Annotated in this window: 57 protein-coding genes, 1 tRNA gene and 1 pseudogene (1 of these 59 cut by a window edge); 27 read left to right on the forward strand and 32 right to left on the reverse strand. The window is 60.2% G+C overall.

The features are described from left to right. Together RLEG4DRAFT_RS24820 and RLEG4DRAFT_RS24825 are read left to right on the forward strand one after the other, a co-directional pair. Nucleotides 1-290, forward strand: the final stretch of a protein-coding gene (locus tag RLEG4DRAFT_RS24820) for a CaiB/BaiF CoA transferase family protein (RefSeq protein WP_003580914.1). It extends 910 nt beyond the left edge of the window; 290 of the gene's 1,200 nt are visible here — the last part of the coding sequence; its start codon lies beyond the left edge, outside the window; its stop codon occupies nt 288-290. Then, nucleotides 287-1,945 carry a thiamine pyrophosphate-binding protein gene (locus RLEG4DRAFT_RS24825; protein ID WP_003580916.1) on the forward strand — a complete coding sequence of 553 codons (1,659 nt, stop codon included), beginning with the start codon at nt 287-289 and terminating at the stop codon, nt 1,943-1,945. Before RLEG4DRAFT_RS24820 ends, RLEG4DRAFT_RS24825 begins: the two co-directional genes overlap by 4 nt. Before the next feature lie 41 nt (nt 1,946-1,986). Here the strand turns inward: RLEG4DRAFT_RS24825 and RLEG4DRAFT_RS24830 are convergent, their stop codons facing one another. From RLEG4DRAFT_RS24830 to RLEG4DRAFT_RS24840, 3 genes are all read right to left on the reverse strand, one after another. Further along, on the reverse strand, nt 1,987-2,331 hold the full coding sequence (locus RLEG4DRAFT_RS24830) for a RidA family protein (protein ID WP_003580917.1): 345 nt from the start codon (nt 2,329-2,331) through the stop codon (nt 1,987-1,989). Between the two features lie 75 nt (nt 2,332-2,406). Next, the gene (locus RLEG4DRAFT_RS24835; protein ID WP_003580918.1) at nt 2,407-2,745 is read right to left on the reverse strand and encodes a TIGR01244 family sulfur transferase; all 339 of its coding nucleotides are present in this window, start codon (nt 2,743-2,745) and stop codon (nt 2,407-2,409) included. A 71-nt stretch (nt 2,746-2,816) separates the two neighbouring features. Beyond that, nucleotides 2,817-3,656: a DUF4432 family protein gene (locus tag RLEG4DRAFT_RS24840; protein WP_003580919.1), complete on the reverse strand. Its 840-nt coding sequence runs from the start codon at nt 3,654-3,656 to the stop codon at nt 2,817-2,819. Nucleotides 3,657-3,910: 254 nt separating this feature from the next. Between RLEG4DRAFT_RS24840 and RLEG4DRAFT_RS24845 the strand changes: the two genes are divergently transcribed. After that, nucleotides 3,911-5,314 carry a L,D-transpeptidase gene (locus tag RLEG4DRAFT_RS24845; protein WP_003580920.1) on the forward strand — a complete coding sequence of 468 codons (1,404 nt, stop codon included), beginning with the start codon at nt 3,911-3,913 and terminating at the stop codon, nt 5,312-5,314. Between the two features lie 69 nt (nt 5,315-5,383). On the opposite strand, the gene RLEG4DRAFT_RS24850 is transcribed toward RLEG4DRAFT_RS24845, so the two are convergent. The 6 genes from RLEG4DRAFT_RS24850 to RLEG4DRAFT_RS24875 form a co-directional block, all read right to left on the reverse strand. Continuing rightward, the gene (locus RLEG4DRAFT_RS24850) at nt 5,384-6,082 is read right to left on the reverse strand and encodes a ParA family protein (protein ID WP_003580921.1); all 699 of its coding nucleotides are present in this window, start codon (nt 6,080-6,082) and stop codon (nt 5,384-5,386) included. Nucleotides 6,083-6,310: 228 nt separating this feature from the next. Continuing rightward, nucleotides 6,311-7,462: an iron-containing alcohol dehydrogenase gene (locus RLEG4DRAFT_RS24855; protein WP_003580922.1), complete on the reverse strand. Its 1,152-nt coding sequence runs from the start codon at nt 7,460-7,462 to the stop codon at nt 6,311-6,313. Beyond that, nucleotides 7,459-8,844: an aldehyde dehydrogenase family protein gene (locus tag RLEG4DRAFT_RS24860; RefSeq protein WP_003580923.1), complete on the reverse strand. Its 1,386-nt coding sequence runs from the start codon at nt 8,842-8,844 to the stop codon at nt 7,459-7,461. Before RLEG4DRAFT_RS24860 ends, RLEG4DRAFT_RS24855 begins: the two co-directional genes overlap by 4 nt. A gap of 202 nt (nt 8,845-9,046) precedes the next feature. After that, complete coding sequence (locus RLEG4DRAFT_RS24865; protein WP_003580924.1) at nt 9,047-10,411, reverse strand: glutamine synthetase family protein; 1,365 nt, start codon at nt 10,409-10,411, stop codon at nt 9,047-9,049. Between the two features lie 145 nt (nt 10,412-10,556). Further along, nucleotides 10,557-12,113: an amino acid permease gene (locus RLEG4DRAFT_RS24870; protein WP_003580925.1), complete on the reverse strand. Its 1,557-nt coding sequence runs from the start codon at nt 12,111-12,113 to the stop codon at nt 10,557-10,559. A gap of 119 nt (nt 12,114-12,232) precedes the next feature. Next, complete coding sequence (locus RLEG4DRAFT_RS24875) at nt 12,233-13,003, reverse strand: N-formylglutamate amidohydrolase (RefSeq protein ID WP_003580926.1); 771 nt, start codon at nt 13,001-13,003, stop codon at nt 12,233-12,235. Nucleotides 13,004-13,180: 177 nt separating this feature from the next. Between RLEG4DRAFT_RS24875 and RLEG4DRAFT_RS24880 the strand changes: the two genes are divergently transcribed. The 5 genes from RLEG4DRAFT_RS24880 (at nt 13,181) to RLEG4DRAFT_RS24900 (ending at nt 18,173) form a co-directional block, all read left to right on the forward strand. Further along, nucleotides 13,181-14,053: a MurR/RpiR family transcriptional regulator gene (locus tag RLEG4DRAFT_RS24880; protein WP_003580927.1), complete on the forward strand. Its 873-nt coding sequence runs from the start codon at nt 13,181-13,183 to the stop codon at nt 14,051-14,053. A gap of 191 nt (nt 14,054-14,244) precedes the next feature. Continuing rightward, nucleotides 14,245-15,348, forward strand: coding sequence for an ABC transporter substrate-binding protein (locus RLEG4DRAFT_RS24885; RefSeq protein WP_003580929.1), 1,104 nt, complete (start codon nt 14,245-14,247; stop codon nt 15,346-15,348). A gap of 72 nt (nt 15,349-15,420) precedes the next feature. Next, entirely contained in the window at nt 15,421-16,314 is an 894-nt protein-coding gene (locus tag RLEG4DRAFT_RS24890; RefSeq protein ID WP_003580931.1) for an ABC transporter permease, read from the forward strand. Beyond that, the gene (locus tag RLEG4DRAFT_RS24895) at nt 16,311-17,099 is read left to right on the forward strand and encodes an ABC transporter permease (RefSeq protein WP_003580933.1); all 789 of its coding nucleotides are present in this window, start codon (nt 16,311-16,313) and stop codon (nt 17,097-17,099) included. The genes RLEG4DRAFT_RS24890 and RLEG4DRAFT_RS24895 overlap by 4 nt, the downstream gene beginning before the upstream one ends. Nucleotides 17,100-17,111: 12 nt before the next feature. After that, nucleotides 17,112-18,173: an ABC transporter ATP-binding protein gene (locus RLEG4DRAFT_RS24900; RefSeq protein WP_003580935.1), complete on the forward strand. Its 1,062-nt coding sequence runs from the start codon at nt 17,112-17,114 to the stop codon at nt 18,171-18,173. Nucleotides 18,174-18,296: 123 nt separating this feature from the next. Here the strand turns inward: RLEG4DRAFT_RS24900 and RLEG4DRAFT_RS24905 are convergent, their stop codons facing one another. The 6 genes from RLEG4DRAFT_RS24905 to RLEG4DRAFT_RS24930 all read right to left on the reverse strand — a co-directional run bounded on the left by RLEG4DRAFT_RS24905 (nt 18,297) and on the right by RLEG4DRAFT_RS24930 (nt 25,135). Beyond that, nucleotides 18,297-19,325: a trans-3-hydroxy-L-proline dehydratase gene (locus RLEG4DRAFT_RS24905; protein ID WP_003580937.1), complete on the reverse strand. Its 1,029-nt coding sequence runs from the start codon at nt 19,323-19,325 to the stop codon at nt 18,297-18,299. Between the two features lie 474 nt (nt 19,326-19,799). Then, a complete protein-coding gene (locus RLEG4DRAFT_RS24910; protein WP_003565144.1) occupies nt 19,800-20,804 on the reverse strand; it encodes an ABC transporter ATP-binding protein in 1,005 nt (334 codons plus the stop codon). Nucleotides 20,805-20,814: 10 nt separating this feature from the next. Further along, nucleotides 20,815-21,876: a Gfo/Idh/MocA family protein gene (locus RLEG4DRAFT_RS24915; protein ID WP_003580940.1), complete on the reverse strand. Its 1,062-nt coding sequence runs from the start codon at nt 21,874-21,876 to the stop codon at nt 20,815-20,817. Further along, nucleotides 21,873-22,712 (reverse strand): carbohydrate ABC transporter permease, encoded by an 840-nt coding sequence (locus RLEG4DRAFT_RS24920; RefSeq protein ID WP_003580942.1) that lies wholly within the window; start codon nt 22,710-22,712, stop codon nt 21,873-21,875. The genes RLEG4DRAFT_RS24915 and RLEG4DRAFT_RS24920 overlap by 4 nt, the downstream gene beginning before the upstream one ends. A 9-nt stretch (nt 22,713-22,721) precedes the next feature. Continuing rightward, nucleotides 22,722-23,669 carry a carbohydrate ABC transporter permease gene (locus RLEG4DRAFT_RS24925; RefSeq protein ID WP_003580944.1) on the reverse strand — a complete coding sequence of 316 codons (948 nt, stop codon included), beginning with the start codon at nt 23,667-23,669 and terminating at the stop codon, nt 22,722-22,724. Nucleotides 23,670-23,875: 206 nt separating this feature from the next. Next, entirely contained in the window at nt 23,876-25,135 is a 1,260-nt protein-coding gene (locus RLEG4DRAFT_RS24930) for an ABC transporter substrate-binding protein (protein WP_003580945.1), read from the reverse strand. Between the two features lie 213 nt (nt 25,136-25,348). Between RLEG4DRAFT_RS24930 and RLEG4DRAFT_RS24935 the strand changes: the two genes are divergently transcribed. The 3 genes from RLEG4DRAFT_RS24935 to RLEG4DRAFT_RS24945 all read left to right on the forward strand — a co-directional run bounded on the left by RLEG4DRAFT_RS24935 (nt 25,349) and on the right by RLEG4DRAFT_RS24945 (nt 27,313). Beyond that, on the forward strand, nt 25,349-25,543 hold the full coding sequence (locus tag RLEG4DRAFT_RS24935) for a hypothetical protein (protein ID WP_037094116.1): 195 nt from the start codon (nt 25,349-25,351) through the stop codon (nt 25,541-25,543). 124 nt (nt 25,544-25,667) lie between these two features. Further along, complete coding sequence (locus RLEG4DRAFT_RS24940) at nt 25,668-26,552, forward strand: N-acetylglucosamine kinase (protein WP_003580947.1); 885 nt, start codon at nt 25,668-25,670, stop codon at nt 26,550-26,552. Then, nucleotides 26,549-27,313 (forward strand): GntR family transcriptional regulator, encoded by a 765-nt coding sequence (locus tag RLEG4DRAFT_RS24945; RefSeq protein ID WP_003580948.1) that lies wholly within the window; start codon nt 26,549-26,551, stop codon nt 27,311-27,313. Before RLEG4DRAFT_RS24940 ends, RLEG4DRAFT_RS24945 begins: the two co-directional genes overlap by 4 nt. Before the next feature lie 3 nt (nt 27,314-27,316). On the opposite strand, the gene RLEG4DRAFT_RS24950 is transcribed toward RLEG4DRAFT_RS24945, so the two are convergent. From RLEG4DRAFT_RS24950 to metH, 3 genes are all read right to left on the reverse strand, one after another. Continuing rightward, on the reverse strand, nt 27,317-27,718 hold the full coding sequence (locus RLEG4DRAFT_RS24950) for a type II toxin-antitoxin system VapC family toxin (protein ID WP_003580950.1): 402 nt from the start codon (nt 27,716-27,718) through the stop codon (nt 27,317-27,319). Continuing rightward, nucleotides 27,715-27,948 (reverse strand): type II toxin-antitoxin system Phd/YefM family antitoxin, encoded by a 234-nt coding sequence (locus tag RLEG4DRAFT_RS24955; protein WP_003580952.1) that lies wholly within the window; start codon nt 27,946-27,948, stop codon nt 27,715-27,717. Before RLEG4DRAFT_RS24955 ends, RLEG4DRAFT_RS24950 begins: the two co-directional genes overlap by 4 nt. Nucleotides 27,949-28,141: 193 nt before the next feature. Beyond that, nucleotides 28,142-31,918: a methionine synthase gene (gene metH / locus RLEG4DRAFT_RS24960; protein ID WP_003580953.1), complete on the reverse strand. Its 3,777-nt coding sequence runs from the start codon at nt 31,916-31,918 to the stop codon at nt 28,142-28,144. A gap of 274 nt (nt 31,919-32,192) precedes the next feature. On the opposite strand from metH, the gene RLEG4DRAFT_RS24965 reads away from it, so the two are divergent. Beyond that, a complete protein-coding gene (locus tag RLEG4DRAFT_RS24965; RefSeq protein ID WP_003580955.1) occupies nt 32,193-33,452 on the forward strand; it encodes an AGE family epimerase/isomerase in 1,260 nt (419 codons plus the stop codon). 35 nt (nt 33,453-33,487) lie between these two features. Here the strand turns inward: RLEG4DRAFT_RS24965 and RLEG4DRAFT_RS24970 are convergent, their stop codons facing one another. The 7 genes from RLEG4DRAFT_RS24970 to RLEG4DRAFT_RS25000 form a co-directional block, all read right to left on the reverse strand. Next, nucleotides 33,488-33,985, reverse strand: coding sequence for a heme-degrading domain-containing protein (locus RLEG4DRAFT_RS24970; RefSeq protein WP_003580958.1), 498 nt, complete (start codon nt 33,983-33,985; stop codon nt 33,488-33,490). 89 nt (nt 33,986-34,074) lie between these two features. Beyond that, nucleotides 34,075-34,686 carry a flavin reductase family protein gene (locus RLEG4DRAFT_RS24975; protein ID WP_003580960.1) on the reverse strand — a complete coding sequence of 204 codons (612 nt, stop codon included), beginning with the start codon at nt 34,684-34,686 and terminating at the stop codon, nt 34,075-34,077. 3 nt (nt 34,687-34,689) lie between these two features. Further along, on the reverse strand, nt 34,690-35,433 hold the full coding sequence (locus RLEG4DRAFT_RS24980; RefSeq protein WP_003580962.1) for an aspartate/glutamate racemase family protein: 744 nt from the start codon (nt 35,431-35,433) through the stop codon (nt 34,690-34,692). 5 nt (nt 35,434-35,438) lie between these two features. Then, complete coding sequence (locus RLEG4DRAFT_RS24985; protein WP_003580963.1) at nt 35,439-36,257, reverse strand: ABC transporter permease; 819 nt, start codon at nt 36,255-36,257, stop codon at nt 35,439-35,441. 1 nt (nt 36,258) lies between these two features. Next, nucleotides 36,259-37,173: an ABC transporter permease gene (locus tag RLEG4DRAFT_RS24990; protein ID WP_003580964.1), complete on the reverse strand. Its 915-nt coding sequence runs from the start codon at nt 37,171-37,173 to the stop codon at nt 36,259-36,261. 162 nt (nt 37,174-37,335) lie between these two features. Continuing rightward, entirely contained in the window at nt 37,336-38,634 is a 1,299-nt protein-coding gene (locus RLEG4DRAFT_RS24995; RefSeq protein WP_003580965.1) for an ABC transporter substrate-binding protein, read from the reverse strand. 53 nt (nt 38,635-38,687) lie between these two features. Next, nucleotides 38,688-39,776 (reverse strand): ABC transporter ATP-binding protein, encoded by a 1,089-nt coding sequence (locus RLEG4DRAFT_RS25000; RefSeq protein ID WP_003580966.1) that lies wholly within the window; start codon nt 39,774-39,776, stop codon nt 38,688-38,690. Between the two features lie 267 nt (nt 39,777-40,043). Here RLEG4DRAFT_RS25000 and RLEG4DRAFT_RS25005 point away from each other — a divergent pair, with 267 nt between their 5' ends. Continuing rightward, nucleotides 40,044-40,754 carry a GntR family transcriptional regulator gene (locus tag RLEG4DRAFT_RS25005; RefSeq protein WP_003580967.1) on the forward strand — a complete coding sequence of 237 codons (711 nt, stop codon included), beginning with the start codon at nt 40,044-40,046 and terminating at the stop codon, nt 40,752-40,754. Nucleotides 40,755-40,839: 85 nt separating this feature from the next. Here RLEG4DRAFT_RS25005 and RLEG4DRAFT_RS25010 read toward each other — a convergent pair whose 3' ends face one another. Both RLEG4DRAFT_RS25010 and RLEG4DRAFT_RS25015 read right to left on the reverse strand, forming a co-directional pair. Next, on the reverse strand, nt 40,840-41,253 hold the full coding sequence (locus tag RLEG4DRAFT_RS25010) for a DUF4174 domain-containing protein (protein WP_003580968.1): 414 nt from the start codon (nt 41,251-41,253) through the stop codon (nt 40,840-40,842). Between the two features lie 115 nt (nt 41,254-41,368). Next, nucleotides 41,369-41,752 carry a hypothetical protein gene (locus RLEG4DRAFT_RS25015; protein ID WP_003580969.1) on the reverse strand — a complete coding sequence of 128 codons (384 nt, stop codon included), beginning with the start codon at nt 41,750-41,752 and terminating at the stop codon, nt 41,369-41,371. Between the two features lie 362 nt (nt 41,753-42,114). Between RLEG4DRAFT_RS25015 and RLEG4DRAFT_RS25020 the strand changes: the two genes are divergently transcribed. Then, on the forward strand, nt 42,115-42,339 hold the full coding sequence (locus tag RLEG4DRAFT_RS25020) for a hypothetical protein (RefSeq protein ID WP_003580970.1): 225 nt from the start codon (nt 42,115-42,117) through the stop codon (nt 42,337-42,339). Between the two features lie 24 nt (nt 42,340-42,363). After that, nucleotides 42,364-42,603, forward strand: coding sequence for a DUF2934 domain-containing protein (locus RLEG4DRAFT_RS25025; protein WP_003580971.1), 240 nt, complete (start codon nt 42,364-42,366; stop codon nt 42,601-42,603). Nucleotides 42,604-43,320: 717 nt separating this feature from the next. Here the strand turns inward: RLEG4DRAFT_RS25025 and RLEG4DRAFT_RS25030 are convergent. Beyond that, nucleotides 43,321-43,515 (reverse strand): hypothetical protein, encoded by a 195-nt coding sequence (locus RLEG4DRAFT_RS25030; protein WP_003580973.1) that lies wholly within the window; start codon nt 43,513-43,515, stop codon nt 43,321-43,323. Between the two features lie 123 nt (nt 43,516-43,638). Here RLEG4DRAFT_RS25030 and RLEG4DRAFT_RS25035 point away from each other — a divergent pair, with 123 nt between their 5' ends. The 3 genes from RLEG4DRAFT_RS25035 (at nt 43,639) to RLEG4DRAFT_RS25045 (ending at nt 45,439) form a co-directional block, all read left to right on the forward strand. Beyond that, nucleotides 43,639-44,364, forward strand: coding sequence for a LuxR family transcriptional regulator (locus RLEG4DRAFT_RS25035; RefSeq protein WP_003580975.1), 726 nt, complete (start codon nt 43,639-43,641; stop codon nt 44,362-44,364). A gap of 221 nt (nt 44,365-44,585) precedes the next feature. Further along, complete coding sequence (locus RLEG4DRAFT_RS25040; RefSeq protein ID WP_003580977.1) at nt 44,586-45,251, forward strand: acyl-homoserine-lactone synthase; 666 nt, start codon at nt 44,586-44,588, stop codon at nt 45,249-45,251. Further along, nucleotides 45,248-45,439 (forward strand): hypothetical protein, encoded by a 192-nt coding sequence (locus RLEG4DRAFT_RS25045; protein WP_003580978.1) that lies wholly within the window; start codon nt 45,248-45,250, stop codon nt 45,437-45,439. The genes RLEG4DRAFT_RS25040 and RLEG4DRAFT_RS25045 overlap by 4 nt, the downstream gene beginning before the upstream one ends. 100 nt (nt 45,440-45,539) lie before the next feature. Here the strand turns inward: RLEG4DRAFT_RS25045 and RLEG4DRAFT_RS25050 are convergent, their stop codons facing one another. Continuing rightward, nucleotides 45,540-45,908 (reverse strand): response regulator, encoded by a 369-nt coding sequence (locus RLEG4DRAFT_RS25050; protein ID WP_003580983.1) that lies wholly within the window; start codon nt 45,906-45,908, stop codon nt 45,540-45,542. Between the two features lie 221 nt (nt 45,909-46,129). Between RLEG4DRAFT_RS25050 and RLEG4DRAFT_RS25055 the strand changes: the two genes are divergently transcribed. The 4 genes and pseudogenes from RLEG4DRAFT_RS25055 (at nt 46,130) to RLEG4DRAFT_RS25065 (ending at nt 47,889) form a co-directional block, all read left to right on the forward strand. Further along, a tRNA-Ile gene (locus RLEG4DRAFT_RS25055) sits at nt 46,130-46,205 on the forward strand. Nucleotides 46,206-46,271: 66 nt separating this feature from the next. Further along, nucleotides 46,272-46,424 (forward strand): annotated as a pseudogene (locus tag RLEG4DRAFT_RS64470) (DUF6538 domain-containing protein); the annotation flags it as partial. A 123-nt stretch (nt 46,425-46,547) separates the two neighbouring features. Next, nucleotides 46,548-47,615, forward strand: coding sequence for a hypothetical protein (locus RLEG4DRAFT_RS25060; protein WP_125869656.1), 1,068 nt, complete (start codon nt 46,548-46,550; stop codon nt 47,613-47,615). Next, nucleotides 47,575-47,889, forward strand: a complete 315-nt coding sequence (locus RLEG4DRAFT_RS25065) for a tyrosine-type recombinase/integrase (RefSeq protein ID WP_037094123.1) — start codon at nt 47,575-47,577, stop codon at nt 47,887-47,889. The genes RLEG4DRAFT_RS25060 and RLEG4DRAFT_RS25065 overlap by 41 nt, the downstream gene beginning before the upstream one ends. Here the strand turns inward: RLEG4DRAFT_RS25065 and RLEG4DRAFT_RS25070 are convergent. Both RLEG4DRAFT_RS25070 and RLEG4DRAFT_RS25075 read right to left on the reverse strand, forming a co-directional pair. Beyond that, nucleotides 47,877-48,104 (reverse strand): hypothetical protein, encoded by a 228-nt coding sequence (locus RLEG4DRAFT_RS25070; RefSeq protein WP_003580987.1) that lies wholly within the window; start codon nt 48,102-48,104, stop codon nt 47,877-47,879. The genes RLEG4DRAFT_RS25065 and RLEG4DRAFT_RS25070 overlap by 13 nt on opposite strands. Before the next feature lie 63 nt (nt 48,105-48,167). Next, nucleotides 48,168-48,410 carry a helix-turn-helix domain-containing protein gene (locus RLEG4DRAFT_RS25075; RefSeq protein WP_003580990.1) on the reverse strand — a complete coding sequence of 81 codons (243 nt, stop codon included), beginning with the start codon at nt 48,408-48,410 and terminating at the stop codon, nt 48,168-48,170. A gap of 95 nt (nt 48,411-48,505) precedes the next feature. Here RLEG4DRAFT_RS25075 and RLEG4DRAFT_RS25080 point away from each other — a divergent pair, with 95 nt between their 5' ends. Together RLEG4DRAFT_RS25080 and RLEG4DRAFT_RS39215 are read left to right on the forward strand one after the other, a co-directional pair. Then, nucleotides 48,506-49,294, forward strand: coding sequence for a hypothetical protein (locus tag RLEG4DRAFT_RS25080; RefSeq protein WP_037094125.1), 789 nt, complete (start codon nt 48,506-48,508; stop codon nt 49,292-49,294). 4 nt (nt 49,295-49,298) lie between these two features. Beyond that, on the forward strand, nt 49,299-49,742 hold the full coding sequence (locus RLEG4DRAFT_RS39215) for a thermonuclease family protein (RefSeq protein WP_085061934.1): 444 nt from the start codon (nt 49,299-49,301) through the stop codon (nt 49,740-49,742). An 878-nt stretch (nt 49,743-50,620) separates the two neighbouring features. Here RLEG4DRAFT_RS39215 and RLEG4DRAFT_RS25085 read toward each other — a convergent pair. Further along, a complete protein-coding gene (locus tag RLEG4DRAFT_RS25085; protein WP_003580995.1) occupies nt 50,621-51,178 on the reverse strand; it encodes a recombinase family protein in 558 nt (185 codons plus the stop codon). Nucleotides 51,179-51,690: 512 nt separating this feature from the next. Between RLEG4DRAFT_RS25085 and RLEG4DRAFT_RS25090 the strand changes: the two genes are divergently transcribed. From RLEG4DRAFT_RS25090 to tnpB, 3 genes are all read left to right on the forward strand, one after another. Next, nucleotides 51,691-52,119, forward strand: coding sequence for a hypothetical protein (locus RLEG4DRAFT_RS25090; RefSeq protein ID WP_003580997.1), 429 nt, complete (start codon nt 51,691-51,693; stop codon nt 52,117-52,119). A gap of 85 nt (nt 52,120-52,204) precedes the next feature. After that, a complete protein-coding gene (gene tnpA / locus RLEG4DRAFT_RS25095) occupies nt 52,205-52,579 on the forward strand; it encodes an IS66-like element accessory protein TnpA (RefSeq protein WP_003574552.1) in 375 nt (124 codons plus the stop codon). Then, nucleotides 52,576-52,840 (forward strand): IS66 family insertion sequence element accessory protein TnpB (gene tnpB, locus RLEG4DRAFT_RS25100; protein ID WP_003581000.1); only part of this gene is annotated, 265 nt, incomplete at its 3' end. The genes tnpA and tnpB, both read left to right, overlap by 4 nt.

Below are 52,840 nucleotides of genomic sequence, written 5' to 3' on the forward strand. Positions count from 1 at the left end.
AGACGCTGAAATGGCAGAAGGCAGATCTGTTGAAGGCCTGCGAGGAGAATGGGGTTCCCGCCGGTCCGATCAACACGATCGAGGAGATGTTCGCCGATCCGCAGGTGGAAGCTCGCGGCCTGCGCATTGATCTTGCCGATGCTGCCGGCACTGTGATCCCCGGGGTGAGGACACCGGTGGTGCTGTCGGAGACGCCGCTGCGTTATAGCAGGCCAAGCCCGCGTCTCGGCGAACACACGGAAGAAATTCTGGCGGAACTCACTGAGCGCGAGAGGAAAGCATCGTCATGAAAAAGACCGGCGGGGAACTGATCGTCGAGGCGCTGAAGGCGAACGGCGTCAAACGTCTGTCCTGCGTGCCCGGCGAGAGCTTCCTCGCGGTCCTCGACGCGCTACGCGACAGCGAGATCGACGTCCTCGTCTGCCGCCAGGAGGGCGGGGCGGCGATGATGGCGGATTGCTGGGGCAGGCTGACCGGCGAACCCGGCATTTGCATGGTCACCCGCGGTCCCGGCGCCACCAACGCCTCTGCCGGTCTGCATATATCAAAGCAGGATTCGATCCCGATGATCCTCTTCATCGGCCAGGTGCAGCGCGAAGCGCGCGAGCGCGAGGCCTTTCAGGAGGTCGAATTCCGCCGCGCCTTCACCGAATTCGCCAAATGGGTGGGCGAGATCGACGATGCCGCCCGCATTCCCGAGTTCGTCACTCGCGCCTTTGCGGTGGCGACCTCCGGCCGCCCCGGCCCCGTGGTGCTGACACTGCCGGAAGACATGCTGCGCGACGAGGTCGAGGCGCCCCGCGCCAGGCGCTATGCCGGCGTCGAGGCCCATCCCGGCCGCAGCCAGATCGACGACTTTTATCTCAGACTCTTGAAGGCCGAGCGGCCGATGGTGATCCTCGGCGGCACGCGCTGGGATGCCGATGCCGTCGCCGATTTCGCAATCTTCGCCGAGCGTTTCCAACTGCCGGTCGGCTGCTCCTTCCGCCGGCAAATGCTGTTCGATCATCTCCACCCCTGCTATGCCGGCGATGTCGGCATCGGCATCAATCCGGCACTCGCCAAGGAGATCAAGGAGAGCGACCTGCTGATCCTGCTCGGCGCCCGCATGTCGGAAATGCCGTCCTCGTCCTATACGCTGATCGACATTCCCTACCCCCAGCAATCGCTAGTCCATATCTATCCCGATCCTTCCGAACTCGGGCGCATTTACCGCCCGGATGTCGCCATCTGCGCCGCGCCGGCTGATTTCGTCGAAGCACTCGCTGATCTGGAAGCGCCGGCCGAGCCGCACTGGGCGGAGCATACACAGCGCATGCACCAGGCCTATCTCGCCTGGTCGAAGCCGCCAGCGACAGGCCCGGGCGCCGTCCACATGGGGCCGATCATGGAATGGCTGGAGGCCAATACCGGGCCGGACACGATCTTCACCAACGGCGCCGGCAACTACGCCATCTGGGTGCACCGCTTTCACCGTTTCCGCCGCTTCAACACCCAGGCCGCCCCCACCTCCGGCTCGATGGGTTACGGCCTGCCCGCCGCCGTCGCCGCCAAGCGGCTGTTTCCCGAGCGCGAGGTCATCTGTTTTGCCGGCGACGGCTGTTTCCTGATGCACGGCCAGGAATTCGCCACTGCCATGCGCTACGGTCTGCCGATCATATCAGTCGTCGTCAATAACGGCATTTACGGCACGATCCGCATGCATCAGGAGCGCGAATATCCTGGCCGCGTCAGCAGCACCGATCTGACCAACCCCGACTTCGCAGCCCTTGCCCGCGCCTATGGCGGCCATGGCGAGACGGTGGAAAGCACCGAGCAATTCGCCCCTGCCTTCGAGAGGGCGCGCCAAAGCGGCAAGCCGGCGATTATCGAGGTCAAACTCGATCCGGAAGCGATCACGCCGACCAGAACGCTGTCCGAAATCGCCCAAACAAAAAGCCGGTGAGAGCGTCACCGGCTTCAAGAAATCTCAAACCCTATGCGACCTCAGTCGATCGCAGCCGTGACGATGAATTCGACCTTGTATTTCGGCGCAGCGAGCTTGGCTTCGCTGGTGGCGCGGGCCGGCGGGTTGGCCGGATCGATCCAGGCTTCCCAGGCAGCGTTCATTTCGGCGAAATAAGCGATGTCGGAGAGGTAGACGATCGTCTGCAGGATCTTCGACTTGTTGCTGCCTGAGGCAGCCAGCAGGCGGTCGACTTCGGCAAGCGAGGACTTGCACTGATCGGTGACGCTTTCGCCCTCGCCGACCTGGCCTGCGAGATAGACCGTGTTGCCGTGAATGACGGCGCCGCTCATGCGCGCGCCGACGTCGATACGCTTAATGCTCATCATAGTCTCCTGAGTGAATGGAAGATGGCGGCGCTGCGGCGCAGCGCCGGAAATGGGGACCCGAAACGCTGGGGCTCAGCTACGGATATGGTGGGTCTTCTGATAAATCGCCGTCGAGCGGGCGCCGGAGCGGCAATAGCCGAGCATCGGCCGCGGGAATTCGTCGAGCGCATCGACCATGCCCTGCACCGCTTCCTCGGTCACGCCCATCGGCCCGACAGGCACATGGGCGATATCGAGACCGAGTTCCTTGGCGCGCGCCTCGATGACCGAGAACGACGTCTGATCGGGGCTTTCGTGGTCGGGGCGGTGGCAGACGATGGATTTGAACCCCAGCGCCTTGATCTCGTCGAGCTCCTCAAGCGTGATCTGGCCCGAAACAGAATATTCATCGTCGATCTGGCGAATATCCATCGTCTTGTCTCCTCAAAATCGTGGGCTGAAGGTCTACGACGGGAGGCCGGCAAGCGTCAACAACACTTCACTTACACGAAGGCGAAGGTCAGCACATAGCTGCGGCTCTCGCCAGGCGCCAGCATATTGAACTCACCGGCGGCCTGAAGCTCGTCGCGCGTGACCCAGCGATGCGAGACCGGCTCGATGCCGATGATATGAGCGGGCGCCTTCTGGTTCCGCCAGACCTGCAGGTAAGGCAGCGTGTCGGCGTGGAAGCGGACGCGGAGCGTCCTGCCGCCGATCGCGGCGATCGGTCCGAGGCGAACCTCTGCGAAACCTTGCTCGGTCGCCGGCGCCGCCACACAGAAGATGCCGCCCGGTTCTTCGCCGAATGTCCATAGGAAACCGCCATTCTCCAGCATCCGGCCTTCCAGCCGTGTGCCCTCGTCCAGCCATTTGCCGCCGGTGTTCATGTGATACATCAGGAAGGTCGGCACCGTCTGGTCGCTGGTATTGACGACCCGGTCCTCGAGCCGCACCTCACCGCTCGCCCCGTCGATCCGCCACAGCCGCTCGATGCGCTGCGGCAGTCCCTCGACGGTCACGATGTCGATATCGGCGCGGCATTCGGCATTGCCGTTCTCGTACTTCGTCCACAGCACCTTGGCCGCATGGCCGGGGGCCGATCCGTGCAGTGGATAGACCTTGCCGTCGGCGCGGCCGGCGATCGGCTGGCGGTGACGGATATGATCCGGGCCGCAGGTGAACAGGAAGCCTTCGAGAGAGTGATCGATTCGCGGATCGCCATCGTCGGGAATGGCGCGTTTCGGCGCCATATCGACGCCTTCGACGATGCATCCGCCGATATCCAGCACCGATGTTTCATCCAGCATCAGGCGCGGCCCGCTTGCGGCGGCAAATTCGATCATCTCGGGTCTCCTTGAGGGTTTATGCCCGCCTCAGCGTTAGGTTTTGCGCCGTCATTCGTCAATCGGCGCCATTCCCATCTTGTGTTTTTGCCGCAACCATGGATTTTGCGGAACTGACACGAAGACGCAAACGTTTATGAGTAAAAGGAAATCTTAGTGAATTTCATATTTTGTTCAGCACGGTTTCATAAATTCCACACTAGCGTCAAAATTCGCGGGTGTGTGTCTGCCAGTCACTGTTCGAGGTGTGAGACGTGAATCGCTTTTTGAAGTCGGCATTTTCTCTTGCGGCCGTGCTGGCAGCCGTTGCGGCTGCAGCGCCGGAGGCAGGCGCGCAGCAGTTTCGTGACCGCCGCCAGAGCGACATCGTGCTGGTGACGCCGAGCGGCGAAATTCTCGACTATGTCCCGCGGGGCTATAACTACGCCCGCGACCGCAGCGGCAATCGCGTGCTGATCGACGACTACGGCAACGTCGTTGCCACCGAGATGCGCGCCCGCGGCTACTATCCGCCGCGCCCCGGCCCGCGGGGCGATGTCTATGCCGACCAGGGCGGCAACGATCCCTATTATGCCGACAACAACACCTATGGCGACAGCCGTTATTCCGAGCGTGGTGCGGTCACCGGCGGCATCCCGCGCGATGCGGCGATCGAACGCCTACCACTCGGCGAGCAGCCCTATCCCGAGGACAACAGCATCGGCAATCCGCAGCCGGGCGACGACTATGCCTCGATCGATCCCGACCAGCAGATTCCGCCCGCCGACGCGCCCGCGGCCGCGCCTGATGAACCCGTCATCACGCTGAAGAACAAGTCGAAGCCGGAGATCGTCGCGCTGCAGGTCTTCCTCGACCGCGCCGGCATCTCGCCCGGCGTCATCGACGGCCATATGGGTTCGAACGTCACCAAGTCGATCTATGCCTATGACCAGATGACCGGCTCCAAGCTCGACCCGAACGATACCGATGCCATTCTGGAAGAACTGCGCATGAACGGCGGCCTGCCCGTCGTCAGCTACACGATCACGCCGGCCGACGCCGCCGGCCCCTTCGTCGCACAGATCCCGGAAGACTATTCGCATAAGGCGCTGCTGCCGTCGCTTGCCTATACATCGACCACCGAAATGCTGGCCGAGCGCTTCCACATGGATGAGGCCTTCCTCAAGGAGATGAACCCCGGCGCCGATTTCAGCGTTGCCGGCACCGTCATCAAGGTCGTCAATCCGGGTGAGCCGAAGAGCGGCGAGGTTGCCCGCATCATCGCCGACAAAGGCCGCAAGCAGGTCTTTGCCTATGACGGCGCCGGCAATCTCATTGCCGCCTATCCGGCATCCATCGGTTCCACCGACACGCCCTCCCCGTCGGGCACCGTGACGGTCGAACGCGTCGCGTTCAATCCCGGCTACACCTACAATCCGAAGATCAATTTCCAGCAGGGCGCCAACGACAAGATCCTCAACATCCCGCCCGGCCCGAACGGCCCGGTCGGCACCGTCTGGATGGCGTTGTCCAGGCCGACTTACGGCATCCACGGCACGCCCGAGCCTTCCAAGATCGGCCGCACCCAGAGCCACGGCTGTATCCGCCTGACCAATTGGGATGCGACCGAGCTTGCCAAGATGGTCAAGCCGGGAGTGACGGTCGAATTCGTCGACTGAACCTACAGCAGCAACGTGAAGAGGCCGCCGGATCGCTCCGGCGGCCTTTTTCGTTTTATGCAGGATCTGTCAGGCCGCCGTCGCCATCCGGGCCGACGCCGTTAGCCTGGCCGGCAGCTTGCTCATTATTTCCTCGGCGAAACAGGTGGCGTTCTCACGCGCCTTGTCGAGATTGCTGACGCGCGCAGGGTCGATCGTGTGCAGCGTGCCGCCACAGTCGAAGATGTCGCGGAAGGCCGAGCGTTCGATGATGGCGGTGTCCAGCACCGGCACATGTCGCTCGCTGAGCAGCGACTTGACGAGCTGCAGCGCCCGGGTCGTCACCATCGAGTTGACGCGGGTCAGCACCACCGAATGACCGATTTTGATACCCGCCTTTTCGTCCAGATACTGCAGCAGTTCGAGCACCTGTGCGCCGCCGCGCGCATCCATTGCACAGCCCTGGATCGGGATCAGCACATGATCAGAAAGGCCGACGGCAGTGGCGAGCAGCGGATTGCGCGCACCCGGCAGGTCGACGATGAAATAGTCGGTATTGTGCTTGTTCTCGCTGATATGCAGCGGCAGCGAGGCGGTGGTCACGAAATCGATCACCGAAACATTGGGCACATGCCCCGATATGTCGTGCCAGCGCGAAATCCAGTGCTGGGGATCGGCGTCGAGAATGGTGACGCGGAAACCCTTGCGGGCAAGCTCGGTGGCGAGCAGGAGAACAGCGGTCGTCTTGCCGGCGCCACCCTTGGTGTTTGCGAATGTAATGACAGGCATGTTCGGTCCTCGGAAGGAAATAGCACGAGCCGGTATCGCTCTCTTACGCACTGTCGGAGCATCGTGCGGTTAAGCTATCCTTTACAATCATGGTTAACAAATCCCAAACGCGCCCGCCGAAATTGCAGCCTGTATTTTTCACATCCCTAAAATTGGGGATGCCGCCAATATAAAAAAAGCCCGGAAGGCCAAAGCCTTCCGGGCCTATCCGCAGGGTCGGCATCTAACTCAGAAGCATTCCTTGAAAAGCGCCTTGGTATTTTCGAGCGTCATCGCAACCGGGTTGCCGCCCGCGCTCGGATCCTCGATTGCCATGGCCGACAGTTCATCGATGCGGTCGGGGGCGATTCCCATCGCCGTCAGCGTCTCCGGCACGCCGAGTTCGGCGCGCAGCTTCAATACATAGTCGTAAAAGCCGTCGAAACCGCCCGAAATACCGAGATAGGCGGCGGCGCGGCCGATCTTCTCCTCGATCGCCTTGCGATTGAAGCGCAGCACCGCCGGCATGACAACCGCATTGGTCATGCCGTGATGGGTGTTGTAGACGGCGCCGATCGGGTGCGACAGCGCATGAATGGCGCCAAGCCCCTTCTGGAAGGCGACCGCGCCCATGGCAGCGGCGGCCATCATGTTGGCGCGGGCTTCGAGATCGGTGCCTTCCCTGTAGGCCCGCGGCAGGAATTCCTTGACGAGCCGCATGCCTTCGAGCGCGATGCCGGCCGACATCGGGTGATAGAAGGGCGAGGAATAGGCCTCCAGGCAATGGGCGAAGGCATCCATGCCAGTGCCGGCCGTGATGATCTTCGGCATGCCGACGGTCAGTTCGGGATCGGAGATGACGACGCCCGGCAGGAACTTCGGATGGAAGATGATCTTCTTCACATGCGTGACGGAATTGGTGATGACGCTGGCGCGCCCGACTTCCGAGCCGGTGCCGGCGGTCGTCGGCACCGCGACGATCGGCGCGATGCCCTCGAGGCTGGCGCGCGTCCACCAGTCGCCGATATCCTCGAAGTCCCAAACCGGCCGGGTCTGGCCGGCCATGAAGGCGACGCACTTGCCGAGGTCGAGACCAGAGCCGCCGCCGAAGGCGACGACGCCGTCATGGTCGCCATCCTTGAAGGCCCTGACGCCGGCCTCGAGGTTCTTCTCGTTCGGGTTCGGATCGACATCGGCAAAGATCGCCCGGCCGAGGCCGGCATCTTCGAGGATATCGAGCGCATTCTTGGTGATCGCCATCGAGGCGAGGCCGCGGTCGGTGACGAGTAGCGGCTTCTTGATGCCGAGGCTCTTGCAGGCGTCGGCCAGTTCCTTGATCCGGCCCCGGCCGAGCTTGACCGATGTCGGGTAGCTCCAGTTTGCGGTGATGTTGCTGCTCATGCTGTGACTTTCTTCAGGTGGAAAGATTTCGGGCGCGTCAGATTCTGAAAGCCGATGATCGACAGCGAGCCGCCGCGTCCCGTCTCCTTGACGCCGGTCCAGCAGAGCGCCGGGTCGAGATAGTCTGCGCGGTTCATGAAAACGGTGCCGGTTTCGATTTCGCGGCCGAGCCGCCCTGCCCGTTCGGCATCTTTGGTCCAGAGCGAGGCCGTCAGCCCATACTGGCTGTCGTTCATCAAGGCGAGTGCTTCCTCGTCGCTCTTCACCTTCATGATGCCGACCGCCGGGCCGAAAGTCTCTTCGCGCATGAAAGCCATGGAATGGTCGACGTTCACGAGAACCTGCGGTGCGAGATAGGCGCCGCCGTCATCCCCAGGGAAAAGCTTGGGGTCGACAAGCGCCTTGGCGCCCTTGGAAACCGCATCGGCGATCTGCTCGCGCACCACCTTGGCGAAGCGCTTGTTCGCCATCGGCCCGAGCGAAGTATCCGGATCGAGCGGATTGCCGAGTTTGTAGTTCGACACCCAGGCGACCGATTTTTCGACAAAGGCGTCGTAGAGGGACTCGTGCACGTAGATGCGTTCGATGCCGCAGCAGCACTGGCCGGAATTGTAGGTCGCGCCGTCCATCAGCGTGTCGACGGCCGCCTCAAGATCGGCATCTTCCATGACGTAACCCGGATCCTTGCCGCCGAGTTCGAGGCCAAGACCGGTGAAGGTGCCTGCAGCGGCCCGCTCCATCGAGCGCCCGCCTTCGACCGATCCGGTGAAGTTGACGAAATTGAAGCTGCCGGCGGCAATCAGCGCCGACGTCGTCTGATGATCGAGGAAGACATTCTGGAACACGTCCTCGGGAACGCCCGCCTCGATGAAGGCCTGCACCAGCCGCTCGCCGACAAGGAGCGTCTGCGAAGCATGTTTCAGAACCACCGTATTGCCGGCCATCAGCGCCGGCGCGATGGTGTTGATCGCCGTCATGTAGGGATAGTTCCAAGGCGCCACGACGAAGACAACACCATGCGCCTCACGCTCGATGCGGCGCTCGAAACGGTCGCTCTCCTCGACGATGACAGGCGCCAGCGCATCGGCCGCAATCGAGGCGACATAGTTGGAGCGCTCGTTGAAGCCCTTGTACTCGCCGCCGTACTTGATCGGCCGGCCCATCTGCCAGGCAAGCTCAGGCACGACGACGTCGGACATTTCGTTCAGCCGCGCAGCACCCTTCAGCACCAGCTGTACGCGCTCTTCGAGCGGCCGCTTGGCCCAGGCCTTCTGTGCCTTGCGGGCACGCGCCACCACGTCCTTGGCGGCGTCGAGCGAAAGCGCCGGACGCTCCGCGTAAACCGATCCGTCGACCGGTGAAATGCATTGGATCATTGCCATGATCGATTTCCGTCCTCGTTTGATCAAAAATTTCGTCGAGGGCCATAGCCCCTCATCCGCCTGCCGGCACCTTCTCCCCGCTCGCGGGGCGAAGGGGTTATGCCGCACCGTTTTCTGAACTATCAAGCGATCCGTGTGGCACGTCCCCTCTCCCCGCGTGCGGGGAGAGGGTTAGGGTGAGGGGCAAGCCCACAAATGCCTATTAGGCTCTTTCGAAACCCCGCGCCACTTCCCAATCGGTGATGCGGCGGTCGTATTCTTCCTGCTCCCATTCGGCAGCACGGGTGTAATGGTCAATCACATCGTCGCCGAAAGCTTTGCGCAGCATCGCCGATTCCGTCATTTCGGTCGTGGCTGCGCGTAGCGTACGCGGGATTTCGCGAACGCCCTTGCCGCCATAGGCGTCGCCGACGAAGGGAGCTTCGAGCTCCAGCTTGTTCTCGATCCCGTCGATGCCGGCGGCAAGCAGCGCGGCGAAAGCGAGATAGGGATTGAGGTCGGAGCCGCCGACGCGGCACTCGATGCGGATGCCCTTGGTTTCCTCGCCGCAAAGGCGGTAGCCGGCAGTGCGGTTGTCCTTGCTCCAGATCGCTTTGGTCGGCGCGAAAGTGCCGGCCATGAAGCGCTTGTAGGAATTGATGTAGGGCGCCAGGAAATAGGTGATCTCGCTCGCATGGGCGAGAAGCCCAGCAATATAATTATGCATCAGCGGCGACATGCCGTATTTGCCGGTATGGTCGAAGAACAGCGGCTTTTCCTCCAGGCTCCAGAGCGACTGGTGGATATGCGAGGAACTGCCGGCAGCATTGTAATTCCACTTGGCAAGGAAGGTGATGGCCTTGCCCTTCGACCAGGCGATCTCCTTGCAGCCATTCTTGATGATCGCGTGCCGATCGGCCATGGCGAGCGCATCGGCGTAACGCACGTTGATCTCCTCCTGGCCGGCGGAAGCCTCGCCCTTGGAGTTTTCGACCGGAATGCCGGCGCCTTGCAGCCCGGTGCGGATTGCCCGCATCACCTCTTCTTCCTTGGTGGTCTGGAAGATGTGGTAGTCCTCGTTATAAGCGCTGGCGAGCTTGAGGTTGCGGTAGCCCGAGGCATGCGCCGCCTCGTAAGTCTGGTCGAACAGGAAGAATTCGAGCTCGGAGGCCATGTAGGCCTTCATGCCCATGTCTTCGAGGCGCTTCACCTGCTTCTTCAGGATCGCGCGCGGCGAATGGGCGACCTCCTCATGGGTGTGATGGTCGAGCAGGTCGCAGAGCACGAGCGCCGTGCCGTCGAGCCAGGGGATGCGGCGCAGCGTCGAAAGATCCGGCTTCATCGTATAATCGCCGTAACCCTTTTCCCAGCTCGTCGCCTTGTAGCCGGAGACCGTCTCCATCTCCATGTCGGTGGCGATCAGGTAGTTGCAGCTGTGCGTTTCCTTCCAGGCGCTCTCGACGAAATATTCCGCCTGAAAGCGCTTGCCCATCAGCCGGCCCTGCATGTCCACCTGGCAGGCCAGAACCGTATCGATGCGCCCTTCGGCAACATCCTTCCTGAGATCGTCGATTGTGTAGCTGCTCATGATTGATCCGCCTGACATTGGAATTGAGAAGATCGGGGCAACGAAATCGCATGCGTTCGGCCGGATGTGGGCCCGATGCCTTTTCGTTGAACCGGTGATGGGGCCGCAGGAGCGGCCCCGCCATTTGAGAGGGAAGCCTCGATGCTTAGTGTTCGCCGCTTTCACCGACGGCAGCTTCTGCCGCAGCGATTTCGGCCTGGCGTTTTGCCACTTCGGCGCCGATCGGCGGCCCCTTGAAGCGCCGGCTTTCGAAGCCGAACCAGACGATCGCGGTGACGAGGAGGAAGCCGACGGTGATGTAGAGCGCCCATTCGTTCGGCGGCTGGATGCCGAGAACGAAGATCAGGATCATCGCGATGATCGACAGCACCGCAAAAAGCTTGAAGAGGCCTTCGCCGAGATTCCACGGCCCCATCTTGTCCCACTTCGCCGTACCCCAGGCGAAGAGACCGAGCGTGATCGGGATCGCGAAGGAGAAGAACAGGAAGATGACGGTGCACGAGACGACGATCGTATAAACGGGCGTGTCGCCGATCGTCACGAGCGAGGAGCCCCAGACGAACAGGACCGACAGGATCGAGCCGGTCCAGATCGCAGCCACCGGCGTGCGATACTGTGGGCTGACCTTCGACAGCGCTTTCGATGCCGGCAGGCCGCCGTCACGCGAGAAAGCGAAGATCATCCGGGAGACCGAGGTGACGGTTGCAAGGCCGCACAGCCACTGACTGACCAGGATGGCCAGATAGAGGATGTCCTTGACGATCGGGTTGACCTGGGTGTCCATCGCCCAGAAGAACACGTTCCAGCCCTGCTTGGCCGCATCGTCCATATTCGGCAGCATCAGCACGAACGCGCACAGCATGATATAGCCGAAAAGCGCCGACCACAGCACCGAGGCGACCATGCCGCGCGGCACCGATTCGGCGGCCTTGACCGTCTCTTCCGACGTATGCGCCGAGGCGTCATAGCCGGTGATGGTGTAGATCGGCAGCAGCAGACCAAGAAGGAAGACCCAGCTGCCCGAGGTGGACGGCCAGACGTTGCCGCCGACTTCACCGGAATAGTTGGCGAAGGTGAAGAGACGGCTGATCTCGTAGGAAGGCGCCGCGATCAGGCAGACCACTGCCAGCGCGATCGAGCTCGCAAAGATCAGATAACCCGAAAAGTCGGTCAGCTTGGCAGTCAAACCGATGCCCATGTGGTTCACCAGCGCCTGCGCGCCGGTGATGACCACCAGGAAGATGATCCGCACCGTCGTCGTATCCGTCAGCCCGAGATAGGTGGTGCCGAAGGAGCCCATGAAGAAATAATAGGTGCCGACATTGATGGCGCCGAGCACGGTCACGAGACCGAGCAAGTTGAACCAGGCGGTCAGCCAGCCGGTGAAGCGGTTGCCGAGAATCGAACCCCAGTGATAGAGCCCGCCGGCCGTAGGATAGGCCGAGCTGATTTGCGCCATGGCGATGGCGAAGACCAGCGAGATGAAGCATCCCACAGGCCAGCCGATGCCGATGGCGGCTCCGCCGGCGCCGGAAGTCGCCTGCGCCAGCGAATTGATGCCGCCGGAGAGAATGCAGATGATGGAAAATGAGACCGCGAAGTTCGAGAACGAACTCATGCGTCGTTCGAGTTCCTGGGCATAGCCCATGGAATGCAGGATGTGCACATCCTGCTTCTTGTCCAGATCGGTATAGTCCGACATGACTTCCCCCTGTTCACGACCGGCCGCGGGATTGCGGGCCGGTTCAGTGCCAAATTGCCCGCGGCATTTGCGCCATGCGGACGTTCGCAGTTAGACTGCTCCCTCGGGTCTTCTTTTTATTAGGCGTCCAGGCTTTGCTGGAGCAGCCCATTTAGATAGTCGGCCATGACCCCTTGGCCGACATCGTCTGCGACGAGGTCGTTGCGGACCTCGATCATCACATTGCGCAAGCCGTTCGAAAGCCCGTGCAGGATAAGCGTGTGGGTCACGCCGTCCTCGGGCCCGTAAGGCTGGTTGCGTTCCGTCCTGTAAAGCGGCGCCTCGGCCGCAGCCTCCAGCATGCGGTCGGCAAGCCGGCGGTCCTCATCGTGCAATATGCCGAGTTCGACAGCGCGTTCGCGGCCGTGATAAACCGGCGTGAAGCTGTGGATCGTCACGATGATGCTGTCTTGCCCCCTCGCCCGGCGATCGCGGATCAGCCCGCGGATGGCGTCGTGGAAAGGAACGTATAGCGCATCGGTACGCGCAAGCCGTTCTTCGGCGGTCAGATCCTTGTTGCCGGGAATGGCATAGATCTCGCTTGCTTCAGGCATGGCGCCGGGTGAACTCGGCGGCCGATTGCAGTCGTAGATCAGCCGAGAGAACCGCTGATAGACGAGCGTCGCATCGAGCCCTTCCGATATGCCGCCGGCGACCGAAAGAGCCCCCGGGTCCCAGGCAATGTGGCTCGATAGGGCTTCGCTGGGCAGGCCAAGATCGCCGAAATGCTCGGGAAGCGCATTCGAAGCGTGCTCGCAGACGAGCAGCACCGGGCTCCGGCCGCCGACGCGCTCGATCCCGACGCAATCGCCGTCCGCTTCGCTGAGGATTTTCGGCCCGGCCAGCACCAATGGCGCCACTCCTATCCCTTAATAAAATCTTTCCAAGAAAAGAATTCTTCAGGATTTGCGCCCTGTCAAGCGTCGGCTGAAAAATTCTTTTCATGACAGTAGTTGACATGGATTATGACAGCGTTGTTAACTTTGAGTGGGAAAGTGGCGCTAGACCATCCCGGGGAGCATAGTTAGGTGACAGTTGCGTCGAAGACGGTTTCGGACGTCATACACTCGCATTTCGGGGTGCTGACGCGCGCCGAGAAGCAACTGGCCGAAAGCCTTCTCGACAATTATCCGGTATCCGGTCTCGGCAGCATCACCACCATCGCGGAGAATGCCGGCGTTTCGACGCCGACCGTCGTGCGCATGGTGCAGAAGCTCGGTTTTAAGGGTTATCCTGACTTTCAGGCGCATCTGCATCTGGAAGTCGAAGCAACGATCTCCAACCCGATCGCCAAGCATGATCGTTGGGCCCAGAACGCGCCTGGCACTCATATCCTCAACCGTTTCGCCGATGCCATCATGGGCAATCTGCGCCAGACGCTAACCGATCTGGACACCGCCACCTTCGACAGCGTCGCCGCACTGCTGTCGGACCGCAAGCGCGGCCTCTATTTCGTCGGCGGCCGCATCACCGGCGCGCTTGCCGAGTATTTCTTCACCCACATGCAGGTGATTCGGCCGGCGACGACGCTGCTGTCGTCGAACTCCAGCAGCTGGCCGCAATATGCCCTCAACATGAATGCCGGCGACATCCTGATCATCTTCGACATCCGCCGCTATGAGCAGGAGATGGTGAGCCTTGCCACCGCCGCCCGCAAGCGCGGCGCCGAAATCGTCGTTTTCACCGATCAATGGGGCTCGCCCGCAGCCAAACTGGCCCGGCATGCCTTCCGCGTTCGGATCGAGGCGCCGTCGGCTTGGGATTCCTCCGTCGTCACCCTCTTCATCGTCGAAGCCTTGATCGAAGCTGTTCAGAATTCGACATGGGACGAGACGAAGGAGCGCATGAAGACGCTTGAGGGCCTGTTCGAACAGACCAAGCTTTTTCGTAAACCGGGCTAGGAGGACAAGACTAAAACAGAAGAAAAACGGGGATGGATTTTCGCGAAAACAGGCAGCGCCGTCGCAAATAAAACACGTGTCGCAAACGCCTGCTATTCATAGCAAAGTTAAGGTCATCCACCCGTCACACAAGCTTCATGTAAGCTGATTAACAGCATCGCCAGACACTGAAAACCCGAAGGAGAACAACAGTGATCTCTAACATTTCTCGACTTCTGTCGCTCTCTACTGCGATGATCGTGGCTTCGACCGCGATTGCCGCCGCCGAGCCGAGCGCTGAACTGATCGCCGCCGCCAAGAAGGAAGGCACGCTGACGACAATCGCTCTTCCGCACGACTGGTGCGGCTATGGCGATGTCATTGCCGGCTTCAAAGCCAAGTATGGCCTCGAGGTCAACGAACTGAACCCGGATGCCGGTTCGGGCGACGAAGTCGAAGCCATCAAGGCCAACAAGGGCAACACCGGCCCGCAGGCTCCCGATGTCATCGACGTCGGCCTCTCCTTCGGCCCGTCCGCCAAGAAAGACGGCCTGATCCAGCCTTACAAGGTCTCCACCTGGGATTCCATTCCGGATAGCGCCAAGGATGCCGAAGGCTACTGGTATGGCGACTATTACGGCGTTCTCTCGTTCCTCGTGAACAAGGACCTCGTCAAGGAATCGCCGGCCGACTGGGCCGACCTGAAGAAGAGCGACTATGCAAACACCGTCGCCCTCGCAGGTGACCCGCGCACCGCCAACCAGGCTGTCCAGGGCGTCTATGCCGCTGGTCTTTCCGCATCCGGCGGTGACGCAGCCAAGGCTGGCGAAGAAGGTCTGAAGTTCTTCGCCGAACTCAACAAGGCCGGCAACTTCGTACCGGTTGTCGGCAAGGCGGCTCCGTTCGCACAGGGCTCCACGCCGATCATCGTCGCCTGGGACTACAACGCCCTCTCCTGGGGCCAGAGCCTCAAGGGCAATCCTCCGTTCGAGGTCGTCGTTCCGAAGACCGGCGTCGTTGCCGGTGTTTACGTCCAGGCCATTTCGGCCTTCGCTCCGCACCCGAACGCTGCCAAGCTCTGGATGGAATACCTCTATTCCGACGAAGGTCAGCTCGGCTGGCTGAAGGGCTATTGCCACCCGATCCGCTTCAACGATCTTGCCAAGAACAACAAGATCCCGAAGGACCTGCTCGACAAGCTGCCGCCGGCAGCAGCCTATGAAAAGGCTGTCTTCCCGACGCTCGAAGAACAGGCCGCCGGCAAGGAAGCCATTACTAAGAACTGGGATTCCGTCGTCGGCGCCACCGTCAAGTAACCCCTGATCCCGCCTCCCCGCCTCAGGGCGGGGAGGTTTTTCTTACTCCGACGCCTCAGGATGAGCTTTTCCATGAGTACCGTTTCAACGCCGATGGTGAGCAGCGCCCCCTTGATCAACAAAGACCGCGTGATCGACTGGCTAGGCATTGCACCCTTCATTATATTTTCCCTGCTGTTCCTGATCATCCCCACGCTTTATCTTGTGGCCGGCGCGTTCCTGACGCCCGAAGGCGACCTCACGCTGAAGAATATCGGCGATCTCTTCACCCCATCGATCATGAGCGCCTACTGGATCAGTATCCGCGTCTCTGTCGCGTCTGCTCTCGGCGGCGCGCTGATCGGCTTCTTCCTCGCCTGGGCCGTCGTGCTCGGCGGCCTGCCCGCCTCCGTGCGCTCGACGCTGCTGACCTTCTCCGGCGTCGCCTCGAATTTCGCCGGCGTGCCGCTCGCCTTCGCCTTTCTCGCGACGCTAGGCCGCACCGGCCTTGTGACGGTCTTCCTGCGTGAATGGTTTGACTTCAATCTCTACAGCACCGGTTTCAACCTGCTGTCCTTCTTCGGCCTCACCATCACCTATATGTATTTCCAGATCCCGCTGATGGTGCTGATCCTGACCCCGGCGCTGGACGGCATGAAGAAGGAATGGCGCGAAGCCTCTGAGATCCTCGGCGCCACCAACCGCCAGTACTGGACGATGGTGGCGCTGCCGATCCTCTGGCCGAGCCTGCTTGGCACGACGCTGCTGCTTTTCGCCAACGCCTTCGGCGCAATCGCCACTGCCTTCGCGCTGACCGGCAGTTCGCTCAACATCGTGCCGATCCTGCTCTATGCGCAGATCCGCGGCGACGTTCTGCACAATGCCAACCTCGGTTACGCCATCGCGCTCGGCATGATCGTCATAACCGGCGTCTCCAACGTCCTTTACCTCATGCTGCGCATGCGCGCCGAACGGTGGCAGAAATGAAAGCTCAACGTCTCGGAGCCTGGATTGCCGTTATTCTGGGGGCATCCTATTTCGTCATTCCGTTGATCGGCACAATCGAGTTTTCGCTGCGCATGCGCCGCGGCGAATACAGCCTGGATGCCTATGAATCGGTCTTCTCAGATGTTCAGTTTCGCGAGACCTTCGGCTATTCTATGATGATGGCGCTTTTGACCATCGTCTTCGGGATGCTGCTCGTCGTGCCGACGGCCTACTGGGTGCGGTTGCGCCTGCCGCAGATGCGCCCCGTCGTCGAATTCATCACACTGCTGCCGCTGGTCATTCCGGCAATCGTCATCGTCTTCGGTTACCTTAGGATGTACAATTCGTCATCCTACCTGCCGCTGACGGGTTCGACCACAGGCACCAACATCCTGCTGGTCTTCTCCTATATCACCCTGTCCCTGCCCTATATGTACCGCGCCGTCGATACCGCCATGCGCGCCATCGATGTCCGCACGTTGACGGAAGCGGCCGAAAGCCTCGGTGCTCGCTGGACGACCATCATGTTCAGGTGCATTTTCCCTAACGTCATGAGCGGCGTGCTGTCGGGCGCCTTCATCACGCTGGCGATCGTCATGGGCGAATTCACCTTCGCCGCCCTGCTCAACCGCCCGGCCTTCGGCCCCTACCTCCAGCTTGTCGGCGCCAACAAGGCCTACGAGCCTTCGGCGCTCGCCGTCATCGCCTTCTCGATCACCTGGCTCAGCATGGGCCTGCTCAATCTCGTTTCCCGCTTCGGCAAAGCCCGCCCGGCAAAGGCTTAAGGTAATCGGCTCATGTCTTTTCTTACACTGAACAACATTCAGAAATCCTTCGGCCCGGTACAGGTCGTCAAGAACTTCAACATGAATATCGAGAAGGGTGAATTCGTCTCCTTCCTCGGACCGTCGGGCTGCGGCAAGACGACCGTTCTGCGCATGATCGCCGGCTTCGAAACGCCGACCGGCGGCACGCTGACCATCAACGGCAAGGACCAGAGCGCGCTGAAGCCGAACCAGCGCAATATCGGCATGGTCTTCCAGGCCTACGCGCTGTTTCCGAACATGACGGTGCACGACAACGTCGCCTTCGGCCTCAAGGTCGCCGGCGCCCCGAAGCCGGAGATCGACGCCCGCGTCAAAGAAATGCTCGGCCTGATCAAGCTCGATCACCTGGCCGACCGCTTCCCCTACCAATTGTCGGGCGGCCAGCAGCAGCGTGTTGCGCTAGCCCGCGCGCTTGCCGTCAAGCCGCAGGTGCTGCTGCTCGACGAGCCGCTCTCCGCACTCGACGCCAAGATCCGCGTGTCGCTGCGCGAGGAAATCCGTCAGATCCAGCAGCAGCTCGGCATCACCACTGTGTTCGTCACCCATGACCAGGAAGAGGCGCTATCGATCTCCGATCGCATCGTCGTCATGAATGCCGGCAAGGCTGACCAGATCGGCTCGCCTTTCGAGATTTACAACACGCCGGCAACCCGCTTCGTCGCCTCCTTCGTCGGCACGCTGAACCTGATCGAGGCCAAGGTCATCGACCCCGATGCCAACCTCATCCAGATCGGCGATCAGAAAATCACGCTGAAACAGTCGGTTGCAGCTCACAAGACCGGTGAAACCATCTCGCTGGCGCTGCGCCCCGAAGCAGGCTCGCTCTCCGACACAGCCAAAAGCGATACGGCGCTGACCGGCCAGGTCGTCTCGGCTCACTTCCTGGGGTCTGTCATCCGCACCCGCATGAATGTCGGCGGCAACGTCATCTCCTTCGATATGTTCAACAGCCCGGGCGTAACCCCGCCGCAGGCCGGTGAGACTGTGACGCTGCGTTTCATGGCGGCCGATCTGCTGGTCATCCGCGACTGAGCTTCACCAACCACGACGCAAAGGGCGCCGCAAAAACGGCGCCTTTTCCGTTATTTAGATGAAACCGTATCGGTGAACACCGGTCAGCAGCTTGCGGCCATGTTCCGATGGCATTCCGGCTGCTTAAAGGTCCATCGGCCAGGTGTCGGAGAGGCGGTAGCCGGCCTGGAACGGATCGGCAGGATCGACCATGAGCTGCTTTGTGCCGATGACCCATGCGCGACCCGAGATAATCGGGATGATGCCGGGCTTGCCGTCGATGTCGACTTCGCTATCGATGCTGCAGTGAAATTCGGTGTCCAGCAGCGACGTGCCTACGAACCTTTCGCCTGCCTTCATCTGACCCTTGGCGTGGAGCACTGCCATGCGAGCCGAACATCCCGTGCCGCAAGGAGAACGGTCTATTTTGCCCGGACGGATGGCAACCGCATTCTTGCCCCAGAACACGCCATCCCTCATCTCGACCGGATCGGTGATCTGGCAGAAGGAGATGTGGCCCCAATCATTGCCCGGGTGCTTGAAGCCAAGCTGTTCATTGGCAGCTTCGGTGATCTTGACGCCCATGCGGGCGATATCGCGGGAATGGTCCGGGCGAAGGCTGAGCCCTACGGATGCCGCATCGACGATGACGAAGCTGTCCCCGCCGTAGGCGGTGTCGACCGTCACCGTGCCGATACCTTCGACCTCAATCCTGGCGTCGAGCTTATCGGCAAAGGACGGGACGTTACGGACGCGGATGCGTTCGGCCTTGCCGTTGCGGCACTCGGCCTCGACCTCTATCAGGCCGCCCGGCGGCTCGAGGACCATGCGCGTGATTGGCTCCTGCATCGGGATAATGCCGGTATCGAGCAGCACGGTCGACACGCACATGGAGTTTGAACCCGACATTGGAGGGGTGTCGGCCGGCTCCATGACGATCCAGCCCATCTGCGCCTTGGGATTCTTTGGCGGGACAAGCAGGTTGACATGGCGGAACACGCCGCCGCGGGGCTCGTTCAGTACGAAATTTCTAAGCGTCTCATCCTCGGCAATCCACCGCGATTGCTCCCACACCGTTGCACCGGGAGGCGGCGCGACGCCGCCAACGATGACGTCGCCGACTTCACCTTCCGCGTGGCAGCTGACGATATGCACGATCTTGGAAGTACGCATTTGGGGTTCCCCGCGCTTATTGTTCGAGACCGAAGCAATTCCAGCAAAGGCGTTGCAGCAGTTTTTGCAGCCGGAACCGCATGAAAATCTCCTGAAGGAAGCTTATGCTGCACTAATTAGAATAACGTATACGATCTACGATAAAAGAGTCAAGTGTGACTCTGCCGGGCAGAGCGATGGCAGCACGAACAGGCGAAGGCTTGCGACCGGACTCTCGCTTTTGCGACCCAAGGATCGACGATTTTCCGCGGGAGCCACCAGCGAAAGGAATGGACTCAGTGCCGTTTGCAAGCCGGGAGCGCTTATGCTGCGTCGGACACCTTCGCACGAAGGGCTTGCCTGTCTCTGCCTCAGGTGCCCGCAGCGACGCGCGCCGGACGAGTGCCGGGGTCAGGAGTGCTGACACCGGCCGATCATCGCCGCGCCGTACTATGAAGTGGCGCCCATACTTTCCGAAAAGATCCGGTTTTCGGCTTATGCCCGGATCGCCTGGTCGTCCACATCGAAACGGTGGACACGGGCCTGATCCGGCGTCGCATAGACGATCTCGTCGGGCTCGTACTGGTGTTCGCCGAACAGGCGCGCCGTCAGCAGGCCGCACTGGTCGGATTCCAGATAAATGATCGTGTCGGCGCCGAGATGCTCGACATGCACGACCTTCGCCGCCCAGGTCCCCTGCTCGCGCGACAGCGTCATGTGTTCGGGACGCACGCCGATCGTCTTGGCGCTGTGATCGCCGACCTTCTCGGCCGCGATGAAATTCATCTGCGGCGAGCCGATGAAGCCGGCGACGAAGACATTGGCCGGGCGATTGTAAAGTTCCATCGGCGAGCCGATCTGCTCGATCGCGCCGGCATTCAGCACCACGATCTTGTCGGCGAGCGTCATCGCCTCGACCTGGTCGTGGGTGACATAGATCATCGTCGCCTTCAGGCTGCGGTGCAGCCGGGCAATTTCGAGGCGGGTCTGGACGCGCAAAGCCGCATCGAGGTTCGACAGCGGCTCGTCGAACAGGAAGAGTTCCGGCTCGCGCACGATGGCGCGGCCGATCGCGACACGCTGGCGCTGGCCGCCTGATAGTTCGGCCGGCCGTCGGGCGAGATAGGGAGCAAGCGACAGCATGCCCGATGCCTTGCCGACACGCTTGTCGATCTCGTCCTTGGCGGTGCCGGCCTGCTTGAGGCCGAGCCCCATATTGTCCTTGACCGTCAGGTGCGGATAGAGCGCATAGGACTGGAACACCATGGCGATGCCGCGCTTGGCCGGCGGCGTCAGCGTCTCGTCGCGGCCGTTGATGACGACGGCGCCCGAGGTAACGTCCTCGAGGCCTGCAATGCTGCGCAGCAGCGTCGACTTTCCGCAGCCCGACGGCCCGACGAAGATGACGAATTCGCCATCCTCAACCTCGAGATCGATGCCCTTCAGCACCTCATGCGTGCCGTAGGTCTTGCGGATGGATTTGAGTTGAAGTGATCCCACTGATTTTTCCTTACAATCTGACCGGCTGGCCGGTACGCACGCTCTCGTCGGCGGCAAGGCAGATGCGCAGCGAAGCTACCGCATCCGCCATATGGCGATCGAGGTCGAGATCCTCGCGGATCGCCCTCAGCACGAAGGCCTGTTCCAGGTCGCAGAGCGCCTGATGACCGGGCTCGCCCGTCATCCTCATATCCTGGTCGGGCCGGATGAACTTGCCGTCCGGGCCAGTCTCGGCATTGTGCAGGCGAATGACGGATGTCTTGGTATGCGTGTCGATATCGTCGGATTTGGCGTTCGGATCCATGACGATCGACACCGCGCCCTTCGGCGACATCACATCCTTCACGAAGAAAGCGGTCTCCGAGATCATCGGCCCCCAGCCAGCTTCGTACCAGCCGACCGAACCGTCCTCGAAGAGCACCTGCAGCTGACCGTAATTATACATGTCTGCGGCGATCTCGTCGGACAGGCGCAGCCCCATGCCGCGCACCTCAACCGCCCTCGCATCGGTGATCTGGCACATGACGTCGACATAATGCACGCCGCAATCGACGATCGGCGAGGTCGTCTGCATCAGCGACTTGTGCGTCGCCCAGGTCGGGCCGCTGGACTGCTGGTTGAGGTTCATGCGGAAGACGTAAGGCGGTCCGAGCTTGCGCGCCTCCTCGATCAGCTTCGTCCAGGACGGGTGATGGCGAAGGATATAGCCGATCACCAGCTTGCGGCCTGCCTTCTTCGCTGCCGCGACGACGCGCTCAGCATCGGCGACGGTGGTCGCCAGCGGCTTTTCCACGAAGACATCACAGCCGGCCTCGAACGCGGCGACGGCATAATCGGCATGGCTGTCGGAATAGGTATTGATCGAACAGAGATCCGGCTTCAGCTCGGCAAGCGCCGTGGTGAAGTCGGGGTGGATCGTATAGGCCTGCAACTCGGGCTCCAGCTTCGGCACCGAGCGGTTGACGAGACCGACGATCTCGAAGCCTGGATTGTTGTGATAGGCAAGCGCATGGCTGCGGCCCATGTTGCCGAGGCCGGCAACGAGGACGCGGATCGGTTTTTCCTGGCTCACTTGACGGCTCCTGACGTGATGCCGCGGATCAGTTGCCGCGAGAAGATGACGTAGAGGACGAGGATCGGCAGGATCGCCAGCGACAGCGCTGCCAGCACCGCATTCCAGTTGGTGACGAACTGCCCGATGAAGATCTGCGAGCCGAGAGTCACCGTCTTGGTCGCCTCAGACGGCGCCAGGATCAGCGGGAACCAGAGATCGTTCCAGATCGGGATCATGGTGAAGACCGCGACCGTCGCCATGGCCGGGCGCACCAGCGGCAGCACAAGGCGGAAGAAGATCGCATATTCGGAAAGCCCGTCGATGCGTCCGGCATTCTTGAGATCGTCCGAAACCGTGCGCATGAATTCCGACAGAATGAAGATCGCCAGCGGTATGCCCTGCGCGGTATAGACGAGGATCAGCGCCGTCAGCGTATTGACGAGGCCCGCCGCCACCATGCCTTGCAGAATTGCCACCGTGCCGAGACGGATCGGGATCATGATGCCGATCGCCATATAAAGCCCGAGCAGCATGTTGCCGCGGAAGCGATATTCCGACAGCGCGAAGGCCGCCATGGCACCGAAGAGCAGAACCAACAGGATCGAAACAACAGTCACGACGAAGCTGTTCTGGAAATAGGTGGCGAAATCGCCCTGCCCCAGCACCGTCTGATAACCGGCGAGGCTGAAGGTCGACGGCGTCGGGATCATCAAGGGTTCGCGGAAGATCGATGCGCGATCCTTGAACGAGTTGACTATGGTCAGAAAGACCGGAAACAGCGCGACCAGCGTATAGGCGCTCAGCGCCAGATGCACGAGGCCGGTGCGGATGGGAGATGTGCGTGCCTTGGACATGCGCGCTCCTCAGAACTGGTAGCGACGCATGCGCCGCTGGATGACGAAGAGATAAAGCGAGACGCCGGCGAGGATGATGAGGAACATCACCGTGGCGATCGTTGCGCCCATCGAACGGTCGCCGAGCTGAAGCTGGAAACCGAAGAAGGTGCGGTAGAGCAGCGTGCCGAGAATGTCGGTCGACATGTCGGGCCCGGCAAGCGCTCCCTGCACGGTATAGATCAGGTCGAAGGCGTTGAAATTGCCGACGAAGGTCAGGATCGAGATGATGCCGATCGCCGGCAGGATGAGCGGCAGCTTGATCTTCCAGAACTGGGCCCAGCCGGTGATGCCGTCACATTCGGCCGCCTCGATCACCTCTTCAGGAATGCTGAGGAGCGCCGCATAGATCAGCATCATCGGAATGCCGATATATTGCCAGTTCGAGATCAGCGACACGGCGATCAGCGCAGGACCGGACTGGCCGAGCCAGGGCGCAAAAAGCCATTTCGCACCGACGAGGCTCATAAGCCAAGGCGCGACACCCCAGATCGGCGAAAGGATCAGTTTCCAGATGAAGCCGACGATGACGAAGGAGAGCAGCGTCGGCAGAAACATCGCCGTGCGATAAAAGGCGACGCCACGCAGCTTCGGCACCGAAAGCAGGGCGGCAAGCGCCACGCCGATCGGGTTCTGCACGCACATATGGATGGCAAAAAAGATCAGGTTGTTGACGAGCGCATTCCACAAATCATGGGCCCAGCGCGGATCGCCGAACAGCACCTTGAAATTCGCCAACCCGACGAAGGCCGGTTGCCCGTCGACGACATTGTAGAGCGAAAGCCTGAGCGTTTCGATGAGCGGCAGTACCATGACGGCGGAATAGACGATCACGGCGGGCAGCATGAAGACGAAGATGTGCCAGCGCACAGGGCGCTTGATCGGGACGATATCGACCGCGTTGTCGGTTTGGCTCATGGCTTTTGCCTGTTCTTGTCGACTGGCCGCAAAGCGCAGCGCAGATGGAAAACGTTGCGCTCACCCCGGCCTCTGCTCAGCGGCAAGAGGCAACATGCCCTGCATATGCTTCGGGGCTGGGAGGTCGCTGCGAGTCTCCTTCTCCCCGCAAGCGGGGAGAAGGTGGCCGGCAGGCCGGATGAGGGGCTACGCCGCCCCTCGCCACATCACTTGGCTGGCTTGTACCAGCTGTCGAGGCCCTTCTGGAGCTTCTCGGCAGCAACCTTCGGCGTATCGGTGCCGTTGATCACGTTGGCCGATTCGACCCAGGTTTCGTTTTCCAGGTTCGGTGTACCGCGCGACAGAATCTGGTAGGTCGAGCGCACGGTCGATTTGTACGGGCCGCGCCAGGAAACGAATTCCTGAGCAAGCGGATCGGACATCTTGACCGGGCTGGAATTCAGGCTGAAGAAGCCCGGCAGGGAGTTCGCATAGATGTCGGCGAACTCGGGCGAAGCCACCCAGCTGAGGAACTTCTTGGCTTCCTCGGCATGTGTGCTCTTGGCGTTCAGGGCGACGCCGATATCCGGATGGTCGGAGATGTAGCCCTGATCGCCGGACTTCGGAACCGGCGGCGGGAAGGCGCCCATCTTGAACTGCGCCTGCGTGTTGAAGAGCGCAATTTCCCAGGAACCGGCCGGGTAGATCGCGGCGCGGCCAAGGGTGAAGAGGTTCTGGCTGTCCGAATAAGTCTGGGCTTCGAAACCGTCGCCGAGATAGGGCTTCCACTTGGCAAGCTCTTCATAGGGCTTGACCCAGTCGGCATCGGTCAGCTTCTGCTTGCCCGAGATCAGAGCTTCGCGGCCTTCCTCACCCTTCCAATAGTTCGGGCCGATGTTCTGGTAGCCCATGGTCGCGGCTTCCCAGAGATCCTTCGTGCCCATGGCGAGCGGGATATAGGTGCCGTCGGCCTTGATCTTGTCGAGCGCTGCGTAGAACTCGTCCTGCGTCTTCGGCACGGAGATGCCGAGCTTGTCGAAGGCATCCTTATTGTAGATGAAGCCGTGGATGACCGAAGCCATCGGCACGCAGAAGGTCGATTTGCCGTCGTCGGTCGACCAGGCGGCCTTGGCGACCGGCGAGAAGTTCTCCATGCCAGGCAGGCTGGTGATGTCGACGAGCTGCTTCTTGTTGAAGAGTTCGAGCGAGGCATCGAACGGACGGCAGGTGATGATATCGCCTGCGGAACCGGCGTCGAGCTTGGCGTTCAGCGAAGCGTTGTATTCGGTCGGCGCGGTCGGCGAGAAGACGATCTTGATGCCCGGGTTCTTCGCTTCGAAGGCCGGGATGATCTTCTCCTGCCAGATCTGCAGGTCGTCGTTGCGCCAGCTTTCGACCGTCAGCGTGACGTCGGCGGCATGGACGAGACTTGCCGACGTCAGCAGGCTGGAGGCAAGCAGCAAGCTTTTCAGAGCAGTGTTTTTCATTTCCCTCTCCTGTGTTTTAAGCGCCGGACGGCGCTATTTTGATCTGAAACAAGCAGTTGGCGTGCATGAGGAAACACCCAACGCCCCTTGGAGGACCGCCAGCGACTGCCGGTCCCGAAAGCTCGACGGACACGAAGGCGGATCGCCTGCGGCCGGATTGCGCGCCCTGCTCATGACCAGCATCGGGCGCGGCAAAATGGATGGGAAAAGCCGATGGATGCTGAGCTTCGCCACCAGCCTGACGGCCGGCGGGTGGTTTTCTCGATCATCCTCGAAGCGGTTCCGGCTTGGCTTTTGCTGCCGGTTTTCGTGGGCTTCGATCTGCTGTTCCCTTGGACCGAATTAAGGCCAAAAAAATACCAATTGTCCAGCCGAATTTTAACTTTTCGGCCGCCAAAAATTCATTAAAAATTTTTATTGAATAAAATCAATGCGATATAAAGACAAATTTTCTTCGTCATTTCCACTTGGTAAATGGTATTTTTTTGGTATTGTAATAAAAAACATGGGGAACGGTGTATTCGGAGGCCCGATGACAGAGCTTGCAATCGGCATAGACGGCGGCGGAACGAGCTGCCGGGCCGCGGTCGCGGACAGAAACGGCAATATTATCGGCCGCGGCAAATCAGGCCCGGCCAACATCCTGTCCGACCTGGAAAACTCTCTTCTCAATATCGTCGAATCTGCCCGCCAGGCGCTGCGCGATGCCGGGCTTGCCGCTGAAACCATCTCCTCCGTTGCCTCGGTCGTCGGCGTCGCCGGCGCCAATGTCACGGATTACGGCCAGCGAATCGAAAAGGCCCTGCCCTTTGCCGAAGGCCGCGTCGTCACCGATGCACTGATTGCCCTGCAAGGCGCGCTCGGCGATGCCGACGGCATCGTCGGCGCCTTCGGCACCGGCTCGGTCTATAATGCCCGCAAGAACGGCCGGCTGAACGGCATCGGCGGCTGGGGCTTCATCGTCGGCGACCAGGCAAGCGGCGCCCGCCTCGGCCGCGACCTCATGGAGCGCTCACTGCTCGCCCATGACGGCGTGCGCCCGACTTCCCCGATCACCGAAGCGATCCTGGCCGAATACGGCAACGATCCCGAAAGCATCGTTGAATTCGCGCATTCGGCAAGACCGACGGATTTTGCCCGTTACGCGCCTATCGTCTTCGAACATGCGGCCAAGGGCGATGCCGTCGCCCTCGGTATCGTCACCGATGCGGCAACGGCGATCGGCGAAAGCCTTGAAGCGCTGCTCTGGCCCGAATGCCCGTCGATTTGTCTGCTCGGCGGCCTTGCGGGCGCCTATGAGCCGTGGCTTTCCGAACGCTTTAAATCACGACTGGCCAAGCCGAAGGGCGATGCCCTGCAGGGTGCAGTGGAACTTGCCGTCAAGCTGCTGAACGACGGACAGAGAGGTGCGGCATGAGCGACGACCTCGCCACCCTCCTGTCCCTCGAGCGCCTGCAGGCAGCCGGCACCGGCCCGCTCTATGTCAAGCTGCGCCGCACGCTCGAAGACGCCGTGCGCACCGGCACGCTCGGTCACGGCGATGCGCTGCCGCCGGAACGCGACATCGCCGAATTTGCCGCCGTCAGCCGCGTCACCGTGCGCAAGGCAATCGACGAACTCGTCGCCGACGGCTTGCTGGTGCGCCGCCACGGCTCTGGCACCTTCGTCGCCAAACCGGTCTCCAAGGTCGAGCAGCGCCTGTCGCAGCTGACCTCCTTCACCGAGGACATGGCCCGCCGCGGCATGTCCTCCCGCTCCGAATGGCTGCACAAGGGCGTCCATACCCCCTCGCCCGACGAAATGATGATCCTCGGCCTCGGCACCGACGTCAAGGTTTCGCGCCTCTCCCGCCTGCGCATTGCCGACGATCAGCCGCTGGCGATCGAGAATGCCAGCGTGTCCGGTGAATTCCTGCCCGATCCCTCCGCCGTCACCAATTCGCTCTATGCCGAACTCGAACGCCTCAACGTCCGTCCTGTGCGCGCCGTGCAGCGCATCTCGGCGACCAACATGAAGGAGGCCGACGCCCAGCTTCTCGGCGTCTCCGTCGGTGCGGCCGGCCTGTCGATCGAGCGCATCTCCTATCTCGCCTCCGGCCGCGCCGTGGAGTTCACCCGCTCGCTCTATCGCGGCGACGCCTATGATTTCGTCGCCGAGCTGACGATCGGGGTGACATAATCCCTACCAGAAGCGGGCGATCCAAAGCTGATTTCCGACGAGTTCGTCGAAGATCGAGTCGGCAGAGATGATCGGCATCCCATTCTGCATGGCCGTCGCAGCGAGAAGCCGGTCGAACGGATCGCGATGCGCCCAATCCATCTTCGCCGCAGCCAGGCAGACTTCTGGTGTCAATGCCGCTGCAATCGCACCCTGCTCCTGCAGCAACTCCGCCAGCCGGCCGACGAAAGGCTCCATCTCCGGCCATTTGCCGAGACGCACCTTCTGTCCAATTTCAAACAGGGATATCGGACTGACGAGAATGGTTTCAGCCTTTTCGATCAGGGCAATCGCCTTGGCCGAGAGCCGCTTGTCGTCGGTCAGCGACCACGCCCACGCATGGGTGTCGAGCAGAAGCGAATTCACTCGCTCCCTTCCCAGGTCGCAATTTCGCCCTCATTCATGGGCTCGAAAAAGTCCGGCCCATCACCAGTAATTTGCCCCTTCAGCAGGCCGATTTTGAAGGAAGACTGCGTAATCGGTACGATCTTCACCACTGGCTTGCGCCCCTTGGCGATCACCACTTCCTCGCCGGAAAGGGCGGCATCGATCAATTTCGACAGGTTGGTCTTTGCTGCATGGATCGTAACTTGCATCGCGGCCTCGTTAGCTAACTTGGCTAAGCATAGCATCTCGCCGTCAATTCTGCCATCAAATTCAAAGAAGCTGAATACCGGCAATTATTGAGCAACATGAAAATCATAAAGCCGGAAAGCGATCCACTTCCCGGCTTTCTATTGAAATCGACCTCTGAGCCTACGGCCCTAAACGATTGCGAAGACTCGGCAATCAGGCCGCGTCCTCGATCTCCTCGCCCGTCCTCCGCGGCACATAGTTGAGCACCGGTCCGAGCCAGCGTTCGACTTCGGAAACCTGCATGCCCTTGCGCTTGGCATAGTCTTCGACCTGGTCGCGCTCCACCTTGGCGACACCGAAATAATGGGAGTCGGGGTGGCCGATATAGAGGCCCGAGACCGAGGAGCCGGGCCACATCGCATAGCTCTCCGTCAGCTTCACGCCGGCCGTCTTTTCCGCATCGAGCAGTTTGAAGAGCGTTGCCTTTTCCGTGTGGTCGGGCTGGGCGGGATAACCGGGCGCCGGGCGGATGCCGGCATAGGCTTCGGTAATGAGATCCTCGGTGCTGAGAGCCTCATCCTTCGCATAACCCCAGTACTCCTGACGGACGCGCTCGTGCATGCGTTCGGCAAACGCTTCGGCGAAACGGTCGGCCAGGGCCTTGACCAGGATCGAGGAATAATCGTCGTTTGCCCGCTCGAAGCGTTCCGCGATGGCGATTTCCTCGATGCCTGCCGTCACCACGAAGCCGCCGACATAATCCGTGACACCGCTCGAAACCGGCGCGACGAAGTCGGAGAGCGCCACGTTCGGCCGGCCGTCCCGCTTCGAAAGCTGTTGGCGCAGGGTGTAGAACGTCGCAAGCTCCTCTTTGCGGCTCTCATCGGTAAACAGACGGATATCGTCGCCGACGGCGCCGGCCGGCCAGAAGCCGATGACGGCGCGCGGGCGGAACCACTTCTCGTCGATGATCTTCTTCAGCATCGCCTGCGCATCGGCCCAGAGCGCACGCGCCGCCTCGCCCTGCTTCTCGTCTTCGAGGATAGCGGGGTAACGGCCGCGCAGTTCCCAGGTCTGGAAGAACGGCGTCCAGTCGATGTATCGGGCGAGCTCAGCCAGATCGTAATCCTCGAACACTTTCGTGCCGAAGAATTGCGGCTTCGTCGGCTGGTAGGCAGACCAGTCGACCTTATGCGCATTGTCGCGGGCCCGCGGCAACGGCAGACGCACCTTCTCGGCCTCGCTGCGCGCATGGGCGGCCGCCACCTTGGCATATTCGGTCCTTGTATCGTCGACATAGCCCTGGCGCGTCTCGGGCGACAGCAGTGCCGAGACGACACCGACGGCGCGGCTGGCATCGGTGACGTAGACCGCCTGGCCCTTGTTGTAACCGGGATGGATCTTCACCGCGGTATGCACGCGGCTGGTCGTCGCCCCGCCGATCAACAGCGGGATTTCGAAGCCCTGCCGCTCCATCTCGGCCGCGACATGCACCATTTCGTCGAGCGACGGCGTGATCAGGCCAGAAAGGCCGATGACATCGACCTTTTCGGCGATCGCCGTTTCGAGGATCTTCGACGCCGGCACCATGACGCCGAGGTCGACGATCTCGTAATTGTTGCAGGCAAGCACGACGCCGACGATATTCTTACCGATATCGTGCACGTCGCCCTTGACCGTCGCCATCAGGATCTTGCCGGCCGACCGCCGCTCGTCGTCGCCGCCGTTGAGGCGCTTTTCCTCCTCCATGTAGGGCAGCAGCACGGCAACCGCCTGCTTCATGACGCGCGCCGACTTGACCACCTGCGGCAGAAACATCTTGCCCGAGCCGAACAGATCGCCGACGACATTCATGCCGGCCATCAGTGGACCTTCGATGACGTGCAGCGGCCGGGCGGCCTGCTGGCGCGCCTCCTCGGTATCGGCTTCGATATATTCGGTGATGCCGTTGACCAGCGCATGTTCGAGGCGCTTCTCGACGCTCCATTCGCGCCACGACAGATCCTGAACCCGGCCTTCCCTGGCACCGGCACCACGGAAGCGTTCGGCCACTTCGAGCAGCCGCTCGGTGCCATCAGGACGGCGGTTCAGCACCACGTCCTCGCAGGCCTCGCGCAGTTCCGGATCGATATTGTCGTAGACGGCAAGCTGGCCGGCATTGACGATGCCCATGTCCATACCGGCCTGGATGGCGTGGTAGAGGAACACGGCATGCATCGCCTCGCGCACCGGCTCATTGCCACGGAACGAGAAGGAAAGGTTGGAAACGCCGCCCGAAATATGCACCAGCGGCATACGCTCACGGATCGTCCGCGTCGCCTCGATAAAGTCGACGCCGTAATTATTGTGTTCCTCGATGCCGGTCGCGACCGCGAAGATATTCGGGTCGAAGATGATATCCTCTGGCGGGTAGCCGATCTTTTCGGTCAACAGCTTATAGGCGCGCGTGCAGATTTCCACCTTGCGCTCATAGCTGTCGGCCTGCCCCGTCTCGTCGAAGGCCATGACGACGACGGCCGCACCGTAATTGTGCAGCAGCCGCGCCTGGGCGAGGAAATTCTCCTCGCCTTCCTTCAGCGAGATCGAGTTGACGATCGGCTTGCCCTGGACGCGTTTCAGGCCGGATTCGATGATCGAGAATTTCGACGAGTCGATCATCACCGGCACGCGGGCGATATCGGGCTCGGCGGCGATCAGATTGAGGAACTCGACCATCGCCTTTTCGGAATCGATCAGGCCTTCGTCCATGTTGATGTCGATCACCTGCGCGCCGTTCTCGACTTGGTCGCGCGCGACATCGAGCGCTGCGGTGAAATCGGCATTGGTGATCAGCTTGCGGAACTTCGCCGAGCCGGTGACGTTGGTGCGCTCGCCGACGTTGACGAAGGGGATGTCCTTGGTCAGTTCGAAAGGTTCGAGGCCCGACAGCGACATGAAGGAGCGATGCTCGGGAATCGGACGCGGCTTGTATGTGGCGACGGTCTCGGCGATCGCCTTGATATGCTCCGGCGTCGAACCGCAGCAGCCGCCGACGATATTGACCAGGCCTTCACGGGCGAAGCTGTCGATCTGCGCGGCCATCAGTTCCGGCGTTTCGTCATACTGGCCGAATTCGTTCGGCAGGCCGGCATTCGGATAGGCGCAGATGAAGGTGTCGGCGACGCCGGAAAGTTCCTGCAGATGCGGGCGCATCGCATTGGCGCCGAGCGCGCAGTTGAGGCCGATCGTGAAGGGATTGGCGTGGCGCACCGAGTTCCAGAAGGCCGACGGCGTCTGGCCGGACAGCGTGCGGCCGGAAAGGTCGGTGATCGTGCCGGAGATCATCACCGGCAAACGCACGCCCTTGGCCTCGAAACGCTCCTCGCAGGCAAAGATCGCCGCCTTGGCGTTCAGCGTGTCGAAGATCGTCTCGATCAGGATGATGTCGGCGCCGCCGTCGATCAGCCCGTCGATCTGCTCGCCATAGGCGGAGCGCAGATCGTCGAAGGTGACGGCGCGGAAACCGGGATTGTTGACGTCGGGTGAGATCGAGGCGGTGCGGTTGGTCGGGCCGATGGCGCCGGCGACGAAACGGCGGCGACCGTCCTCGCGCTCGGCGCGCTGCGCTGCGCGGCGGACGATCTCGGCACCTTCCTTGTTAAGGTCGTAGACCGCACCTTCCATCTCGTAATCGGCCTGCGCGATGCGGGTCGAGGAGAAGGTGTTGGTCTCGAGAATATCGGCACCGGCCTTGGCGTAGCGATAATGGATCTCTTCGATCGCATCCGGCTGGGTCAGGATCAGAAGGTCGTTATTGCCCTTCTGGTGGCAGGCGCAGCCGATGAAGCGGGTTCCGCGGAACTGGTCTTCGTCATAACCGAGCCCCTGGATCTGCGTGCCCATGGCGCCGTCGAGGACAAGGATGCGCTCACTCGCGGCCTTTCTCAAAGCTGCGAAAACTTCATTGCCGTCACGTTTGCCCGTTTCCGGACCAAAGAGGGTGTCAAACACGGGAGGGCTCCTTGACGTCGTAAGACCAGACTTCCAAATCACATAAAGATATCTTTATGTCAATATATGCCTATCGATTTCGTGCTTTGCAAGCCTACAGCGCCGCGCGTCTTCAGACGCGCAAAGGACGCTGTAGCATTATTGAATCCGCGCATCATGCTCTCCGAAAATCGATTCAGATTTTCGGAGAGCATGATGCGCTGGCCCGATGACAGGCTTGCCCGACCTGTATATAGGCGTTTGCGACGCCTGTGCACGAAATCGGAGGAACATCATGGCACCCGCAACCGGCAGCCCTGTGCTTGGAAACTGGACGAGCCGTGCCTATCATCGCGGCTGGCTGCTCGCCCAGGCAAACGGCCTCTTCGATTTCTTCCAGCACAATTCTCTCAACCCGAAGGGCGGCTTCTACGATCTCGACGATGCCGGCAGGCCACTCGACGCCGAGGGGCAGGTTCGCAGCATCCATATCGCGGCGCGCGCGGTGCATTGTTTCTCGATCGGCACGCTGCTCGGCCGTCCGGGTGCGAGCGATCTCGTCGACCACGGCATGGACTATCTCTGGAACCACCATCGCGACCAGAAAAACGGCGGCTATTTCTGGTCGCTTAACAATGACGGCCCTGTTGACACCAACAAACAGGGCTATGGCCACGCCTTCGTGCTGCTCGCCGCCTCATCGGCAAAGACGATCGGCCATCCGCTGGCCGACGGCATGCTCGATGACATCACCGAAATCCTGAACACCAAGTTCTGGGAAGCAAAACACGGCGCCATCGCCGAGGAATTCACCGCAGACTGGCAGCCGCTCGACGGCGGCGCCTATCGCGGCCAGAATTCCAACATGCATCTGACCGAAGCGCTGATGGCAGCTTTTGAGGCCACCGGCGACAGAGAGTATCTGAGCAAGGCCGAAAGCATCGCCGACCTCGTCATCCGTCGGCAGGCCGGTTCGGTCGATTGGCGCGTCGCCGAACATTTCGACGCCGAATGGAGGCTCGACAAGAATTACTATCATCCGAACGAAATGTTCCGCCCGGCCGGCACGACGCCGGGCCACTGGCTGGAATGGGCCCGCCTCATCCTGCAACTCTGGGCGCTCGGCGGAAAACGCGTCGAATGGATGCCGGATGCGGCGAAGGCGCTGTTTGCGCAATCCATGGCGCTCGGCTGGGACAACGACAAGGGCGGCTTCTTCTATACGCTCGACTGGGACGACAAACCCGCCAAGCGCAACAAGCTCTGGTGGCCGGCCTGCGAAGGCGCTGCCGCCGCGCATTTCCTCAACGAGCACGTTCCGAGCGATTTCCACGAAGAGAGCTACCGCAAGATCTGGAACGTCATCGAACGCGCCTTCATCGATCACAAGAACGGCGGCTGGCATGAGGAACTGACGGAGGATCTCGTTCCCTCGCATTCGCTCTTCCCTGGCAAGGGGGATATTTACCACGCCCTGCAGGCCTGCCTCATCCCGCTCTTCCCGGCAACCGGCAGCCTGACCAAGGGCATCGCCGAGGCCGGCGGCAGGCTCTGAGGTCAGCGGCGCCAGCCGGCGCGGCAACGGCCCGCTCAGAGCGGCGGGGCGAGCCGCAGCGTGTCCAGATCCTTAGCGAGCATCAGCGCCAGCGCCTCGACCGCGAGATTGTGGTCGTCGCGCTGCGGCAGGCCGGAGACGGTGACCGCGCCGATGCAGCCGGTGCCCTTGACGTTGATCGGAAAACTGCCGCCATGCGGCGCATAGTCGGCGCCGTCAAGCCCGTTATCCTCGACCGTCTTGCCGTCTTTCGCGAGCTTCAGGCCGGACGCATAGCTGCTGCGAAAATAACGCAGCACCATGTTGCGCTTGCGCCTGACCCAGTTGACGTTATCCGGCGTCACGCCCGGCAGCGCCGCATAGAAGACCGGCATCGAATGCAGGGTCACGTCGATCGCAATGCCGAGGCCGCGCTCGGTGGCGAGTTCCTGCAGGAGCTTGCCGAGTTGCCATGCCGTCGTCAGGTCGAAGGCGTCGAAGCTCAGCGCCTTCTCCTGCTCGGCGATCCGGCTGAGATCGTTCTCGATTGTCATGATTAGCGCTCCTCTCCTGCAATGATCCGCTGCAGACCATTCTCATCAGAGGAGAAAAAGTAAAGCAAAACTTGGGTCTATCCCTGATGTCAAAGTTTTGGCGTCAGCATCTCGAAACGATCGCGGATGGTGGCGCAGGTATTGCCGCCGAGCCTTGCAATGGCATCGACCGCCGCCGGATCGACATGCAGCCTTTCCGGATCGACGACACCCTCGCGGTAATGCGCATAGACGATCTCGCCCATGACGATCTGCCGCGAGCGCCCGAGCTCCAGCGTCACATGCCGCCGGCATTCGAAAGCGGCCGGCGCCTCGGCAATCCAAGGCGAGGCAACCTTCTCACCTGATATCGCGGTCAAGCCCGCCTCCTTCAACTCGTCGACGCCGCGCGGATAGCGGGCGCCGCAGACATGCATCGCCTCGGCGATGGCGAAGGAGACGATGTTGACGGTGAAGACCTCGGTCATGCGGATATTGTGGCCGGTATCCTTGAACGACATGTCGGCATTGTTTTCGACCCCGAGCGCCAGGATCGGCGGATCGGCCGAAAGGCAATTGAAGAAGCTGAAAGGCGCCGCGTTGATCCGGCCGTTTTCGTCAACCGTCGTCACCAGCGCGATCGGCCGGGGAATGATCGTGCCGATCATCAGTTTGTAGCGCTCGCGCTCGCTCAGCTCTTTGAAGTCGAAGGAAACGGCCATGGCTCAGCCAAGCTTCCCGGCCGGCGAAAAGGCGCTCATCGCTCCGGTGAAGGGTTTCGGCAGCGGCGAGGCATAGGAACCGCGCTTGCTGGTGGAAAGCCCGAGCGAGACCAGCGCCTCGGCTTGCTTGACGGCGGCCGCAACACCGTCGACGACAGGAACCCCATAGATCGCCTGCAATTCCCTCGCCAGATCGGCCATGCCGGCGCAGCCGAGCACGATCGCCTCGGCACCGTCTTCTGCAAGCGCCAGCTCAATCTCCGCCCTGAGCTTGCTGATCGCGCCCGAGGCAGCATTCTCCAGCTCCAACACCGGGATGTCGGAGGCACGCACTTTGGCGCGGTCGCCCATGCCGTACCGGCGCACCAAATTGTCGATCAGCACCCGCGACCGCTCCAGCGTCGTGACAACGGTGAAGCGCTGCGCCAGGAAGCCTGCCGTCACCACGGCGGATTCGCAAAGCCCGAGGATCGGCACATCGGCAAAGCTTCGTGCCGCTTCGAGACCGGTATCGTCGAAGCAGGCAATGACGGCCGCGTCGTAGCCCACCGCCTGCCGGTCCTTGAGTTCAGAGAGCAGTCCGGGGATCGCCAGCGCTCCGTCGTAATGACCCTCGATCGAGACCGGCCCCATGCTGGATGTCGCAGCGATGATCTCCGTGCCGGATGCCGCCACCGCACAGGCGGCCGCCGCAGCCTTCTCGGTCATGGAGGCCGTGGTATTGGGATTGACGATGAGGATGCGCATGTCAGTTAAATCTTTGCCTGCCGCCGGCCGAGCATCGTCATAATGCCGAGCGCGATGAGAATGATGGTGAAGGAAAACAGCGTCGTCACTGTGCCGAGCGCATATAGCACCGGCGTCGTGACGTTGGTCGTCATGCCGTAGATTTCGAGCGGCAGCGTATTATACGTGCCCGAGGTCATCAACGTCCGGGCGAATTCGTCATAGGACAGCGTGAAACCGAACAGGCCGACGCCGACCAGGCTCGGCGCGATCATCGGCAGCACGACATGGCGGAACGTCTGCCAGGACGTGGCGCCGAGGTCGCGCGCCGCCTCCTCGTAGGCCGGCGAGAAGCGGTTGAAGACGGCAAACATGATCAGCACGCCGAAGGGCAGCGTCCAGGTCAGATGCGCGCCGAAGGCCGAGGAATACCAGGCGGGCTTCAGGCCTCCCTCCTGGAAGACGACGCCGATACCGAGCGAGACGATGATCGACGGCACGACGAGACTGGCGACCGTGGCGTAGAACAGCACGGTCGAACCGCGGAAGCGGCGGCGGAAGGCAAGGCCGGCAAGCAGCGACACAACGACGGTCACCACCATCACCATCAGCCCGAGGGTGAAGGAGCGCCGGAAGGAGGCGCCGAAATCCCCGACCGCCTGCTTCTCGAACAGGTTGAAGAACCAGTGCGTGGACATGCCGTTCATCGGGAAGGTCAGGCCGCCGTCCGGCCCCTGGAAGGAGAGGAGCAGGATTGCCGAGAGCGGACCGTAGAGGAACAGCACGAAGATGATGAAGAAGATCGCCAGCAGATAGAATTCGAGGCCGCGTTTTTCGTGGTTCATCTCAAAGCTCCTTGCGGATATCGACGACGCGCAGGATGGCGGCAACCATCAGCAGGACCACAGCAAGCAGCACCACGGCATTGGCGGCCGCCGCCGGATATTGCAACAGCGACATCTGGTTCTTCATCATCAGCGCCACCGAGGCGCTCTGGCCGCCGGACATCACCTGCACGGTCGAAAAATCGGCCATGACGAGGGTGACGACGAAGATCGTGCCGATCGCCATGCCGGGTTTTGCCAGCGGAATGACGACGTTCCACAGCACCTGCCAGCCCGACGCCCCGGCATCGCGCGCCGCCTCGAACAGCGAGCGGTCGATGCGCATCAGCGTGTTGAAGATCGGCGTCACCATGAACAGCGTGTAGAGATGCACCATGGCGAGCACGACGGCGAAATCGGAATAGAGCAGCCATTCGATCGGCTTGGGGATGATCCCCATCTCGATCAGAGTCGAATTGACGAGACCGTTGCGCCCGAGCACCGGGATCCACGAGATCATGCGGATGATGTTCGAGGTCATGAACGGCACGGTGCAGACGAGAAAGAGGATCATCTGCGTCGAGGTTTTGCGGATATGGAAGGCCAGGAAATAGGCGACCCAGAAACCGATGAGGAGCGTCAGAGCCCAGACGATGGCGGTGAATTTCAGCGTATTGAGATAGGTCTTCCACGTCACCCACGACCCGAGCGTATCGGTGTAGTTCATGGTGAGAAAATCGGGATAAAGGCCGGCGAAATCGTAATCCCAGAAGCTGACGACTGTGATCATGGCGATCGGCAGCAGGAAGAAGAAGCCCAGAATGACGATCAGCGGCGTCGCCTGGAGGTAGGAGATGGCCGAGGGGGAGAGGCGGAGGGCACGGCCACGCGTAGGCTGCGAAGCCTGATCCGTCTGCTCTGAAGCGATCGTCGCCATCCCTTGCCCTTTCCGTTGGTCATTCATCCCGGTGTAAAGGGAGGGCTCGAAAAGACCCCTCCCCAACCCTCCCCACAAGGGGGAGGGAGTTTCTATGCCGCACCGCCTCTGGACCCCCTCCCCCTTGTAGGGAGGGTTGGGGAGGGGAAAAGCGGCGAACGCTTAGGCAGCGATGAACTCGTTCCAGCGACGAACCATGTAGCGGTCTTCGTCCATCACCGAGTTCCAGCAGGCGACGGCGCCCATGCGGGCTTCGAAGGAGCCGCCGTCGCGCACGGCGCCGGCCTTTTCCATGACCTTGCCCTCGGGAGACAGGATGTCGCCCTGCGCCGGCTTGCCCTCGATCCAGTAGCCCCATTCGTCGGCGGACATGAATTCCTTGGCGGTGTCCATGGCAGCAGAATAGTAGCCCTGACGGTTGAGGTAGCCGCCGACCCAGCCCGATGTGTACCAGTTGATGTATTCGTAAGCCGCATCGAGCTGCGCGCCCTTCAAGTGTGAGGCAAGGCCGAGACCGCCGCCCCAGGCGCGATAACCTTCCTTGAGCGGCTGGAAGGTGCAGGCGATGCCCTTCGAACGGACTGCGGCGACAGCCGGCGACCACATCGACTGGATAACGACTTCGCCCGAGGCCATCAGGTTGACCGACTCGTCGAAGCTCTTCCAGAAGGCGCGGAACTGGCCCTCGCCCTTGGTCTTGATGAGGAATTCGATCGTCTTGTCGATCTCTTGCTTGGTCATGTTGCCCTTGTCGGCATATTTGATCTTGCCGGAGGCTTCCATGATCATCGCTGCATCCATGATGCCGATCGACGGAATGTTGAGGATCGCGGTCTTGCCCTTGAAGGCCGGATCGAGAATGTCGGCCCAGCTGGTGATCGGACGGCCGGTGAGATCGGGGCGGATGCCAAGCGTGTCGGCGTTGTAGATGGTTGGAACCATCGTCATCCACTGCGTCGGCTCCTTGGCGAACTTCTTGGAACCCTGCGCCTCGACGAAGCCGACCGTGTGCGGCGCCGTACCCTGGGCAATGACGCTGTCGGCCTTCAGCTTGCCGTTGATGAACAGCGGCACGATCTTGTCGTAATATTTCAGCTTCTTGACGTCCATTGGCTGCAGCACGCCGGTCGGGAATACTTTCTTGGCGATCCAGTATTCGATGTCGGCGATATCGTAGCTGTCAGGCTGGGTGACGGCGCGCTGGGCGGCGGCGTCGGAATCGGTTGCCGTCATCTCCAGCGTGATGCCGAGATCGGCCTTGCACTTCTCAGCGATGGCGTTGATGTTGGAAACGCCGGTGCCGAACTGGCGAAGCGTGATGTTCGACTGCGCCCAGATTGTGGGAAAGCCGGTGATTGCGCCGGAGCCGGCGATGGCGCCGACGGCAGCGGCACCCGTCTTCAAGAGCGTGCGGCGGGAAAGACCCTTCTCCGCCTTGGTCGATGTCGTTTCAGTCGTCATGTCAGTTCCCCTTTTCTTCATACAGAAGGTTCATGGTTCTTGATGGTGAAGGTTCATGCGGAAGATCGGCCAAGAAGCACGGCATCCTCGGGCGCCCAGCTGAGCGAGACGGTGTCGCCGACCGCGACCGGCCGGGCGAAATAGTCGTTATCGTCGGCAATGACGGTGAAGTCGTCGCTGCCGGCGCCCAGAACGGTGATCTTCACCGATGAGCCGCGATATTCGATGTTGGTGACGATGCCGTCGAATCCGAGGGTCCATTCGGTCGCCACCTCAAGGCGCACGCGGTCGGTGCGGATGCCGATGTCGACCGTTTCACCGACCTCCCTGCCCGCCCCGCGCACGGAAAAGCTCTGGCCCTCCGGCACGGTCATCACGACCGTGCCGTTTTCGCTTGAGGTCACTCGGCCGGACAGCACATTGTGGTCGCCCATGAAACGCGCGACGAAGGCGGTCGCCGGCTTCTCGAACACCTCGCGCGGGGCCGCCGCTTGCTCGATCCGGCCGTCATTCATAATGACGATGACGTCGGCGAGCGCCATCGCTTCTTCCTGGCTGTGGGTAACGTGCACAAAAGTAATGCCGAGCGACTTCTGCAGCTTCTTAAGTTCGGCCCGCATACGGATTTTCAGGAACGGATCGAGCGCCGACAGCGGCTCGTCGAGCAGCAGCGCCTCCGGATCGGTAATCAAAGCGCGCGCCAGCGCCACGCGCTGCTGCTGGCCGCCGGAAAGCTGGGCCGGGCGCCTGTTGGCATAGGCCTCCATCTGCATCAGCTTCAGCATCTCGAGCGCCTTGGCGCGCCGCTCCGCCTTGTCGACGCCCTTCATCTTCAGGCTGAAGGCAACGTTGTCGATGAGGTCCAAATGCGGGAACAGCGCATAGGACTGGAACATCATCGCCGTGCCGCGCCTGGCCGGCGGGAAATCGGTGACAACGGCATTGCCGAGCCGGATATCGCCCGACGAGATACTCTCGTGGCCGGCGATCATGCGCAGCGTCGAGGTCTTGCCGCAGCCCGATGGGCCAAGGAAGCAGCAATAGGAGCCGGCCGGAATCTTCAGGCTGATCGCGTGGACCGCGGTCGTCGCCCCATAAACCTTCGAAACGGATATTATATCGATCTCTGCCGCTTTCGACATCATGCCATCCCCTGTTTGGAAAAGATGATGCATCCGCCGTGCCAAATTGTGCATCGCCAGATAAGTCTTTGTTAATTAACATCTTTCTGTACAGATCACCCACTAGGGCAAATTATAGGCAAGATGATATCTGCACATGAATTAGGCTATCGTGCTCAATTCGTGCAAAACATCGTATACAACCTCATCGCGATTTCGCGCACAAATTCCGTTTAACTTTTGCAGCGAAGCCGGATATGGTTTGCCGATCATCAGGAAATCGATTTCATGAAATCCGCTGCCAAGGTCACGCAGGCCGAAGACTCCGCCGAAACCAGCACACAACTGATCCGTGATTCCATTCGCGAGGCAATCGTGGAGCGCAGGCTTTCGCCCGGCACCAAACTTTCGGAAAACGATGTCGGCAATCTCTTCAATGTCAGCCGCACGCTTGCTCGCGCCGCACTCCAGGCGCTTTCCTATGAAGGCCTGGTCAGCGTCGAGAAGAATCGCGGCGCCTTCGTCGCCTATCCCTCGCCCGATGAGGCCCGCCAGATCTTTGCCGCCCGCCGCCTGGTCGAACCCGGCATATTGCGCGAGGCGGCGGCGCGGATCACGCCCGGTGACGTCAGCGAGCTGAAACAGCTTTTGCTGGAGGAAGGCCGCCTGATGAGCGAACGCGGCCAGACGGCGCGCCGCGCCGAGATCAAGGCATCCGGCGATTTCCATCTCAGGCTGGCGGAAATCTCCGGCAATGCGATTATGCAGCGCTTCATGGAAGAGCTTGTCGCCCGCTCGTCGCTGGTGATTGCCCTTTATGGCCAGTCCACGGTATCGAGCTGCGGCCATACCGAACACGGCGACATCATAGCGGCGATCGAAGGCAACGAACTCGACCGGGCCTGCCAGCTGATGCTGCATCATATCGCCCATATCGAGGCCGATCTCGATCTGCGCGAGCGCAAGAGCCTCGGCCTCAAGGAAGCCTTCGAGCTTTAGGAACGACTTCAGACTGTCGGCATAGGAAGACGCGGGGCACGCAGCTTCGCCACGCCCCGTGGTGCGTCACGCTCAGTCCGAAGCCCTACCAAGGCGTCTGCTTCGGCAGCATCTCGAAGGCCGCGAAGATATCCTCCGCGGTCCTCGGCTCGTTGGAGCGCAGCTTGACCGTCCCGTCGCGTCCGACCAGGATCAGACCGAACTCGCCGGATGGCGGCCCCTGCAGCCGCTGTCTGACATCGTCGGCATCGAGTTCGGAACCGTCATCGAACAGCGAGAACGCGCCGCCGCCGGCGATGATGAAAACCTCGACGTCTTCCTCTATGAGGCGCATATGCGCGTTCCGCAGCCATTCGTCCTGGATGACCGCGCGGTCGTCCTGGGCATCGGCAAAGATGATCAGCACCCGCTTCCTGTCGCGAAACTGCTCGAGCGACTGCGGAAGTTCCGGCTCACGCCGAGGCGTGCCGATGAGTTCATGAACGATGGATTTCAGCATGGTGCTCATTCCTCACCCGCACTGGCGGCGGGCATGCCGGTAAACGGCTGGCAATGGGCGAGGTTCCGCCAAGAAGCGGAAAAGGATCGCAGCCATGGCCGCGATCCTCATCCTGTCAGTCGCGATTCTGATCTTCGGCCACATGGGCCGAAACGGCGACGAGATCGACCGTGCCATTGGCAAGCAGGCGCTTGCGCACCAGCACGCGCATGACGCGCGCCGCCGTCGAGAAGGTCATCTGGTCGAGCGGGCCTTCGCCCTCCCATGGCTTGGTCAGTCGCTCGGTCACGGCGCCGACGATGTTCATCGGCACGATGTCGGTGCATTCGCGCATGGCTTCAAAAACGAAACCGATGGGGATGACTCGTCCTTCGTAGGTTACGATCGGTTCGGTCAATTCGCTGTCCCATTCCTCGAAGGCGTAGAGCGCTTCGCGAAACAGCTGCTGGAGGGTAAACGGCGCGTGGCCGTCATGAAGTGGCGGCAGGGCATTCAACATGTCTGTCTCCTCTTGATGGGTTGAGGCCAAAGTCCTCCGGTATCGGTCGCGCCAACGCGGGGAATGGAACGTTTTTGCTGCCCCTGCGAACCGAATAACACTATTGATTCTATAGAGTAACGCGCTGGGGTAAAGCCCATTTATGCGGGACGGCGGAAGCCAATTCCATAACACGCTGATTTTCCTACGTGTTTTAGTTGAAATTTTCCGGGAGACGGCCCTTCCTGAAAAATCATGCCACCCGCTTCAGATCGCCCCGCAATGGCACGATCAGGCGAAAAAACCGTGAAAAATCACGGAACTTTTGCCGCTGTAATCTGTTTTGTTCTCACACTTCGAAAAACAGTCTGGGGTAATCACCAATGACGCAAATCCGTGAACCGGAGCGCCGAAGCAGAATCCTGCGCGGCCGCCCCTATAGCCTTGATGAATTCGCTTCCAAATACGGCCTGGGGGGCGAGCAGGCCGAAAGGCTCTTCACCCGTTTCGGGCCCTCGTCCATCGAACTCGACCTGCTGATGGCCGCCAAGCGGGGCCTGCCGGTTCGGCAGGAAAGAGCAGTTCCGCAGGACAGAATTGCCGAATAACGACTTAACGAATGGAATGGATAGATGAGCAGCAGACGCCACGAATGGATCAGCAAAAGAGCCTACGCGATCTGGGAAGAACAGGGGCGTCCCGATGGGCGCGGTGACGAGCACTGGCGCCAGGCGGTGGCCGAACGCAATGCACTGGAACGCACGCAAGCCTCTGTCGACGGCCGTGAGGTGCTGGTGAAATTCCGGCCGAAACAGCCGCGGCCGGAATTGCCCCACCAGGGCTGGGTCAACCCGTCGACGAAGGTCGGCTGATCCAATCTCTGTTTCAGCCCCCCGCCAAACGGCACACCGATCAGCCTCATGCTGAGGCCCGTAAGGGGGTCTCAGCATGAGGGCGGGTGACCAGCCCAGTCCTTCGAGGCTTTGCCCTGTGGGCTTTGCACCCCAGGAGTTGGCGAGAGAGTGAAGCTGGCATCCTTGCTCTTCGCTGACGCTGCGTGCATTCGCGGCTGCGCCGCTCACCCCCTCATCTGCCTGCCGGCATCTTCTCCCCGCTGGCGCGAAGGGGGATCGTGGGCGAGCCCCGTTCCCCTTTAGACCTGTGATGCAGCAATACCGGGCAGCCTGTTCCCCGTTCTTCTCAGCGGGGGAAGATGCCGGTTGGGCGATATAACCCCATCCATCGCCGAAGAGATTCTCAGTCGCCGCCCACCTGCGGCGCGTCTGTCGCCAGTGAACGTCAGCAATGGCACAGTCTAACCGTTTCCACCAACGCCCCTGCTCCCGCCGGAAACGCTTCATCAAGCATATCGGCACAATTCCATGGGATAAGCGCTGTCCATCTCCCCCGCCCGCGACATTGCCGCTCGACACTTTCTTCGCAAAATCGGAAACGGATACGACTGAAAGCGTGTCGTTCGCGGGGGCGGATTTCATTTCGCCGCCGGGGGCGGCGCGGCGTCGATTTCGATGCCGGCCGATCCTGTTTATCGTGGGAAAAAGCCTGAAACCCTGCCGGGGCGGGCCATGTCAGAAAACGTTGTTTTCCACGCAAAGCGCCCGGTGGACCTCGGTCCAGAACAGCGCCAGCGGGGTGTCGCCGTTGCGTTCGGCAACGAGGGCGCGGATCAGCGCTTCGGAGCCCGCCATGTCCTGCCAGCTGGATTTCAGGCCCTTGGCGGCCTGTTGGCATTCGGCAATCTCGAATGGTCTCTTGCTGTCCATATGAGGTCTCCTCGTGGAAAGGCGCTAACAGACGGAGCCCGGATTGTCATTCCCCGCATATGTGGGGATGCCTTGTATTTAAGACGGTCCTCACGGTAGGATTGAGGGAAGTGGGGCAGTGAAATGATCGAGAATACCTATAGCGAAAAGTTCGAGTCGGCTTTCGAGCAGATCAAGGCCGCGGCCAATGTGGATGCGGCCATCCGCATTCTCCAGGCGGAATATGGCCTCGATTTCGTCACCTACCACCTCGCCCAGACGATCGCCAGCAAGATCGATTCGCCCTTCGTGCGCACCACCTATCCGGATGCCTGGGTCTCCCGCTATCTGCTGAACAGCTATGTGAAGGTCGACCCGATCGTCAAACAGGGCTTCGAACGCCAGCTGCCCTTCGACTGGAGCGAGGTCGAGCCGACGCCGGAGGCTTATGCCATGCTGGTCGACGCCCAGAAGCACGGCATCGGCGGCAACGGCTACTCCATTCCCGTCGCTGACAAGGCGCAGCGCCGCGCGCTGCTGTCGCTGAATGCCCGCATACAGGCCGACGAATGGGCCGAGCTCGTCCGCCGCTGCCGCAACGAATGGATCGAGATCGCCCATCTGATCCATCGGAAGGCCGTCTACGAGCTGCACGGCGAGAACGATCCGGTGCCGGCCTTGTCGCCCCGCGAAATCGAGTGTTTGCACTGGACCGCGCTGGGCAAGGATTACAAGGATATCTCGGTCATCCTGGGCATATCAGAGCACACGACGCGCGATTATCTGAAGACCGCCCGCTTCAAGCTTGGCTGCGCCACGATCTCGGCCGCCGCCTCGCGGGCCGTGCAATTGCGCATCATCAATCCCTAAACCGCCGGAAAGGTCAGGCGATATGCACCTAAAACGCGTCGTATGGAATTCGACGCACTTTAGCTCTTTTATTCCAATGCATGTCGTTATCCCGGAACCCGTATACTCTCCGGACTACATGCATTGATCCCCCCATCTGAGGGGGCCCATCTGAGGGAATTTCCGAGCCGGCCTGTCTGAACCATTCTGCTCTCCACGAACTGCAAACGCTGGAGGGCAAGATGTTTGTAATCATTCAGGCTCATGAGTATCAGAAATACGCTGCCGTACTCGATCAGATGTTTCGCCTGCGCAAGCAGGTGTTCGCTGATACGCTCGGCTGGGACGTTCCAGTCGTCGGCCCTTACGAACGCGACAGCTACGATGCGCTGGCTCCCGCCTATCTCGTCTGGTGCAACGACAGCCGCACCCGTCTTTATGGTGGCATGCGACTGATGCCGACGACCGGGCCGACCCTTCTCTACGATGTCTTCCGAGAGACGTTCCCGGCGGCCGCCGATCTCATCGCTCCCGGCATCTGGGAGGGCACGCGCATGTGCATCGATGAGGAAGCGATCGCCAAGGATTTCCCCAATATCGATGCCGGCCGGGCCTTTTCGATGATGCTGCTTGCGCTTTGCGAATGCGCGCTGGATCACGGCATCCATACGATGATTTCCAACTACGAGCCCTATCTCAAGCGCGTCTACAAACGCGCAGGCGCCGAAGTGGAAGAACTCGGCCGCGCAGACGGCTACGGCAAGTACCCCGTCTGCTGCGGCGCCTTCGAAGTGTCGGACCGCGTGCTGCGCAACATGCGCACAGCCCTCGGCCTGACCCTACCCCTCTACGTCAGACATGTTCCGACCCGCTCGGTCGTGACCCAATTCCTGGAGATGGCAGCATGAAACGCCTCGTTGAAACCGCAACACAGAAAGACATCGGCACGCTGGAGCGCCATGTTCTCGCCTCCCGCGACATCGCCACGCAGATAGGGGATCCGTTCCTCTCTTATCTCCTCTCGATGGCGCTGTTTACGATCTACGAAAAGAAGGCCCACCACGAGAATGAGGCGCTGAAGAGCAGCTTCGGCTGAGGGCGCGACCCCCTCCGCTGCACCCCGAAGACGAGCATGTCTCCCGGCGCCTCGCGCGCAGCCGCAAAACCAGTCCCCGTTTTGCGGCTGCGCGCCCCTATCATGTCATCAAGGAATCTATGGTCGAGATCAGCACGTCGTGCATGTAGGGCTTCGGCAGGAAAGCGGTATTGGCGGGCAGCGCCATCGGGTCGAGCCGCACCATGCCCGAGGTGATGATGATGCCGATATTCGGCCGCATCGCCCTCACCCGCTTGGCAAGCTGGATACCGTCCATCGAACCCGCCATGTTGACATCGGTGAACAGGATATCGACATCCTGCCGGCCCTTCAGCACCACCATCGCCTCGTCGGCATTCGCCGCCTCCAGCGCCACATGGCCGACATCTTCAAGCACATCGAGGACACTGAACCGGATCAGCGGCTCATCCTCGACGATAAGCACCACGGCACTGTTCAACGCCACCATCCACGATCGCCTTCTTCATCGAATCCAATCTCTGTAATCGTCGCCCGCGCCACAAGGTTCCAGTGCCCGCACCCTTGAAATATGCATCGTCCACAGATGCTTGCGCTCTGCGCTTGTGGCTCCCTGCAATTTGCGTTAGAGCGAACCGATGCTGCGGGAACCATTGCCCCGGCATCTGGGTGCCGACCTCCGGCACCAAGGCGCCGGACATCCGGTGCTGAGGGCCTGTAGCTCAATGGTTAGAGCCGGCGGCTCATAACCGCTTGGTTGGGGGTTCGAGTCCCTCCGGGCCCACCATTCCATTTGAAATCAATGACTTAGAAGCCGGTTTTTCCTGGGGAGACATCCAAGGGGAACATTGGTTTGTTCAATCCGGTCTATCTCGTAAAGTCACGGTGCGGCGTTTTCTACCTGCGTTGGCCACTACCGAAGCAGCTACATCCACAGAAAAAGGCATCTACGCTCAAGCTTTCTCTACAGACCCGTGACCCACGAAAAGCATTGCGCTTGTCCCGTTCTATGAGCCAGATAGGCGAACGATTGAACGAGTATGGAATTGCATACGGGATGCGGTACGAGGAACTTAGACGCGTATTGACTGATCATTTTCGGCGATTGCTGAACGCGGCTAAAGCTGAGATGAATGATACCGGTCCTCTGAACGAGTTGGATAGGCAGGCATACCTAACCAGCAAGCTTGTTGCCAAGCATGCGACGAAAACAGATACCCCACTGTCTCTCGTCCAATCCGACGACGACCTTCTGACACGCTTCATCGACGAGTATGATCTCGACATTCAAAAGGACAGTTCGCAGTACGGCTGGCTAGATCGGGAAATGAAGCTGTCCTACCACGGCTTTGTTAAGGCCGTCCTTGCCTACGATAAGTCGTTGCAACGTTATGATTTCGAACGCGAACCAACGTCACCTACCGATGATGCGATCCAGGCTGTCAAGGCTCCGGGTATGTCCATTACTGAAGTAGCCGCTGCCTACAGCAAGGAGAGGCAGCGCGGCAACGCATGGGCTGCAAAGACTATCATCGAGAAAGCGGACCATATCAAGCTGCTAGAGGAAATCCTGGGCGGCGGCACAGACGTACGTATGCTGACAGCTATGGAGGCCAAGCGCGTAAAAGACACTCTGCTTGCGTACCCGCGTAACCGTTCCAAGAACCCTATTACGAGAGGCAGGCCCCTAGCCGATGTCCTGAATCTTCCCGGCGTCCAGATCATACAGGTCGCAACTATCAATAAGTACCTGCAAACCTATCACGAGCTGTTCGAGTGGGCGAAGCAGAACCATCACACCAGCGAGAACTTTTTCTCTGGCCTTGCCGTCAAGCAAACCAAGAAAAACAAGGATGGCGATCGGGACGCTTATACTGACGATCAAATCCACTTGATATTGCGAACAGTCCTGCACAATGAGGACGGGCTAGTTACTAAACCGTACCAGAAATGGGCTACACTCATCGGCATCTATACGGGTGCCCGACTCGGCGAGATCGCGCAGCTACATCTCAAGGATATCCACCAAGAGGACGGCATATGGGTCTTCAACATGAACGAGGAAGGCGACCGAAAGAGCTTAAAGACGTCTGCCGCTCGTCGTCTGGTCCCTATCCACAGCGAGCTTATCGAGGCCGGACTACTCGACTATATACATGGCGGACAAGAAGGCGACCAAGCTATTCCCCGATTTTAGCTACGACCCGAAGAATGGATGGGGACGCCAGCAGAGCCGTTGGTTCAACGACAGGCTTCTTGTGCAGTTAGGGCTGAAATCCAAGACACGCGTGTTCCACAGCCTGCGTCACACAGTAAATACGCGCCTACTGCAAGCTGGCGTAGCCGATCCGCTCGTGAAATCAATCATCGGCCATGAGCAGGATGGCATGACCCACCGCCAGTATTTCAAGGAAGGTTTCACATTGCAGCAGCGCAACGAGGCGATGCAGAAGCTCGATTACAGCTTGTAACCATGCTTGGCCGCCCACCTCTCCAGTTCCTCGTCTAGCTCCTCTTCTCGTATCTGTTCGGGTGTCTTGTAGACCTGCGATGGTGGCGCATCCCTTGGCACGAGCCGAATGAACGCCCCGTTGATAAGGATCTCAGCCACAAAGCCTGCTTGCGCTGCGCCAAGGCACAGTGCTTTGACCTGACGCTGTGAAAGCGCCATGGCTTTATTTGCCATATTGGTTATCCTTTCCGCGATGATGAACCGTGCCTCTGGGCGAGGCTTTGCAGAAGCTGACCGTTACCCAGCCGTCCGCTGTAACCGATCGATCAGAGCATGCACATCTAGCTCAATGATGTCGGCTAACGCCAGAAGCTCCAGCAAATCGACCCGCCGTTCACCGCTTTCTATGTTGGCGATGAACGGTTGGTGGCGTCCCAACGCCTTGGCTACCTGCGCCTGAGACAAGCCTTTAGCACGGCGCTGCTCTGCAATCGCCGCTATCAGCACCTGTTGCCTCTTTGAGTGCAGCGATTTCGCCATGCTCGGTTGACTGCCCCTTCAACCGTGCGGTAATCCGATTTTCAGATTATCCAAAAATCGGATATCTGACCCAGGTCGGGCGCGGGGGCAGGCACTTGGAAATCATCATCATTGGGTTGCTGGCATGTGCTGGGTACAAGTTCTTTCGTCATACGACGAGCGCAGGCAGGGAGACTGTACGGGCCTTCGTCTACCTCGAAGCTTTGAAGCTTAGCGGATCGGAACATCGTGCAAACCAGAGTGCTGATACGATGCGCGACCTTGCTTCCGATCAGATGAGGAATGTCGCCCTTATGGCCAAGCATCAGTTGCAGACGGTGCATGGTGGCAAGCAGCTTCCAATTATCGGCTACGCCTATCGTCGGGGCATGAAGGCAGCGATGCCCGCGTGGTATCGGTACATAGCGCTGTCCGCGCCGCAGACTGTCGTACTGGATACCGCGTACGGCAGCGGTAGCCCCGCCACCAAAGCTGACGAGCCGCAAGCCGATAGGCAATTAAACGCGGATGACACCTACGACGCTTTCCACCAGACCTTCGCGGACGAGGTTCACCGGCTGTCCGGCAGGAGCAGTAGCGAACTCAACATTATAGACTTCACGGAAGACGAGCCGTTGCAACGAGCCTATCGGAACAGTGTTGACCCTCTCGTTCTCGCAGCCGCGTTTTGTCACAAGCACGGTCTGACGGCGGAACGCTACCAGACCTACGAAAGCTATTATGCTGCCTTCCAGAACGAGCTTAGACGTTTTGCAGCCGATACGGTGCAGTGGCGTCGCTGGCTTGAGAAGGCCGATCAGGCTCGGATCAACAGTAGCTTCGAACGGGGCATTCACCCGCGCCTTGCGGCAGATGGCTATTTCCGGTTCGTGACCCAGCGCTGACAGCATGCGCAACCGCATTCCCGGCGACTTGCCAGTCTGGCTATTCATACTAGTTGGTCTCGCATTCCTCGCCACTTGTCCGGCTGGTGCCGATATCGCGCAACCGGGATACCAGCGTTGCGGCACTGGTCCACGGTTCAATTGCATCGTGGATGGCGACACGCTCTGGAACAACGGCGTCAAAATCCGTATTGCCGACATCGATACACCGGAGATCAGCCAGCCCCATTGTGCAGCCGAAAAGGCGCTAGGAGAACGAGCAACTGTAAGGCTCATGGAACTGGTCAATGACGGCCCCTTCGAGACATTGGCATGGAAAAACCGGGACAAAGACAGGAATGGGCGCAAGCTCCGGGTACTGGTACGGAATGGCCAATCCCTTGGTGGCATTCTCGTGTCAGAAGGCTTGGCCCGAACATGGACAGGGCAGCGGCATCCATGGTGCTGATCGGCCTCCCGTACAGCACACTCGAATAGGCGTTTAAAACAGGGCAAGGTTGTAGACCAGCCTACAGGAATATGAACTATATCAAAGGCATGCCGTAATTTTAGCAATGCCGGAAATTCCCGCATTTGGCCATAGGCTCACCTCTTGCTGTCTCGGCACTCATTGCCTATCCCAGCCCCTGTTCGCGCCCTGGCGGGCATCTGTGGCCGCAAGAGAGGACACAGGAAAGCAATCCATCCAATCAAGTTATGGAATGAACAGTCTCGACTCGAAAGCCACGATTAAATACCGAAAGCCCTCTGTATCGTCGAAGCTGTAAATCGCGGCCGTATAACAACAGACATAACGACCCGTGAACTAGTGTGTTATAACTGGATCGTACTTAACTCTGATCTTGTTGTAATTCATTCTGCTGAAAGCTGGTTTGTTAATCTGTAGTTCTTGATTATTGAACCGGCAGTAGGCAGTGCTAGGTGCACAAGTCCACAGAGATGATTGTAGGTCTATTGAAACCGAATAGATATTCCATCTAGTGCCACCATTGTCATCTATCCGGTATTGAGATCTATATGTATTTCATAGTTATACGTAGGATTTATCTTCAGTTATATAATCCTGTAAGTTATGCATTGCATTACATATGGCATATAACTATCGGCATGTATGTATTATTACTGCATTACCGCCGGCATGTTCACTTATCATTCCTATATGTACGACATGTAATCTGACCTAGTATAATCTTCCGGATTGTATTCTCTACATTCCACTGTATCTAACTGTTCATATATACATTCGTATATCTGCTTAAACCGATACATCACCTGTTATTCCTAAAAGGGTCCGGAACCACAAAAGCCAGCCGAGCTCTTCATAACTCATTGCTTTTCAATGATCTTTTGAACAGTCGCCTTTGAGAAGCCAATTTCCTCGGCCACCTTGCGAATGCTCATGCCCTGGTCTCGTAAATCAAAGACCCTAGTGCGAACTTCCTCGGTCACAAGAGCCGGTCTACCGCCTGTACGGCCCTCAGCTTTCGCTCTGGCAATTCCTTCCACTTGCCGCTCTCTGCGGATGTCAGTTTCAAATTCAGCGATCAAAGCTAGTATGCCCATCACAAGCTTGCCGGTTCGGCTGCTGGTATCAATTGCGGTATCGTCCAGCACCTTGAAGGAAACCCCGCGCTTGTCGATGTCGCTTACGATCTTGTAGAGATCCGCCGTGGACCGAGCCAATCGATCAAGCTTGGTCACAAGTAGCGTATCGCCTTCCCGCAAATACCGAAGGCATTCAGCCAATGCCGGACGCTCGCCGTCAAGGCCGGATCGCTTCTCGGTAAATACCTTTGTAGCTCCGGCTGCTTCGAGCCTCGCAACCTGACTGGAATGGTCCTGCTGGCTTGTTGATACCCGCGCATAACCGACAACTGCACCCATTACGTACCCCTATCTCTTAAAGTGATGTGTACGGTCAATTAGTGTACTCTATCTGTACAGTCAAGAGCGCTGTGCTGAAAAGGTATACCTTTATGTACGAAGGTCGGTGACGATCCGGCTCCGAGCTATATCGCTGTCCGTAACGGCCATGCCCGCTGGCTGCAGTGTACGAAGAAGCTGGAGCGGCTTTGCGGACAGGGGAGAACGTGCCGTTCCCAGCAGTCGCTACGGTATACCCTCATGTACAACGCGCCACCCCTCGCCTTATGCCCTCTGTCAAGAAAGAAGCTTGCGCATAATGGCCGCACACTATTGCGGGCGCATCTTTCAGTTATACCAAGGAACGGATGCACCATGGGGGGGAAACGCCAATACGCAGGCACTTAAATACCCCAACGCAAAATTTTCTAGTTTCCTGGATCCCGCACATGCAAACGCACTACAAATCCCGTAGCGATTGCATTAATCAGTGACTGGCACCAAACCTCATATACCTCACGAGAGTCAAATAGATGGCGTCGATTATGTTCCGCGGATTCATGATTATAGCGGTGATGTTTGTTGTGGTGGTAGCATGGTTGTACTGGGGCATGGCAGGCCCACGCATTTCCGAGCTGTTCATTACTGAGGGCTTTCTCAAGCTGCCGCTGTCCCTCGCACCTCCTATAGAAAGTCTTCCTACGGGCGACAACGTGATGGAGAAGGCAGGCCAGTGGGGCGACGGCTTTGGAGCGCTCAATGCACTATTCGCCGGACTAGCGTTTACAGGCGCTTTGGCCGCGCTTTTTATGCAAGGACACGCCGCGGACAAGCAGAACAAAGATTACCACCGCCAACGATTTGAAAGCTCATACTTCGAGCTACTGGCACTACTCCGCGAGACTCGCCGCGAAGTGCGCTTCCGCTACAGCCTGCCATACCGGAAGGCAAACAAGATGTGAGCGTCCGGTGATCGGATTTTGGTTAGGTGCGGGATTGGCGCAAGTTACGACACAGATGATTCATTTGTGACGTAACAGGGTATGAATGGCCAAGGTTGAGATTCTGACGGGTGCCGAGCGACAACGTCGCTGGTCGACGGAACTGAAGCTTTCGATATTGCAAGAAGCGTTCAGCGCGGATGGCACCGTTTCGGATGTCGCGCGCCGGCACGACGTTCTTCCACAGCAGATTTACGCCTGGCGAAAGAAGCTCTTGCCAGCCGAATCTCCCCAGACGTTCATCCCGGTATCGCTTATCGGAGCGTCGGAGAGCGTTAGTGACGGTTCCAAGAGGAGCAGTGCTCGGTCGAGATGCAAAGACGTTGAGATCGTCCTGAGGAATGGCCGCTTACTGAGAATTGCAGCGGACATGGATCTCGAAGTGCTATCGTCACTGGTCGCTTGTGTGGAGGCGGCATGATCGGGCCTTCGGGGAATGTGCGGGTTTATCTGGCCTGCGGGGTGACCGACATGCGGCGTGGCATTGATGGACTGTCGGCGCTTGTCGAGACGGCTATCAAGGAGGTGCCGGGCTCCGGCGCAATCTTCGGCTTCCGCGGAAAACGCGCTGATCGGATCAAACTTTTATGGTGGGATGGCCAAGGGTTTTGCCTGTTTTACAAAATTTTTGGAACGCGGATACTTTCCCTGGCCGACGGCGAAAGATGGGGTTGCGCATCTG

It is taken from the genome of Rhizobium leguminosarum bv. trifolii WSM2297 (genome assembly GCF_000271845.1).

What these genes read in the sequence shown, in the direction of transcription:
- RLEG4DRAFT_RS24825 (WP_003580916.1), top strand. Translation starts at nt 287, where the DNA reads ATGAAAAAGACCGGCGGGGAACTGATCGTCGAGGCGCTGAAGGCGAAC.
- RLEG4DRAFT_RS24830 (WP_003580917.1), bottom strand. Translation starts at nt 2,331, where the DNA reads ATGAGCATTAAGCGTATCGACGTCGGCGCGCGCATGAGCGGCGCCGTC.
- RLEG4DRAFT_RS24835 (WP_003580918.1), bottom strand. Translation starts at nt 2,745, where the DNA reads ATGGATATTCGCCAGATCGACGATGAATATTCTGTTTCGGGCCAGATC.
- RLEG4DRAFT_RS24840 (WP_003580919.1), bottom strand. Translation starts at nt 3,656, where the DNA reads ATGATCGAATTTGCCGCCGCAAGCGGGCCGCGCCTGATGCTGGATGAA.
- RLEG4DRAFT_RS24850 (WP_003580921.1), bottom strand. Translation starts at nt 6,082, where the DNA reads ATGCCTGTCATTACATTCGCAAACACCAAGGGTGGCGCCGGCAAGACG.
- RLEG4DRAFT_RS24855 (WP_003580922.1), bottom strand. Translation starts at nt 7,462, where the DNA reads ATGAGCAGCAACATCACCGCAAACTGGAGCTACCCGACATCGGTCAAG.
- RLEG4DRAFT_RS24860 (WP_003580923.1), bottom strand. Translation starts at nt 8,844, where the DNA reads ATGGCAATGATCCAATGCATTTCACCGGTCGACGGATCGGTTTACGCG.
- RLEG4DRAFT_RS24865 (WP_003580924.1), bottom strand. Translation starts at nt 10,411, where the DNA reads ATGAGCAGCTACACAATCGACGATCTCAGGAAGGATGTTGCCGAAGGG.
- RLEG4DRAFT_RS24870 (WP_003580925.1), bottom strand. Translation starts at nt 12,113, where the DNA reads ATGTCGGACTATACCGATCTGGACAAGAAGCAGGATGTGCACATCCTG.
- RLEG4DRAFT_RS24890 (WP_003580931.1), top strand. Translation starts at nt 15,421, where the DNA reads ATGAGTACCGTTTCAACGCCGATGGTGAGCAGCGCCCCCTTGATCAAC.
- RLEG4DRAFT_RS24895 (WP_003580933.1), top strand. Translation starts at nt 16,311, where the DNA reads ATGAAAGCTCAACGTCTCGGAGCCTGGATTGCCGTTATTCTGGGGGCA.
- RLEG4DRAFT_RS24900 (WP_003580935.1), top strand. Translation starts at nt 17,112, where the DNA reads ATGTCTTTTCTTACACTGAACAACATTCAGAAATCCTTCGGCCCGGTA.
- RLEG4DRAFT_RS24905 (WP_003580937.1), bottom strand. Translation starts at nt 19,325, where the DNA reads ATGCGTACTTCCAAGATCGTGCATATCGTCAGCTGCCACGCGGAAGGT.
- RLEG4DRAFT_RS24920 (WP_003580942.1), bottom strand. Translation starts at nt 22,712, where the DNA reads ATGTCCAAGGCACGCACATCTCCCATCCGCACCGGCCTCGTGCATCTG.
- RLEG4DRAFT_RS24925 (WP_003580944.1), bottom strand. Translation starts at nt 23,669, where the DNA reads ATGAGCCAAACCGACAACGCGGTCGATATCGTCCCGATCAAGCGCCCT.
- RLEG4DRAFT_RS24930 (WP_003580945.1), bottom strand. Translation starts at nt 25,135, where the DNA reads ATGAAAAACACTGCTCTGAAAAGCTTGCTGCTTGCCTCCAGCCTGCTG.
- RLEG4DRAFT_RS24935 (WP_037094116.1), top strand. Translation starts at nt 25,349, where the DNA reads ATGGATGCTGAGCTTCGCCACCAGCCTGACGGCCGGCGGGTGGTTTTC.
- RLEG4DRAFT_RS24940 (WP_003580947.1), top strand. Translation starts at nt 25,668, where the DNA reads ATGACAGAGCTTGCAATCGGCATAGACGGCGGCGGAACGAGCTGCCGG.
- RLEG4DRAFT_RS24945 (WP_003580948.1), top strand. Translation starts at nt 26,549, where the DNA reads ATGAGCGACGACCTCGCCACCCTCCTGTCCCTCGAGCGCCTGCAGGCA.
- RLEG4DRAFT_RS24955 (WP_003580952.1), bottom strand. Translation starts at nt 27,948, where the DNA reads ATGCAAGTTACGATCCATGCAGCAAAGACCAACCTGTCGAAATTGATC.
- RLEG4DRAFT_RS24965 (WP_003580955.1), top strand. Translation starts at nt 32,193, where the DNA reads ATGGCACCCGCAACCGGCAGCCCTGTGCTTGGAAACTGGACGAGCCGT.
- RLEG4DRAFT_RS24970 (WP_003580958.1), bottom strand. Translation starts at nt 33,985, where the DNA reads ATGACAATCGAGAACGATCTCAGCCGGATCGCCGAGCAGGAGAAGGCG.
- RLEG4DRAFT_RS24975 (WP_003580960.1), bottom strand. Translation starts at nt 34,686, where the DNA reads ATGGCCGTTTCCTTCGACTTCAAAGAGCTGAGCGAGCGCGAGCGCTAC.
- RLEG4DRAFT_RS24980 (WP_003580962.1), bottom strand. Translation starts at nt 35,433, where the DNA reads ATGCGCATCCTCATCGTCAATCCCAATACCACGGCCTCCATGACCGAG.
- RLEG4DRAFT_RS24985 (WP_003580963.1), bottom strand. Translation starts at nt 36,257, where the DNA reads ATGAACCACGAAAAACGCGGCCTCGAATTCTATCTGCTGGCGATCTTC.
- RLEG4DRAFT_RS24990 (WP_003580964.1), bottom strand. Translation starts at nt 37,173, where the DNA reads ATGGCGACGATCGCTTCAGAGCAGACGGATCAGGCTTCGCAGCCTACG.
- RLEG4DRAFT_RS24995 (WP_003580965.1), bottom strand. Translation starts at nt 38,634, where the DNA reads ATGACGACTGAAACGACATCGACCAAGGCGGAGAAGGGTCTTTCCCGC.
- RLEG4DRAFT_RS25000 (WP_003580966.1), bottom strand. Translation starts at nt 39,776, where the DNA reads ATGTCGAAAGCGGCAGAGATCGATATAATATCCGTTTCGAAGGTTTAT.
- RLEG4DRAFT_RS25005 (WP_003580967.1), top strand. Translation starts at nt 40,044, where the DNA reads ATGAAATCCGCTGCCAAGGTCACGCAGGCCGAAGACTCCGCCGAAACC.
- RLEG4DRAFT_RS25010 (WP_003580968.1), bottom strand. Translation starts at nt 41,253, where the DNA reads ATGCTGAAATCCATCGTTCATGAACTCATCGGCACGCCTCGGCGTGAG.
- RLEG4DRAFT_RS25015 (WP_003580969.1), bottom strand. Translation starts at nt 41,752, where the DNA reads ATGTTGAATGCCCTGCCGCCACTTCATGACGGCCACGCGCCGTTTACC.
- RLEG4DRAFT_RS25020 (WP_003580970.1), top strand. Translation starts at nt 42,115, where the DNA reads ATGACGCAAATCCGTGAACCGGAGCGCCGAAGCAGAATCCTGCGCGGC.
- RLEG4DRAFT_RS25025 (WP_003580971.1), top strand. Translation starts at nt 42,364, where the DNA reads ATGAGCAGCAGACGCCACGAATGGATCAGCAAAAGAGCCTACGCGATC.
- RLEG4DRAFT_RS25030 (WP_003580973.1), bottom strand. Translation starts at nt 43,515, where the DNA reads ATGGACAGCAAGAGACCATTCGAGATTGCCGAATGCCAACAGGCCGCC.
- RLEG4DRAFT_RS25035 (WP_003580975.1), top strand. Translation starts at nt 43,639, where the DNA reads ATGATCGAGAATACCTATAGCGAAAAGTTCGAGTCGGCTTTCGAGCAG.
- RLEG4DRAFT_RS25040 (WP_003580977.1), top strand. Translation starts at nt 44,586, where the DNA reads ATGTTTGTAATCATTCAGGCTCATGAGTATCAGAAATACGCTGCCGTA.
- RLEG4DRAFT_RS25045 (WP_003580978.1), top strand. Translation starts at nt 45,248, where the DNA reads ATGAAACGCCTCGTTGAAACCGCAACACAGAAAGACATCGGCACGCTG.
- RLEG4DRAFT_RS25050 (WP_003580983.1), bottom strand. Translation starts at nt 45,908, where the DNA reads ATGGTGGCGTTGAACAGTGCCGTGGTGCTTATCGTCGAGGATGAGCCG.
- RLEG4DRAFT_RS25060 (WP_125869656.1), top strand. Translation starts at nt 46,548, where the DNA reads ATGAATGATACCGGTCCTCTGAACGAGTTGGATAGGCAGGCATACCTA.
- RLEG4DRAFT_RS25065 (WP_037094123.1), top strand. Translation starts at nt 47,575, where the DNA reads ATGGCGGACAAGAAGGCGACCAAGCTATTCCCCGATTTTAGCTACGAC.
- RLEG4DRAFT_RS25070 (WP_003580987.1), bottom strand. Translation starts at nt 48,104, where the DNA reads ATGGCAAATAAAGCCATGGCGCTTTCACAGCGTCAGGTCAAAGCACTG.
- RLEG4DRAFT_RS25075 (WP_003580990.1), bottom strand. Translation starts at nt 48,410, where the DNA reads ATGGCGAAATCGCTGCACTCAAAGAGGCAACAGGTGCTGATAGCGGCG.
- RLEG4DRAFT_RS39215 (WP_085061934.1), top strand. Translation starts at nt 49,299, where the DNA reads ATGCGCAACCGCATTCCCGGCGACTTGCCAGTCTGGCTATTCATACTA.
- RLEG4DRAFT_RS25085 (WP_003580995.1), bottom strand. Translation starts at nt 51,178, where the DNA reads ATGGGTGCAGTTGTCGGTTATGCGCGGGTATCAACAAGCCAGCAGGAC.
- RLEG4DRAFT_RS25090 (WP_003580997.1), top strand. Translation starts at nt 51,691, where the DNA reads ATGGCGTCGATTATGTTCCGCGGATTCATGATTATAGCGGTGATGTTT.
- tnpA (WP_003574552.1), top strand. Translation starts at nt 52,205, where the DNA reads ATGGCCAAGGTTGAGATTCTGACGGGTGCCGAGCGACAACGTCGCTGG.